Origin of the sequence: Dyadobacter sp. BHUBP1, assembly GCF_050587785.1 — a bacterium.
GTDB lineage: Bacteria > Bacteroidota > Bacteroidia > Cytophagales > Spirosomataceae > Dyadobacter.
In genome coordinates, this window is sequence record NZ_JBOBIH010000009.1 from 115,344 (window position 1) to 173,014 (window position 57,671).

Genomic DNA, 57,671 nt, shown 5'->3' on the forward strand with positions numbered 1-57,671 from the left:
TAAATCCACATTATGGCGGCGCCAATCGGCCTTGTTGGTGTAACCGTCGGAATATTTGCGGAAGGTCGCGTCGTCCTGGATCACCTGTCCGGGAGCGGCATACGGATAAAAATAATCGTCGAAATGAATGCCGTCGACATCATAATTTCTGGCGACGTTGACGGTCATGTCGGTAATGAACTTCCGCACTTCCGGGATACCGAAATCAAATAATTTATAACCGTCGTACGTCAGAATCCACTCCGGATGGAGCCGGCTGATATTCTCCGCTGAAACGCTTTTGGAAGATTTATGCACCAGGCGGTTGAGGTTCAGCCAGGCGTGAAATTCGAGGCCCCGCTTATGCGCCTCGGTAATCATGAAGTCGAGCGGGTCCCACATGGGTTCGGGTTTGCGTCCCTGCACACCCGTAAGCCATTCCGACCACGGTTCGGGACTTTTGGCGTAGAATGCATCCCCCGCGGCGCGCACCTGCACGAACACCGCATTCATCCCAACCCGCTTGTGAAAATCAAGCAGCTCAGAGAACTCCTCCTGCTGCTCCTCGGGGAGAAGGGTCTTGCTGCTTGGCCAATCAATATTGTCGACAGTGGCAATCCAGACCGCTCTAAACTCTCTCTTCGGGGGCAGGTTACTCTCCGTTTCCGCGCTCTGAGCCATGCAACTTTCCAGCAAAAACGTGATAATAACGAAGGAAAGCGCAACAATTTTAATTTTTTTCACTATCTGACCAATGCAAAATGTTAATCCAACCAAAGTAACGTATTTTGGAACAAAGTTAGCCGACAACCGTCTTAATTTCGAGCAATAACGGTTTGATTTGGATCGGCATATGAAAATTGGTGCTGGTTGCCTTTTCTTGACTTAGTTATATTTTGACACTGGAATGATGTTTTAAACCGGCTTTGCCGTTGTGTGCGCAAACATTCAGGTGTTGTAATTCTGAATTATTTTTCTGCATATTTATTGTGTAATAACAAGGATTTTTGTGACATAACCGGACGCAGGATCCCTTTAAATACCCTAGTAACGCTTAAACTGTACCCTAATTGGAACCATTTGTCAAAACCACTAAGAAAAACGTCCTGTTCGAAGTTGCATGGGAGGTTTGTAATCAAGTTGGAGGGATATATACCGTAATAAGGACCAAGGTGCCCGCCATGGTTGAGAAATGGGAAGAGAACTATTTTCTCCTTGGGCCTTATTTCGAAAAGAAAGCGTCTTCCGAATTTGAAATGATTCACGATCTTGACGATTCCCCGGCAGGGCGTGTCGTCAAGCGGATGCGTGACATGGGTTTCGCGGTGCATTATGGCTACTGGCTCGTAACCGGAAAGCCACGGGTGGTGCTGTTCGATGTCGACAGCATTATGAACCAGCTCGATGCGATCAAATTTAATCTCTGGGAAAAGAACCGGATCCCGACAATCAACGTAGAACACCTTGTCAATCAGACGCTTTGCTTTGGAGAACTGGTACGTATATTCCTGAAAGAATACGCGGAAGAAAATGCCAAACGCGAAGAAATCTCGGTGCAATTCCACGAATGGATGGCAAGTACCGGGCTCCCGGAGCTGAAACGCGAGAATGTCAAGATCGCCATGACGTTCACAACGCACGCGACCATGCTCGGCCGTTACCTGGCACAGAATGTATCGGGTTTTTACAACAAACTCCCTTTCTTCGACTGGGAGCAGGAGGCAAAAAACTACGGTATCCTCGCCCAATGCTCGATCGAACGCCAGGCCGCGTTGAATGCACACGTGCTTACCACGGTGAGCGACGTTACCGCCCGCGAGTGCGAAGTGTTCCTCGGCCGCATGCCCGACCTTGTCACACCAAACGGCCTCAACGTAGTGCGCTTCCAGGCCGTGCATGAGTTCCAGAACCTGCACTTGAAGCATAAGGAACGCATCCACGAATTTGTGATGGGGCATTTCTTTCCCAGCTACTCTTTCGACCTGGACAAGACGCTCTATTTCTTCACATCGGGCCGTTATGAGTATTCCAACAAGGGTTACGACCTCACGCTGGAAGCCCTCGCGCGCCTGAACTGGAAAATGGTACAGGCGAATATGGACATGACGGTGGTGATGTTTATCGTTACCAAGCAGCCCTATACGTCGGTCAATCCTGACGTTTTGCAATCGCGCGCTGTGTTGAATGAGTTGCAGGAAACCTGTACGGCCATTGAGAAGGAAGTCGGGGAAAAGCTGTTCCTCGCCACCGCTTCGGGTGCCGATCACAAAATGCCTGATTTGAACGAGTTTGTGGACGAATACTGGCGGCTGCGCTTAAGAAGGACCATCCAGAGCTGGAAAACTGACAGGCTCCCCGCGTTTGTCACGCACGACCTTAAACAGGAAGACGGCATTACCGATTTCTGTAAGCGCGCCAACCTGGTCAACAACGAGCGCGACCGCGTCAAAATCGTTTACCACCCGGATTTCATCGCTTCGACCAACCCGTTGTTCGGTCTCGATTACGGGCAATTTGTTCGTGGCTGCCATTTGGGCGTGTTCCCGAGTTACTATGAGCCCTGGGGCTACACCCCGCTGGAATGCGTCGTCCGCGGCGTTCCGACGGTCACCAGCGACCTGTCAGGTTTCGGCGACTACATCATGCAAATCATGCGTGACTACGAAAACCGGGGCATTTACGTCATTAACCGCAAATCGCAGACCTTCTCGCAAGCCGCAGACCAACTTGCCGATATCCTCTTCAAGTTCGTGAGAATGCAACGCCGCGACCGCATTATGCAGCGCAACAGGGTTGAAAATATTTCGGATGTTTTTGACTGGATGAATCTGCGGTCGTATTATGACACGGCGCATGATTTGGCCGCGAAGCGGCGGAAGCCCTAATAGCATGTAAAAAGCCTGATAGTGTGATGCTATCGGGCTTTTTACATTTCATGCCTCTATGAGTGAAATGATTTCGCTGTAAATCTTGAAATTTCCATCTGCGGAAATAATAGGCATTTTCTCTGAATATGCGGTTGCCAGGATAAGCCGGTCGAACGGATCGCGGTGTTCTTCGTGCAGCGGAATGACATTGTAATTATCGATGTGCGCGGCAGATATTGGTATTAACCCAAAACCATCTGCGAGAATCACCTTCTCTAACTCGTTAATCGAAATCGGCAGGTCGGGGAGTTTGCCGATCTTTTGTTTGATGGCGATTTCCAGAAGGCTCACATGCGAAACAAATATGGCATGGATCGATAGCACATTAATAGTATTGGGAGATAATTTCAGCGGAGAAGTGAGCGCCCATATATAAGCACCTGGGTATCGAGCAAGTACCGCTGCATTATTTATAATCTTTTAAGTCATCCAATGGCGCATTGAAATCCTCTGGAATTTGATAGCCCTTATGAGCCAAACTCCCAAGTCTGACGCGCTTTGCTCTCACTTCTGGTGCCTTTGACTTATCCTCATTCATAAACAACACGACCACCTCCGATTTCTCGACGGTTGGCGGCGTTTCTTCCAAGGTCAGAACGCCGTTTTCGTAAGTTCCCTTCACTGCGGTGTACATATTTCGTTCCTTAGGTTTACTCAAATTTACGAATTTTAAAGATAGGTAACCCAGCTTTGACCTCACGTAAATACGATTAATCCCGGTAATTTTAAATTGGATTTAAAATTACCGGGATTAATCGTCCTGATTCCTGAAATTTTTCAACACCTTCACCCCACAATTTTTACCAATAATCAATTACAATGAATTATATCGAACTGGATTTGAAAGTAGATCCCGAGTTTTCGGAGATATTAATGGCAGAACTGGGTGAGGCAGGATTTGAATCGTTTGTCGAAACCGACGAAGGATTGCTCGCTTACATTCAGGAGGCCGATTTTAACGAGCAGGCAATCCACGATTTGACAGCCAAATACCTGGATTTAACGACAATAGCCGCAACCTGGAAATCGTTAGAAAGGAGGAACTGGAACGAGGAATGGGAGAAAAGCTACGAGCCGATCGAGGTGGGTAACCAGGTACGCGTGCGGGCGACGTTTCATGAGCCCGATCCCTCTTTTAAATACGATTTGCTGATCCAACCTAAAATGTCGTTCGGCACAGGACACCACGAAACGACGTGGCTCGTGATGAATGAGCAACTTAGCCTGCCTCATGAGCGTCTTTCGATCATGGATGTAGGCTGCGGGACAGGGATACTGGCGATTTTGGCGTACAAACTCGGCGCTTCGCACTTGCTGGGCTTCGATATTGACGAATGGGCTGTGGAGAACACCCGCGAGAATTTCGCTATGAATGGGCTCGCTGCCGAATCGGAAGTGTTTCAGGGGACGATCCAGGATGTGCCGGAAGAGAAAATTTTCGGAGGTGTCCTGGCCAATATCAACCGGAATATCCTGCTGGCGGAAATTCCGACCTATGTAAAGCACCTGGAGCCCGGCGGCTGGCTTGTCACCAGCGGATTTTATGAAACCGATCAGGCCGATATTGAAAAATGTGCAGCGGAAAACGGCTTGAAAAAGCTGAGATCCAATACGCGCAACCAATGGGCAACCGTTGTTTTTGAAAAAATCAAATAGTCCATTAGCTAATTGCTGAAAGCTAACAGCTACAAACCATGAAGATATTTCGTTTCGCTATACTGCTTTACCTGCTGACTTTTATCGGAAAAAACGCGACTGCACAAGGGATTAAACTATCGGATGATCCCGCGCAGTTTATGCCGCAGCTCCGTAAGATTATGGACGGCAGCCGGAACCCGCAATTCATCCGCTCGACGGCCCAGCTCGATAGCGTCTGGATGTCGGGGATCAATGCGCAGCAGCAGGCGAAATTCATCGGGATTGTCAAAACACAGGTAGCAAAAGGACAAAAAGGAGGACCTTTGCTGGCATTGCTCATTCGAAATACCCAGGCGCTGGCCAAAAAATCGCCGGATAAGCTCGATGGCTTCCTGGATGTAGCGGCCAACGCCGGCGAAAAATACGACGCAAAGACTTTCCAAAAAGTACTCCAAACCAGCCTTCCGATTACCGAAAGCAACAAATTATACACCAGCAACTATAATACGCTCTATCTGCTGGGCGGGAATTTCAAATACAGGTTCGACACCAAAGCCGACACGACCGTAGCCAAAGAAACCCAGGCCGCCAACGACGGCTGGGATACGCCCGTTGATTCCAACTTCGTGATCACGCCTACGAAACCTGTCCCTTTGCCGGTTATAGCAGGGCCGCTGATGGATCTTGAAAACGCCACTTTTGCGATGGTCGCCGGCGGCGATTCGGTTGTTTTCGGACCTGCAAATGGAAGCGTTTCGCTGCGCGATGGGGTATTTGTCGGTAAAAACGGCAAGTTTACCTGGCAAACGGCGGGGGATTCGAGCATTTACGCAGACCTCGATGCCTTTTCTTTTAATATAAATCATCCTAAACTGATTGCCGAGAACAGTACCCTGCATTCGGACAATTACCTGGCGGCTCCGGTAAAGGGAACGGTGGAATATCGCGGCGTCAAGCGCATTAAAGGCCAGCCTGCACAGTATCCGCGCTTCGTTTCGAATGATATCGATGCCAAACTGAAAGAAGTCCGCAAGAATATCGATTACGAGGGCGGCTATTCGCTCATTGGCCTGGACCGGTACAGCTCCGCCTTGAACGACAAGTACTCGACCATTAAAGTCAAATACCAGGATAAACATGCATTCACGGCGCGCAGTAAGCGTTTTGCGCTCAGAGACTCCGTTTTCACGGCCAATTTTGCATTGTTTTCGATGCCGCTGGGTGCGGATTCGCTGACGCACCAGGGTGTCACATTTAAATACAATGACGATGAAGGACTCGTAAGCCTTGGCAGGATGGACAAAACCGACTATGGCCCACTTCCCTACCGCGATTCTTACCACAAAATGAACATCTGGTCGCAGGCCATGCGCTGGCGTTTCCCAACCGATAAGGTGGAATTTTTGCGTATTAATGGTAAAACAGAGGTACCGGTCCGTCTCGAATCCTTCGATTATTTCAAAAAGGAGCGTTTCAGAGAGATCAATAAGGAGTTTGGCTTCCAGCCGCTGATTATGGCTGCGAACTACGCGCAGACGACTAAAAAGACGTCTTTCCTTCCGGAGGAACTGGCCGCCAAATTCAAGCAGAACCCGACGATCATCCGCAATGCATTGCAGAGGCTCGCGCTCGACGACTATTTCATCTACAATAAAGCAACCGATGAATACGCCTTGAGCAAAAAGGGCGTGATGTATGTCCTGGCGAACCTGGACAAAGCCGATTATGACAATTTCCAGGTAAGCGGCCAGTTTGCAGCCAACGACGAGGTTGCCAACGCGACCATTTACCTGCCCGATACCATGCTCACAGTCCTGGGTGTTTCGAGGTTCATCGTCAGCGATTCGCTGAAAATATATGCCGTCCCTTCCGACAAAAAGGTGATCATCGGTAAAAACCGCAATTTCACGCTCAATGGGCAAATGGTTGCATCCAACTACCAGTTCCGCGGCCAGAATATCAAGTTCGATTACAACCAGTTTTTTGTGAATGTAGCGCCATCGGATTCGATCACCTTTACGCCGCGCGACAAGTTTGCCAAAGGGCAGAAAGGCGAAGTCGGTGGGCATGTGAAGTATGAAAAAGGTGGTACGTTCTACCTCAGCGACCCGAAAAACAAGTCGGGGATCCAGAAAGGCATTAAAAAATCACCCAGGCTCGTCGTCCCCGACGGTATGATCGTGTACTTCGACCAGCCGGAACGAGGGACCGTGCTTTATCCGCGGGAAGTCTTTTTCAAGATTCCCAAGATCGATATGGACGGCCTCGACCAGCGTGACGTCATTTTCGAAGGTACATTTAATTCCAACGGCATTATCCCGCCTATTCAGACCATTTTGAAAAGCATGCCCGATAACTCGCTCGGTTTTGACTACAAACCGCCGGTTACTGACATGAAACTGTACGATGGCAAGGCACTGGCGAAGTTTACGGATACATTGACAATGGACAATACCGGCTTGCATTCGAAAGCGATATTGAAATACTTGTCGGCCTCGATGAATGCCAAAAATGTATTGCTTACCTCCGATTCACTCATGGCGACCGGCGATGTTGCGAGCATTAAGGAGGCCACCATCGGTAAAGGCTACTTCCCCGCTGTGGCTTTGAAAGATTATGCCTTGAAATGGTACCCCAATGCGGATAGTATGTTTATCAGTACCACGGGCAAATCTTTCGCATTCCACCAGGGGACTACCAACCTGGAAGGTAGTTTGCTGCTCCGCTCGACGGGTTTATATGGAAATGGTAAGCTGAAACGAGCCGATTCCGAGCTCACTTCGCCGGATATCAAATTCAATAAAGATGGATTTCTGGCTAATAAATCCGCATTTGCGATCAATAGCGCGGATATGAAGTCCACCAAAAAGCTGCTGACCGGTAACAATGTCAATATCGATTTCAACTTCAAAACCGGTATTGCCAACTTCGTGACCGACGAGTCGGGTTTCGGCAATGATTCTTCCGGTATGCAAATCCCGACCGCTTCCTATCAGACACTCATCGGAAGCGCCAAGTGGGACATGACCAAGAAGACGATCCTCATGAAAGGTTTGGGCGAAACCTCCTCTTACACCTCCACCGATCCCGATCAGGAGGGCCTGACTTTTAATGGCTCGGAGGCAATTTATGACATTGAAAAAGTGACTCTGAACATCAGAGGCGTACCTTTCATTCAAACTGCCGACGTGAAAATCATTCCGGACCGCGGCATGGTGGCCGTGGACAGCAAAGGCAAAATCGTACCGTTGAAAAAGGCCCGCATTGAGATTGATACGCTGAATGTCTCGCACCACCTGCGCGACGCCGACATCCGTATCGACTCTCGCAACCACTTCGAAGGCTCGGCCACTTATCAGTACATTACGGCAAGAAAGGACACATTTAATATCAAAATGCAGAATTTCGAGCTCGTGGAAGTAGGTGCCGGCGAGGAAGGCAAGCGTAAGCCAAAAGATAAGGCAGCTACCCCAGGTGTTAAATACTACACCACGGCACGGGCTGATATTAAAGAAGCCGAAAACTTATTCCTTTCGCCCCGTATTCAGTATAAGGGCGCAATTAACCTCGTCGCTTACGAACCGTCGCTGAAACTGGATGGCTTTGTGAAGCCCGTGATCAAGTATCGGAAAGATTTCCAGAGTTCATGGATCGTGTACCAGGATTCTCCGGGCGAATCAGTTTCTATTAAAATCAATAAAGACCTCAAAAATGAGCACGAGATCCCGCTTTCGGTCGGGCTGCATTATAATGAAGCGAAGGGTATGTACATGAGCTTCCTGTCGCCCAAGGATTCGGACGGGGACGAGGATATCTACCAGGCGCAAGGTAACCTGAGCTATGATGAGGATAAAAAAGCATTCCGTGTAAACCCGCCGCCGGGTGCCGATGGACTCATCGACGAGGGTAATGCGCTGAGCTTCGACGATAAAACCGGCCTCGCTACATTCGCAGGGCCATTCAAGCTCATGCAAGCCAACTGGCTGCAAACCGTAGGTAGTGCCGAAGTGCAGGTGGATAGCTCGAAATTCCGTTTCAACACGATGTTGCTTTTCAATGTCCCTGCATTGACACCGATTGCCCCAACGCTTGCTGCCAAAATCGTGGAAACGAATCTGGCAGAGTCCAATAGCACGGCCGCAGACGACGATCCCGACCAGCTGAACCGCAAACTGTCCGCACTGATCGGCCCGAAAGGCGTCGACGCTTATATGAAACTCACAGCCGGTGGCTACAAACCGATTTTCGAAGCTTCGCCGTTGCTCGATATGCCTATGGTGCTTTCGAATGTGAACTTGCACTGGTCGCCTGTGCATAATGCGTACTACTCGCAGGGGCCTATCGGCGTATCGCATTTCGGCCGCAACAATATCAATGCGCAAATGACCGGCGTGCTGGAACTCCGCCGCGGCGTGGAAGGTGACGAGTTTAGTCTTTATCTCGAAGCTTCTCCGGACGTATGGTATTATTTTGACCTGAAAGCAGGCGAGCTAGGTGTCGTTTCATCGATGCTCGATTTCAATGACGAGATCGTCGCAAAATCTAAGGCAGTGAAATCCAAGGACATGACCCTCGTAAGCATTGGAACTGAAGAGAAGGATATGTTTGTTAACCGATTCGACGATTTCTACCAGCCGGCGATGAAGAAAGCGAAGCTCGTGAAAACTGCGAAGAAGAAACCGGCAGCCTCCCAAACCGAAGAAAAGAAGAAAAAAGCCGAACCGACAGAAGGATTCTGATGTAATTAGCGGCATTTACAATAGTTTCTGCTAATTTTTGAAAAATTGTGCCCTGAAAGGTAGTTTTACGCGTCATTCGCTTGTAAAATCCTCCAACTATCGTATTTTTGAGAAAAACTTTTTGTAATTTAAATTTATCTTTGAATAGTACAAAATGAGTGTTGCCTTATTAATAGTTGCGATTGTTGCTGCTTATTTGCTGGGTTCCATCCCAAGTTCAGTCTGGTATGGCATTGGGTATTTTGGAATAGATGTCAGGAAACACGGCAGCGGTAACGCGGGTGCCACCAACACGTTCCGGGTATTAGGCAAACGTGCGGGGACAGTTGTAATGCTCATCGACGTACTGAAAGGCTGGACGGCCACTTGTCTCGCTTCCATGCTTTTCTATATGAACGAAATCGGCGAAACCGAGCTCCTGATGTACAAGATCATCTTCGGGATCATCGCGATTATCGGCCATATCTTCCCAATTTTCGTGAATTTCAAAGGCGGTAAGGGCATTGCCACGCTCCTCGGAATGGTACTGGCCATTCACCCCGAGCTGGCCTCCGTTTGTATTACCATATTTATTCTGACACTAATAGCATCTCAGTACGTATCGCTGAGCTCGATCCTCGCGACACTGGCGTTTCCGGTACTTTCCTGGACCGGCGTTTTCGGACATCCTGAGCCTTTGCTGGTCGTTTTTGGATTTACCATGTTCGTTCTGGTTGTCTTTACGCACCAGAAAAACATCGGCCGGCTGCTGAAAGGCAACGAGAATCGCGTGAACATTTTCGCGAAATCGAAGGCGCGTAGCTGACATTCTTAATCTAACCCTTGTTAATCCCAACCCCTGAGGCACACCTTAGGGGTTATTTTTTTAACTTGACCGCCGATTCAGTAAAGACTAAAAACAACCATTCAATGCAAGAATATATTGAAAAGAACCGCGACCGGTTTCTCAACGAACTACTCGATTTGCTCCGCATTCCATCCGTAAGCGCCGATTCGAAGTTCAAGCCCGACATGCTCAAAGCCGCGGAATACGTGCGCGACCGCATTGCCGAAGCTGGCGCCGACCGCGCTGAAATTTACGAAACCGAAGGACATCCAGTGGTTTACGGCGAAAAAATCATCGATCCTGCATTGCCAACTGTACTCGTTTACGGCCATTACGACGTACAGCCGGCCGACCCCTACGAACTCTGGAACTCGCCTCCGTTCGAGCCGGTGATTAAGAACGACCGCATTTACGCGCGCGGTGCCTGCGACGACAAGGGCCAGTTTTATATGCATATCAAGGCGATGGAAATCATGCTCGCTACGGGTACGCTTGCGTGTAATGTGAAGGTGATGATTGAAGGGGAAGAGGAAATTGGATCGTCGAATCTTGGAACATTTGTCCGAAAACATAAGGAAATGCTGCAATGCGATACGATCCTTATTTCCGACACCAGTATCATCGCCAACGACGTTCCATCGATCGAAACCGGTCTACGGGGACTGACATACGTCGAGGTAGAAGTAACAGGTGCTAATCGTGATCTGCATTCAGGTGTGTACGGCGGTGGCGTAGCAAATCCGATCAACGTCCTTTGCGAAATGATCGCCTCGCTGAAAGACGAGCATGGGCACATTACCATTCCGGGCTTTTATGACAAAGTTCAGGAACTGAGCGCGTCAGAGCGCGCGGCGCTGAACGCGGCGCCATTTGATTTGGAAGAATACAAAAAAGACCTCGGGATCGACGACGTTGCCGGCGAAAGAGGTTATACAACCATCGAAAGAACCTCGGTACGCCCTACTTTGGACGTAAACGGCATCTGGGGTGGCTATATCGGTGAGGGCGCGAAAACCGTGCTGCCATCAAAAGCGCACGCCAAGATCTCCATGCGCCTCGTGCCTCACCAGAACGATGACGAGATCTGCGAAATCTTTACAAAGCATTTTGAATCCATCGCACCTGCTTCTGTAAAAGTGAAAGTGGTACCGCACCACGGCGGCCTGCCCTACGTAACACCGACCGACTCGGTTGAATACCGCGCGGCCGAACTGGCCATGGAAGAGTCATTTGGCAAGAAGCCCATCCCTACCCGCGGCGGCGGCAGCATTCCTATTGTCGCGCTCTTTGAGCGGGAATTGGGATGTAAGAGCATTCTGATGGGCTTCGGGCTGGATATCGACGCATTGCATTCGCCGAATGAGAGCTATGGATTGTTCAATTATTACAAGGGCATTGAAACGATACCCCTGTTTTTCAAACACTATGCAAAATTGAAACGGTCGGAATAATTTTCGCAAATATGCCGCATTTTCATTTTCTACAATTCTTACGGTGCTCTGCACCTTAACGTCAAGGTGCAGAGCACCGTAAGAATTGTAGAAATGCCGAATCAAAGCCTACGCAAGGTGCAGCGCACCGTAATATTTGTCGTTAATATTACCGCCGTCTCCGCTGTTCGCGCTTCATCTTCTTCAAATTCGCAATTGCCGCCTTTGCTTCCTTGTCCTGGCTGGACTTTTTATCGGCGCGATCATCGGCCAGCTTATAGTAGCGCAGGGCTTCGTCGTAATCCTTTTTATACTCGGCGATTTTACCTAAACCTAACAGCGAGGAAACATAGTATCCTGCGTTCAGGGAGTTGGTTTGGGTAGAATAATCAATCGCCTTTTTGTAATACTCGCTGGCCGCGTCATAATTACGGTGGTAATTCATATTGTAATAGGCCAGTACATAAGCAGCGTTCCGGCCGCTTACACCCTCATAACCTGGCATTCCCTGGTTGATTTTTGCAATAATATTCTGCGCAGCCTGCTCCGCCTCCGCCATTTTGCCCGTAACAAATGCCGTCCGGCAGAAATACCGCTCGAAATAGGGATTGTTTGGGAACGTCTGCCACATGTATTTGGCCATCTCGTATGCCTTACTGTACTCGTTTTCCATGCTGTAAATCTGCAAAAGGAAATAGCGGGCCTCGACGCGGGTGTAAAATGCATTGTTCCCCACTTTCTCCAACTGCTGCTCACCCAGCTTCTTGTTGCCTTTCGGGAAGAGTGCCAGGATTGGTTTCAGGATCGGGTATTCCTTAGGCACCCATTCGGCATAGTAGTTATAAAGGCCGTCGCCGAACAGCAATTCCGGCGAGAGGTCACCATTACCCTTGCATTGTTCGAAATATTTCAATGATTTTTTCCCCGCAAACGCTGCTTTAGCCCAACTTTCGCGCTCTGCATAGAGCCTACCTTTGAATGCGTAGGCCGCTGCGAGGAAGAATGCAGGTTCAATTTTATTTTCCTGATCGTCGTACAACTCTTCTGCGAGCGTAATGGTTGAATCCATCTGCGCGAGAAAGGTCTTGTCGTACGCTTCGTTTTCTGTGTTTGGTACAATTTTCCACCACTCGGCCAGACCCATCAAAAAATGGGGCATAGGGTGTTTGGGATACCGGTATTTGAGCCACCGGAACTCCGCATCCGCTTCGTAGAACTGGTAATTGTACAATTTATTGATCGCCTCGGTCGACTCGATCTGTACCCCGGGATTCTGGAGAACCATCGCATACTTCTTGTCCAGCTCGGCCGAAGAATATAGTTGCGCGGTCGCAATGTGGCTTGTAATGACAGTTAAGCAGCAGAATATGATTATGTTAACAACTGATCTTCTCATAGCAGGGGTAAATCTGTCCTATTAACGCCGGATTTATATTTTGCGTTTGTCAGCAGCCCGGTTTTTAAAAAAAGAGTTAATATTGATCCTCAGAGTATTTAACACACTCCGGCGCCCGGATTCCAACGGAGTTTTGTCGTCCGTTGGAACTTGATTCGCACTTCAAAATTATGATTAACATTCTGGATAAAACATTTGTCCCCTTTATTTCGCGCGAAACGCTCGAAAAACGCATTGCCGAGTTAGCCGCCGGTATTAATTCCGATTATGCGGATTCCTGCCCCGTATTCATCATCGTCCTGAATGGCGCATTTCTGTTCGCGAGCGAGCTGGTCAAGAATATTTCACTGGCTTGCGAGATCAACTTCATACGACTTTCTTCCTATTCCCAAACATCTTCAACGGGGTCAGTACGGGAGATCATCGGGATGGACGCCAGCATTGCGGGTCGGGACGTGATTATCATTGAAGACATTGTCGACACAGGCCTTACCATGTCGCAACTGATCACAAAAGTGAAGGCAATGTCGCCCAAATCCGTTGAAATTGCTACTTTGCTGCACAAGCCGGAAGCATTGAAAACGCCCGTGGATATGCGCTATGTCGGCTTTGAAATCGAAAATAAATTTGTGGTTGGCTACGGCCTCGACTACGACGGCATCGGGCGTAATCTCGACGCGATCTACGTTCTTGCCTGATCCCTCTTTTTTCAACAACGTTCTAAATTCCCAACCTTTATGCTTATCCAATTCTTTGGCGCCGCACGCACCGTAACCGGAAGCAAGCACCTCATTACCACCGAAAAAGGAACAAAAATATTGCTCGACTGCGGCCTTTTCCAGGGCATCCAGACCGACGAGTTCAACCAGGAGTTCGGTTTCAAACCCGCCGACGTCGATTACGTGATCCTTTCACACGCGCATATCGACCACTCGGGCCTGCTCCCGCGCCTCGTGCGCAAGGGCTACAAGGGGCCTATTTACTGTACTGCCGCTACCGCCGACCTTTGCCGCATTATGCTGCTCGACAGTGCCCATATCCAGGAAAAAGACCTTGAACGCATCAATAAGCGCCGTAAAAAGCAGGGCCGCCCCCTACTCGAAGAACTATACAACGCCGAAGATGCCGCACACGCATTATCGCTTTTCAAAACTGTACGGTACGGACAGACTTTCTTTTTAGGAGAAAACAACGAAGTATCGGTAATCCTGACCGACGCCGCGCATTTGCTGGGCAGCGCCGCAGTACATTTGAGCATTCCTGATGGAGGGACATTCAAACAAGTAACGTTTACCGGCGACATTGGCCGCCCCGAGGACCGCATTCTTCGGAAGCCCGAAGAGTTTCCGCAGGCTGACTATATCATCTGCGAATCGACTTACGGCGACCGGCTGCACGAAAAGGAGATCGATATGCACGCCCATTTGCTTCGTATCGTACAGGAGACCTGCATTCGCCGCCGCGGCAAGCTCATTATCCCGGCATTTGCCGTCGACCGCACGCAGGAACTTATTTATGCCCTCGATCAGCTTTCGAGCGCCGGACAACTTCCACAAATCCCGGTGTATATCGACAGCCCGCTAGCGATCCGCGCCACGGCCATTATGAAGGAACACGACGAGTGCTTCAACCCCGAAATTCTCGATTATATTGAAAAAGATGGCGACGCATTTGCATTTCCATATCTCAACTACATATCCGACGTAGAGGATTCCATCGCGTTGAACGATCGGCACGAGCCTTGCATCATCATTTCCGCCTCGGGAATGGCCGAAGCCGGGCGCATTAAGCATCACATCAAAAACAACATTGGCGATCCAAACTCGACTATTTTACTCGTGGGCTACGCATCTGCCAACACGCTCGCGGGCGCGTTGAAGCGTGGCGACAAGCAGGTGAACATTTTCGGCGAGCGCTTCGACGTTAAATGCCGCGTCGAAACGATGGATTCTTTCTCCGGACACGGGGATTACAACGAAATGATCGAATTTCTCTCATGCCAAAAGCCCGAACGTGTAAAGGAAGTGTTCCTCGTCCACGGCGAGTACGAGACGCAAATTGCATTCAAATTGAGGCTGGAAAAGGCCGGATACCGTAAAATCCACATTCCGGCATTGTACGAAGGCGTAAAAATTTAAATTTTTCAGATTTTTTCACATTCTGAAACCCGAAACGCTTGTAAAGTCCAAAACAAGATTGCTATCTTTGCCCACCGATTTCAAGCCGAAGTGGTGAAACTGGTAGACACGCACGTTTCAGGGGCGTGTGGGGGTTGCCCCATGCGGGTTCGAGTCCCGCCTTCGGCACAAAACGCTGTTTCTGTTATCAGGAACGGCGTTTTTGCTTTTCGGGACAAATAGCGGGACAAAAAAGTCACACACATATGGCATGGAAAAGGACAGCAAAGCCGAAGGCTATAAGCTAGCCTTACTTCGCGATCGAGGCGGAGACCTCACCAAAGAATGGTACATTGAATTCTACGTGTACAGTGAGGAAGAGAACGACCTGGTAAGAAAAAGGGTCAAGATTCCTCTGAAATACAGCTCCGATGAGAGTAGGCGGAAGTTTGCCGCCAAGAAGATCGATCAGATCAACGACTTTAACAAGTATTTCAAATAATGCACATCAACCCAAACTACCTTACAAAACTCAAACGCATTCTTATTCCATTTATCATTGTCGCCTGGGCTACTTTACTGCTTCTTGTGTTTCTGAGGTGGTGGCTGTTCCTGGGCAAATTCCCGATTATGGAGCTGGATGAGGACATCTGGCAATTTTGGATACCGGTTATTGCCCCGTGGATTCCCATTTTGATCTGGCTGAAACCACGATTCGACAGACTCGAATATAAAGCGGGAAAAGATAAAGGGAGCTGGCAAATGCAATGCGTTGCCTGGGTTTCGATGGCGGCCATGCTCATTCCTTCACAGTTTCTGCTCACAACTGCTACCGGTGAGTTGTTGGAGGTCAAAAATGTGAAAGAAATCCATAAACATGACCGGGTTAGATATTACCGGGTGAAGGAGTTCGCAGTGCATAAATTTATTGGGGGCGTACATTATTCATTTAGAGCACTTGGGCGGTTCAAGCAGGATCTGCATATGGATATTTATTTTGTAAATCCGATCCTGACGCATAAAAAACAGGCCCTAACCATGACGCCGCGCTGTTGGTATGGTGTTGCTTTTCATAAGCAAATCAGCAATTTGCTTAGTCAGAGAGAGAAAGAACAGCGTTTCAGGACGTTTTTCAATGAATGCACAACCAAAATGCATCAATATGACTTTTACACAGTCGACCATTTCGAAAATAAGCCGGCATCGTATGATCGGTCGAACTTTCGTATAGCTGTTCAAAATGCATTACGGAAGCCCGTCAATAACGATTTCATCATTCTTGAACCGAAAAAAGAGCCGGCTGAAATGCGAAACGGCCACAAACTGGCCTGGACGCTTGGCGGGTTTGTATTTGGAATAACGCTTTTCATGCTGGTGTTGATCAGGCCTCGTCTACCAAGTGATCCGCAGGAAACGTTGTCCTGATTGCACATCAAATCCGTCGCTAATAACCCTTTCGGCGCTGTTGTCGCTTAACTATTTTTACATTGGCAACCGTGCCTTCCCCCGGTGCAGACTTAGTGATCCGCTTTCATCTTAAAAAGAAATACCCCATGGAAACCATCAAACAAATCACGCTTGATAGTGAATGCGCGGTCATCACTGCAAACCGCGTAATGCTGTCCGGTTCGGCGCTCAATGACGTGAATATGAGTAATATATCGATCACAGATGCTAATCTGAGCGATCTCAAAATTGAGGGCGCGCAGTTGGGCGGGGCGGTGTTTCGGAACATTGGCATGTGCCCATCGGACCATCCGATGTACGACCCGAATGCGGAACAACGGCCGTTACTTTTTGAGGATTGTGACCTGCATAAAAGCAAATTTGTGCATTGCGACCTGCGTGGGGTCGAGCTTTCCGGGTGTAATATCGAAGGTCTGCGGATCGATGGAGTGCTGGTTTCGCAGTTTTTGGCCCGCCGGAGTTGATTAGAATGTGGCTCCGGCAGGGTTTCAGCGCTTAGCGGGCGCGAACTAATTTGAATTGCCGCTTTTCTCCGCCCATTTGCAATTGAATGGTGTAAATGCCTTCTGCCAGCCTCGATTGCTTTAAATCAAATTCCACCTCACCCTTTTTGACAGTGAATGCAGTCCTAAGCACCACTTTGCCCGAGGCATCGACAAGCGCCAATGTACCGGTTTTGCCGTCATAGCCGGGCAGCGAGATTTTGAAACGATCTGCAACCGGGTTGGGATATACGTAAGCGACGTTGCTGCCGTCCAGCTCAACGCTCACAATCTTGCTGTACGCGTAGCTATCGTCCCGGTCGAGCATTTTTAAGCGGTAATAAAGTTCCCCGCCGGCATTGGTGCGCGGTTGGGCGTCTGTCATGGCGTAATTTTCAGTGCCTTCTTCAAAATTGATTTTTCCAATGTGTTCAAACTGCTTCGCGTCGGAGGCACGCTCGACTTCGAAATGGCTGAAATTGACGGCATCAGCGATTTCCCAATCGAGTTTGACGGTTTTTCCTTCCGGTTTTGCATTGAATGAAACCAGGCGGACTGGCAAAGGAACCAGGCTCGTCTGAATAACAAAGCCGCTGAAACCCTCGGTATCAAAAGTCACTTCCCAGCGTTTGAACGTATCGTTCCAGACAATGTCATTGTCATCTGGGTCGATGATCGCAGACGCAATGGATGGATAGCTGCCCGGCAGGCCGCTGCCATCGTTGCTCGTACCGGAATATTTGCCGATGCGGAGGTTAGCTTTTCCCATGGCATCTCCTGCATCCGCGGGCAGATCGAGCGTGCTGCCGGGTGCGGCATTGAAGGCAATAAATTCGCCTTGGGAGAAGTATAATGTGACACGCCCGGTTGCATTAGCGGCATTCAGTGCAGGGGTAATCTCATAATGCCTGGCCACAAATGGGTCGTAGTGGAAAGAGGGAACACCGTTTTCGAGCCAGGCTTTGACATTTACGTTTCCGGTAACAGGGTTGGCTCCCTGCGAACTCACAGTGGCGATAATCCGGCAGCCTGCTCCTCCCATGAAGGATGTTGTTTGTGCCACGTTGATGTCGGCAGAGGCTGCGTCCTGCGACCTTGCCAAAAGTGGGCCGCCCGTGCGATAAACGAGCCTCACGACGTTTTCTGCCGAATTTACTGTAACAAGGTACCCATGTGTGGGATTGTATACGCCATTACCTGCCCCGATATAGCTGTTGCAGTCATTTACCTCCCCGGTTGTACCTGTCGCGCCGTTCCCCCAGGTAATGGCCCCCACATTGTTCCAGGTAGTTTTCACGAAATAGTCACCCCCAGGCAACGTCTCGACCATTCCATATTGTCCCAGCTTACCACCATCCTTTGTTCCAACCAGAGAATTAGCGCTATTGACTTCTCCCGTGATCACGCTTGTTCCGCTGGCCCAGGTCACGGCGCCTGCGTCCATTGTATTTCCATTGTCCCAAATATCACTCAAAATCAAATAATTCCCATTGGCGAGCGGTCTGACTGTCCGTCCGATCAGATCTACCGCATGGCTGCCAAACAACGAGTTGGTTGCGCTCAATGTATCTACAAACTCCTTCGACCCGTCGGCCCAAGTGACGGCCCCGGCACGATCTATTCCGTTAATTTCCGTAAATGAACTTTGGATGACGTAGTTGCCGTTGGCAAGGGGCGTTACCTTGACATTTCCAACCTGCTCTGATTCCTTTGTTCCGACAAATGAATTCATGTCCGTCACATCTCCGATCCGGCCAGTGAAACCGTCGCACCAAGTCACCGCACCCACATATCGCTTACCGTTGTTGCTCCAAAACGGACTCGCCACCACATAATGGCCATTGCTAAGCGGAAAAACGCCCCGCAAACCGATATTGTCGAGCGAGTCTCTTCCTATCAGCGAATTAGACGCCGAAATCCGGCCTGTAATACCAGTGGTTCCATCAGCCCAGGTAATCGCTCCCGCACCGTATATGATGCTGTCGCGCGTCCATATGGGGCTGTTAACCACATAATTGCCGTTAGACAATGCAATAGCGCCCCCAGTGTCGCCGCGCCGGGATCCGTAAAGTGAATTCGTTTCTGTGATTACTCCTGTGATGCCGGTTACACCATTTCCCCAAGTAACAGCCCCAAAAGCACCGGTCGCGGCATTCGACCACGAAGGGCTGCTGACGACGTAATTACCATTCAAAAGTGCGGTAGCGCCGCTGCCGACGCGATGCTCTGCCTCGGTACCTACCAATGAATTGGCCGCACTGACAACACCCGTGAGGCCGGTTGAACCATTACAAAAAGTGGCAGCACCCGCGTTTTGAATATTTCCGTTATCCCATTCAGGACTTCTCACTATATAATTTCCATTGGTAAGTCCTGTCAACCCATAACCGTCGCCAATACGGTCCCCGCTATGGGAGCCAGTCAATGCATTGGCTGCGCTTACCACGCCGGAGACGCCCGTTGATCCGTTACCCCAGATCACCGCGCCAACGTCCTGATGGGTAGGACTGTCCCAGCCTGGACACGGAACGACGTAGTTACTGTTCGATAAAACCAATATGTCCAGATATCCCAGCGCATCCCCTTGGTTCGCACCAACCAGCGAATTGGCTGTGCTCACGTTTCCGGTCAGTCCTGTATTACCATTACACCAGGTAACGGCACCAACCGCCAGCTTTCCCGGCGCCTTCAATGAATAGCTCTTTACGAGGTAGTTGCCATTCGGCAAAACGGTAATCCCATTGGTGCCTACCACATCCGAGGCTACATTACCGATCAGTGAATTGGCCGGATTCACCACACCATTTAGCCCTGTAACACCATTGACCCACGTCACGGCACCTACATCAGTAATGGCCCCATTGTCCCAATAACTACTCACAACCACGAAGTTCCCATTGGGCAATGCGAACAGCCGATCACCGACCTGATCATTGGCGTTAGACCCTTTCAAAGCGCTGATCAGTTTCTTTGTTTGACCGTTGAAAAGATAAACAATCCCGATGTTCGCTTTTCCTCCCTCATCATATTCCCTATTTGAAATGACAAAATTCCCATTACTAAGTACGATGATGGACGCCGAAGTCATCGTACCGGGGCCGGACGGCCATGGAATGTCCATCGTTTGAGAAAATGAAACTTGGCCGGTCAGGATGAGTAGCGCGAAGAATGGTAGAATAATTTTCATAGCGTCACATATCAATCGTAAAACACAAATGTAAGTATTTGTAACTGACAAATACATTTACGAAGATAGAGTAAATCCCAATCTAATGTACCCCCTGGAAAACGATCGGCATAATTGATAATTTACCGGTAACGCTCAGCTTCATTTTTATAGACCACTCTCAGAACCGCACGCTCAACCCGCCATTAAAAACTCCTTTATATCCATAACCCAATTCCATAAACATGCCCACCTTATTGCCAATTCGCAATCCAACGGGAGTAGCCTGAAATGTGTAGCCAAAATCAGTCTCAGTCTGTACTTCGTAAAAGGTTTTGCGTTTGACAAAAAAACCGACACCCGCCGTACCGTAAAATTGAAATGCGCGCTGTTTAGCCCAATATATAGTTGCCTCGCCGGCAGTGGTTAGCGAACGTCGTTTCCAGCGGTCGTTGATAGCAAAATCGGGTATCCACCGGTCCGGCGAAGGATTGTATATCGAAGCTCCGCCTACTGCCAGCCTTTCTGAAAGATTGTACTTATAGGTCAGCGACCACGCGGCGCCCGGTATCGTTACGTCTTCGGGATCGTTGATCAACGCACTGAGTAAAAGTATAATAGCATCCGCAAAAGCGTTTTCGGAAGCCATCATCCCACCTCCGATATTTAGTTCGCTTTTACCCTTATCCTGCGCCTCCGCACGCATGATTGTGCACCCGATGAGGCTGGATAAAACGAAGATTTTAAGTAATGTGAAGCTCATTGTGAGTCGTTTTTTGTCCTCATCAAATTAACTTCCCTGCTATTATTTTATATCTTGTCAAAAGACATCATTTTCAATTGTCGCACGACAAGATTTTACATTGTCGTTCGACAAGTTTCCCACCCCTTATCAATTCAATTATACAAATGCAACTCTCCGAAGAATTAAAGCCATTGCACCATTTGCTGGAAGCTTCCAAATTCATGGTTTCGGAGGAAATCAGGGAGAAATTTCAGCAGAACCTGAAAAGATTCATGATCCCGAAAGGGCGCGTGTTGGTCGATTTGGGACAGGTGAGTCCGTCGTTGTATTTTATTGAAAAAGGGGTTATGCGTACGTATTACCTGCGCGGGTCCGAGGATATTACTTCGCTGCTGGTTTCGGAAGGCGATATTGTTTGCATTGCGGAAAGTTTCCTGTTGCAAAAGCTTTCGAATGAGGTGCTGGAAACGCTGGAAGACACGACGGTTTATGCGATCTCCTACGATTCGTACCGGAAACTGGTCGAAGAAGATTCGCATATGGGAAAGCTGGCTGTCCGGCTTTTGGAACAACATCTTATCAATTTTACAGATAAGGTAAAGGTCTTTAAATACTTGTCCGTAGAAGAGCGCATTGCACATTACATTGCCCAACCGTCGTCGCTGTTCCGCCGCATTCCCGATCACTATATCGCCACTTACCTCGGCACTACGCCGGCCACATTCAGCCGCTGCCTGAAAACCGTGCAATTCGACAAAACCCGCCCTTGACAGCGCCGCTGCGAGTGTGTATTTTGCATAAAGTTTGCATTCACAACGTCCCCCAAACCTACCGCCATGGCCGATTATTCCGTCAAACTACTCGCCAAAAAGCCTGTTACCCATAATGTAAATGCCTATACGGTCGAGAAACCGGCGGGTTTCACCTACATACCGGGCCAGGCAACGGATCTCTCGATTCAGAAAGAGCCATGGACGGCGGAAAAGCGGCCGTTCACTTTTACATCGCTGCCCACTGCGGATACGCTCGAATTCACGATCAAATCCTACACCGACCATGATGGCGTAACCAATGCATTGACAAAGGTCCAGCCCGGTGACCATTTCGAAATCAGCGACGCCTGGGGCGCCATCGAATACAAAGGCGAAGGCGTATTTCTCGCAGGCGGAGCCGGTATCACGCCATTTTTAGCCATTTTCAGGGATTTGTATTCCAAAGGACAGATCGGGGCAAACCGGCTTTTCTTCTCCAACCGCACCACGGCCGACATTATCCTCAAAGAGGAACTCGAACAGATTCTGGGTAACCATTTTTTTAACCTTATCTCGGATGAAAATGCGCAAGGCTACTACCACGGCCGCATCGACAAGGCTTTCCTGCAAAAACACATCACCCATTTCGATCAGCCTTTTTACGTCTGCGGGCCCGATGCATTCACGGAATCCATCCTGAAAGCATTGGAAGAGCTGGGTGCGAAAGCTGAGACATTGGTATTTGAGAAGTAGAATGCTATTTCAGAAATGCATGGAGCATGATTCATATATAACCAAACTCTTCAAGCTCCGAATACACGTTTTTTAGCCGAATACTCCGTCCTACCGGCACGATCAGGTAAGTTTCGTCCGCGAGCCCCGGCACTTCCTCATAGAAATAGCATGAAATCAGGCCAGCAGCAGCTCCTCTTAATTTTTAACGAAATATAAGTTTGATAACTAAATTTTAGTTATACCTTTGGACCATGGAACCGATCTCTCATTCAGAAGAAAACATCATGCGCATTCTCTGGGACCTTGGCGAAGGCGTTGTGCATGACATTATTGAAAAATTACCCGAGCCCAAGCCACCTTATACTACCGTTTCGTCGATTGTACGGTTGCTGGAAAAAAAGGGGTTTATCGATCATAAAGCTTATGGGAAAACTTATGTGTACTTCCCCGCCATTACCCGCAAGCAGTATGCCCGGCGGTCGTTTTCCGATTTGATGAAGCATTATTTCCAGGGTTCCCCAAAGAATATCGTATCGTTTATGATGGAGGAAAATAACCTGAAACCGGACGAAATCGATGATTTGAAGCAATTGATAGACTCCTATTATCCCAAATCCTGATCATTATGGCCGGTACTTATCTGTTGGAAGTAAACCTCTGCCTCGCAGTTGCGATCCTGCTTTACAGGATCGCATTCCAGAAGCTTACCTTCTTTACAGCCAACCGGTTTTATCTTCTTTTCGCGATGCTATTCAGCATCGTTACGCCCACGTTGAAACTACCGCTTTTGCCTGAACAGTGGCAAGCATCTCCGGGCGTAGCCTCGCGTTTCATGCCCGAATATGCATTGCCCGAAGTCATTGCGGAACATGCTTCGCAATGGCACCTGCCAGACTTTTCATACCTCCTTTGGATAATTTATGGCAGCATTGCCACCTGGCATTTGTACAAATTATTGGCCGACATTCTTTCAGTCGCCTGGCTAATCAGGAAATATCCTTCCCGAAAACTGGGTAGGGTACGTTTGATGTTTGTCGGGAATGAAATGCCCGTCTCTTCTTTTTTTAATTACATTTTTATCAACCAAAACCTGCGCAATAGCGAGTCACTACGCACATGTATTGCGCACGAACTCGTGCATTGCAGGCACTTACACACGGGCGACTGGCTACTCATTCGCTTCCTCAGCGCTTGCTGCTGGTTCAATCCGCTGATGCGTTTCTGGCGCCAGGCGATCACCGCCAATCATGAGTTTACAGCCGATGCGCAGGCCGCAAGCCAGGCCGGGAGATTTCGCTACACGCATTTACTCGTACGGTTAGCCTCTTCTACGCAAATCTCAACCCTGCATTACTTTTCATATTATGGTCAAATCAAATCACGGATCATCATGTTACATCAAACTCCATCCAGGACCATCAGCCGGCTGCGCTTCCTGGCGACATTACCAGCGGCAGCATTAATGCTCTTCCTTTTCTCTTGCGAAAGGCCGGCAAGCGAAGCAAACAGCATTTCAGAATATCTTCACAAGGACCTGATCGGCTTGTGGGAAAATATGAACCGCATTACGATCAACGACAACGACGGCAAAACGCCCCGCGATTTCCCGGAACGCTCCGGCGATGTGAAAGTGTGCTTGTCCAAACTAGAACTTCGGGCCGACGGCTGTTTCGAAATGCAGGACGCTAGGAATAGCCACAAACTTACCGGCAGGTGGCAAAGCAACAGCGCAGGTAACGAAGTGCAGCTTTTCTGCAACAATGAGCAATCAGGAACGTCGGTCATTTCCTTGCAGCTCGAAGGCGACGGCAATGGTGCAATGGAAGCGTGGCAGCACTACCCCGCCGACGAAAAGCTTTCGGCCGGTCGCGTATTTTATGAGTACAGGAAATTGTAAAATTTTTTACTCCTTATAACTAAATTTTAGTTATAAAACGAAACATCAGTAATTCCGGTTGAGGTTCATGAAGTAAAAAGCCCTTCGGATGTGTTGTCCGAAGGGCCTTCTCCACTCACATTAACTGCTAAGCTCCCGCCCTTTTCTCTCTCATTCGCTTCACAATCCGTACCGCGGTCATGATCACGATCGCAAAGGCAATCAAGCCAAGCACGCCCCACAGCCAGTCGACCGTATTTTTTAACACCACCAAAAACACGATGGAGAACAGGAATATCGTCGCTATCTCATTGAAAAGCCGCAATTGGAACGAACTGTACCGAAACTTGCCGGCACGGAGTTCCAGTAATATTTTACGGGTAATGGAATGGTAGGCCAACAGACCGAGTACAAACAGCAATTTCAGCTTCATCCAGCCCTGATCGAGCCACGCGGGCGTGATATAGAGCATCGCCGTGCCGCATAGCAATGCCAGCCAGCAGGCGGGCGTCATGATTGCATTGAACAGCAATTTCTCCATTTTGGTAAATTGCGCAAGGAGGATTTCCCGCTCGGGACTGGGCTTGTCGTTGGCTTCGGTGTGGTACACAAACAGCCTTGGCATATAGAAAAGCCCTGCAAACCAGCTCACTACGAATATGATGTGGAGCGCTTTGAAATGAAGATAGGTCATAAACTACCGTAGATTTGGTGCCAACGGGATCTGACTGTTCCCTGATCTTTTGGCCTTCAAATTTCGTAAATATTATAGGATTACGGTTATAAAACTTTATTGACCCCGCAATCGTTACCGAAACAGTGATAACCCGTATTTGAAGATGAGAACCACCATCCCGATTTTCACGTTTATATTTTTGTGCTGCGCGGCCCTCGTGTCGTGCGCGCAATCGGACAAAAAACACAAGAGCAAAATGGACAAAGAAACAGCCTCAACCGCACTCGACGAAAGCAACGTTGATACCGCCAACACACAAGTCGCAACATTTGGTACGGGATGTTTCTGGTGCACCGAGGCCGTGATGGAATCACTCGAAGGTGTCAAAAAAGTGGTTTCGGGCTACTCGGGCGGGCATGATCCCAATCCCAACTACAAAGCCGTATGCACGGGTACAACCGGTCACGCGGAATGCGTGGAAGTGACCTACGATCCCAAGGTGATCAGCTACGCCGACCTGTTGGAAGCGTTCTTCCGGAGCCACGACCCTACCACGCTGAACCGCCAGGGAAATGATGTCGGTACGCAATACCGTTCAGTCATTTTTTACCATACCGACGAGCAGAAGCAGCTTGCGGAAACGGCTAAGGCTGAACTGGACAAATCAGGCGCTTATGCAAACCCGATTGTAACCGAAATCACCAAATTTCAGAAGTTTTACCCGGCGGAAGATTACCATCAGAATTATTTCGCCAACAATCCCGAGCAGGGCTACTGCGCCTTCGTGATTGCACCAAAACTGGACAAATTCAAAAAGGTCTTTAAGGATAAGCTCAGGAAGCACATCTGATTTTGGATTAAATAAAGAAGCCGGAACCACTCATCAAGTAACCATCTCCGGTTAATAACTATAAATGGCACAAGTTTTGAAGCATTGAAATAAAGGCTTTAATTTGTGCCATTATTCTTTAACAATAACTAATCTATTACGATGAAAAAGACTCTATTCATGCTGGTAGTTGCCGCTCTTTTCAGCGCAGCTTCCGAGAAGGCGTTCGCCCAATTTGAGAAAGGAGATAAATTATTGAATGCCGGTATCAACCTCGGTGGTACGTACGGCGGCGGTGGCGTCGGTGTAGGTGCTTCGTTCGAAGGTGGTATCCACGACTTCATCAGCGTTGGTGGCCAGGCTGACTTTACAACCTGGAACTATGGCTGGGTTGGGTACAAGTGGAGATATAACTTCTTCACAATTGCAGCCCGTGGTTCATATCACTATGGCAAGCACTTCCTGAAACTGGACAACCTTGATTTGTACGCAGGCCCTTCTTTGGGATATCGCGTTTCATCTTACAGCGATCCTGATGGTTACTCCGGCTTTTATGACAACGACTACGGCAGTGGCGTTTTCTTCGGTGTTTTCGCAGGAGCCCGTTACTACTTCAAGCCTAACATGGGTGTTTTTGCAGAAGTTGGTTACAATGCATCTCCTTTGAAAGCAGGTATCGCCTTCAAATTCTAAGAAATTCAAATCATAAAAAAGCGGGCTCCGAGGTATTCGAAGCCCGCTTTTTTTGTTTTCAGTATTTCAGAAATTCAATGCTAATGTCAGGCTTCCCGCTCGTTGCCTTGGGCTGAACGACGGCCTGATGCTGATCGTCAAAGGCTCTCCCCGACGGATCAGCTCCCGGCGAATCCGGCTGGCCTTGGCGCCATTCTTGCCGCCCTTCACAAATCCGACAGTACCGAATGTGATCGCGCCCGCAAAGCCTCCGAGCATCATATACGCGCCCTTACGCGCACGCAACTCATCCTGGTAGCTCTTATAATTGCCGTTGTCGTCCATCGCGCTGACCACAATGCCTGTACCAATCGCCGCCACAATCACGCCCGCCGAAGTGCCTGCAATACCCATGATCATCCCCGCTTTCGAGCGCGTCTTATAATAGGTATACATGCTTCGCAAATGCTCGGGCGAGGAATTTCTGACATCCTCTGCGAACTGAACCGACGGCTTTACCGGCCCATTAACAGGCTTGCGCGCCGCCGGACGTGTTTCCTGCGGCTTTGCGACCGTGGCTGGTTTTCCGGGAGAATAGTAATTCTGCACTTCCAGCGTGGCTTCAAACGTTTCTTCTTCACCGTTCCCATAGAGGATCGAAGCGATTTCGGACTTTTTAACGGAAAAAAGCGGCCCTTCCGGGTCGCTTATCTTCTTGTATTTTACAACCTGATCATCCACTTCCTGGATGTACACTTCCAGTTTGGACTCGTCGCGCAGCCTGATCACATCCGCCTTGCGGGGCGTTTGTGCGTTTGCCTGAACGACAAATAGCAGCATTAACATGGATAGGAGCTGATTTTTCAGCTTGGGTAAAATTACTTTCATGTGGGAAGGACTTTTTGTAACTGATTTCACCCTATGAAAGTAATCAATTTACCGCAATCAGAACGTCAGCCTGAGCCCGAGTTGTGCCGATTTATTGAACGGATCGACGCGCGGCGTAATACTGAAAGTGGTCAATGGCTGGTTTCTCCGTTGCAGTTCGTTCTTGATCTTCTCAGCCTTCTTGCTATGAATTTTGTAATTCTTAAAGCCAATCAACCCGAAAACAACACCTACCGCAGGGCCCGCGATCGCAAGCGAGGTCCCAATCGTCTTATTATCCGGGCTATCACCGGTGCTGGCGACGATAATGCCGGATACCAGCGTTGCCACGGCCACCGAGGTAAATACAATGGCGCCTTGCTTGCCATCCATGGCACGGTTGTGGTGGTACTCATATTTATCCCGCAGCTGATCTGAATTAGCCATCACCACGCTTTTCTCAAACGGATCGGTGGGCAGATTGTTCATATCCGCATACTGACCGACGCTATCGGGCGGGATACGGCCTGGGGGAATGGAGTCTTTGACATTGATCGTCTTGCCGTTTTTCAGCAGCACCCGGGCCACCTGATCCAGGTAAATGTAAGTGGCCGCGCTGTCGGCCTTGCCTAAGTCGCGGTAGTTGATCTTTTCATAACTCATCTGCGTGATGAGCGCCTGAATGCGCGAACTGTCGCGCTTGATGATCACATCGTTTTTCCGGCCGGTTTGTGCCAAAGCGGCTAAACTCACCCATGTAAACAGCAGGGTAAGTGGCAGGAAGGAGGTAAATCGTAACGTGTGTGCCCGCATAGTTTTAGGTTTTTTGAATGTAAAAAGATGGATTAAACGTACACAACTTTTAACATTCAACAAAAACCGTGCTATTACACCCCGAATTTATTGAGCTGTTTCACCAGCACTTCAAAGTCCTTGGGATAGGGCGCCTCTACACGTATATCCTCGCCGTTCATAACCGCAAAGGAAAGCGACCGTGCATGCAATGCAACACGCTGAATAAGAGGCTGTTCCTCAGTATCTTTTTTCAGATTGAACTTCCTTTTCAGGCTTGAAAGAAAAATAGGTTCGCCGCCATATTGCGGATCGTTCACGATCGGCGCTTTGAGACACGACAAATGCACGCGGATCTGATGCATACGTCCTGTAATGGGGATACATTCCACTAAAGTATAGCCGCGATATACCTGCAAAGTATTGAATATAGTCTCCGCTTCCTTCCCCTCCGCCCGGTCGATCTTCACCGCCGTTCCATTTTTCAAAGGCAGGATCGGCAGGTAAACCGACACGCCTTCCAGGTCGTGGATGCCGTTCACAACCGCATGGTAACGCTTGGTAACTTCACGGTGCTCGAACTGCATCGCCAAATGCCGGTAAGCAGCAGGATTCTTGGCAAATGCCAATGCACCGGATGTTTCCTTATCGAGGCGATGGGCGGCTTGTAATTCGGGATTATATTCTTTGGCGAGTCTCAGCACGCTTCCGCCGCGGTCGGCCGTACGCTCATCCAGCGTTGCCAGATGCGGCGGCTTATTCACCACCAGAAAATCCTCGTCCTCGAATATGATAATGTCTTTGAAATTGATCTTCATGATATTGCTATAAAAATAATCCGGATGATGCGCCTCGCAGGGCCATTCATCCGGATTCTCTCGGCCACTGGCCTTTATCCGTTACAAAGATAATTATACTATTTGTTTCTGCGAAGCTTCCCAATCCACCGATTCTTCATCTTTTCTGGTCTCGATAGCGACGGCGTCTTCAATATCTTCAAGAATGTCTGCGAGGTTTTCACGATGTTTCAGTAAATCCAAATCGATAACAACCGCCTTTTTGTGACCTACCTCATCTGTCAGATAGCTAACTCCTTTCATAGCACATTCCCTTTTTGAATTTTATTCAGGTTAGCCAAAATCAGCATCTAAACCAATGCACTCACCTTCGTAGGGCTCGGATTGATGGTGTCCGACTCTACGAGACCGTCGCGGAGGCGGACGATGCGGTGCGCGTAATGCGCGATGTCTTCCTCGTGGGTCACCATCACGATCGTGTTGCCTTTGCTGTAAAGCTGGTCGAACAGATCCATGATTTCGTAGGAAGTTTTGGAGTCGAGATTACCGGTGGGTTCGTCAGCGAGCAGGATACTCGGTTCATTCACGAGCGCGCGGGCGATCGCGACGCGCTGGCGCTGGCCGCCGGACAGTTCGTTCGGCTTGTGCCCCGCACGGTTTTCCAAACCTACGTTTTTGAGGGATTGCATGGCCCTTTCTGTCCTTTCGGCCTTGCTTAATCCTGCATAAATAAGCGGCAGAGCCACATTATCCAGCGAAGACATCCGGGGAAGCAAGTTAAATGTCTGGAATACGAAACCGATCTCCTTGTTCCGGATTTCGGCCAATTCGTTCTCTGTCATGTCGCTTACATCCTTGTTGTTCAGGACGTATCGTCCGGTCGTAGGTGTATCCAGGCATCCGATAATGTTCATCAACGTCGATTTCCCAGAGCCCGACGGCCCCATAAACGCCACATATTCCCCTTTATTGACCGAAATAGTAACGGATTTGAGCGCCTGGATGATCTCGCTACCCATTACATAACGTTTGGCAATCTCGCTGGTTTCTATGATTTTCATGAATGCAATATTTCAGTAGGAATGTAGCTTTTAAGAGTCAGGATGCGGATGAAATTTTATGAAAAAACCCATGCACAAAAAATGAAGCCAGGATCACCGGCGGCGGAATATCCTCATTAATCACTTGTCCTTCCCGCTTCCAGAACCCGTCGGACTCAAACCGCGCTTCGGATTCGCCATCGCTCACTGCCCATTTGCCCCGCAGCCACGAATCGAGCCGCCAGTAGTAATGCACGCCGTTGTAGGTGATCTGCGCTTTGCTTCGAAAAACGTTGTAATCGATGCTGCCCAGCACATTTTTCCCTTCGATGTCGCATATTTCGGTGCGCGATTGGAAAAACCCTTTGCTTTTGAATGTGAGCATGTAGCCGTCAAGCTCGCCCCGGCCGTCGTATTTCCAGAGGGATGTTTTCAGAATCCCGGCAATGACCTTACCCCGGAAAATCCGGCATTCCGTTTCAGTGAAATTGGATTTCCAGGACAAAGCCGTCATTGGTGAAGTGTAATTTTGAGATGGCTAAAATATCAAATCATCAAAATTCTGCTCTTTGTTTTTCGATAAGTGCCCGCATCGGCTGATAGCGCGCCAAAAAACGCTGATAACCGGCAGGCAATGCATACTGTTTCACCTTCTCCGCCCCTTCTGCCGCCTGTCCGAGCAAGCCTTGTTCGAGGCTCAGAAATGCATATTGTTCCCAAAGTTCGGGGGCGTATTCATTGTATCGCAATGCATCCAGCACCAGTTGATAAGCCTGTTTTGCCTGCTTTTTACCTCGATAATATTCCGCCGCCGCAGAGACAATGCGCACATCGAACGGGTTGGCGCGCACGGCACTTTGAATATTTTGCGCAGAAGGCGATTTCGAAACCACCGCAAACAGGGAGTCCGTCACCGATTTGGGTCTGACGCCCGAGAATAATGACTGTTTCAGCTGCTCTATCGCCGCATTTTGTTGCTTATCCTGGATTTTATCAAGCAATACCACGGCCACCTCCTTTTTATCGGACAACGCATTCGCTACCGCCATCCCGATCGTCCCTTCGATCCCTTCCACAGGTGACAATGCTTCGATCGCTTTATCGTACAGCCCGAGTTGCAGGAGCCAGTGCCCTAATATCTTATGGTACAAATCACTCTTTTCTCCTTCTTCCGCCGCCCAGCCGGTGAGCGTTTCCAATGCTTTTAATTTATTCCCGCTATAAAATTCCGGATACAGTGCCGCGAGGGACAAATCCTGCGATAGTACCGGATTTTTTGCCGCCAGTTTCGGCAGCAATGCAGCCGGTAGCGAATCAAATGCAGCCTGATTTGTGGCATAATTGAGTAAATAAGCCAGAGAAGAGACGCTCAAAAGCGAATCTTTCGGGACCGCATTCTTGTTAAAATCCTCTTTTTGAAACTGCTGTCTCATATTCTGAACCGCCAGCCAGTTAGCCTGCCAGGAAAGATAGTCGCGCTTATCGGAGTTCGCCGCCAGGGAATCCAGCAGGCCTGAATCGGTACTTTTGGCGAGGATTGCGAGGAGGTTCGTGGCCGGAATTTCCGGGCGCGTCGCATTCGTCCTGGCCAGATCCAGGTAATAATAAGCGGAATCGGCGACATTGGTTTTGGAGTAGAGCATTCCGAGGTTATTCAGCAACTCGCCATTAGCCGGAAAACGGCGAAGGCCTTCCTGTAAGCTGTATACGGCGTCAAAAAACAGGCTTTCCTGAATCAGAATGCCGCTCAGGCCCGCGTAGGCCTGCGGGGAAGGATTTTTCAATAACGACTGCCTGAAATAATACGCGGCTGCATTGCGGTCGCCCTGTTTCAATGCAATGGATGCCAGCGCGTAGTTCGATTTATGGTTTTGAAATTCCTGCTGCAATGCAAGTTTATAATATTGCTCGGCAAGGGTAAACTCCTCCGTAGTGGAATGCAAGTCGCCCAATCCATTGAAATAACCGGCAATCGCCTGATTAAGCGGAAGGAGCTTTTGCATCGAGAATAATACCACCACTCCTGCAAAACCAAAGAGCCGTGTTTGCGTCAGCCCGAAACGGAGCGGTTTATACAAAACCTTGTAAACAGCCAGTTTTTGCTGAAATACCTCGTAGAAGTTGATCAACACATAAAATAGAAAAAGCAGACCCATCGCCAGCTGTCCCTGCACAATCGTATCTTCCAGCGTTTCGAGCACGGGGTCGTTCGCGGTACCGGCCATTAAGCCGCCAAAGGATGCCGCAACAATAAACAACCCGATATAAAGCCAGAAACCCGTAGTCCTGAACGGAAGCACCCCCTGCGTAGAGTCCGCCCGGCGCCTGAATCCCCAGATACCCAGCACGCCCGCTACCAATGCGAGGTAGAGAGGGTTGATCAAAGTCACATTCCAGTCTATCTGGCGGGTATTTTGGAGGTATATCAATAATAGAAGCAGTAAATACAGCACGCTGATGACTACAAATTGCACAAGCCCCGAACGGCCTTTTCCTGACTGCCCGCTTGTGCTGAGCCAAACGAGGCCTGCCATAATTTCGGTAGCGGAAACAAGTAGAAAAAGCATTGTAGCAACCAGCCACATCGGAAAAGAATAGACTGCGGCCGTCAATGCCGGAACCGGCGATGCAGCGCCAAATGCAACCAATGCCGCCAGCACAACCGATACGCCCACGATACCCGCAATGCGCATAGTAATGCCCAAATCAGGCCGGAATGCATGGAAATAATAGGAAACGCCTCCATATAAAACAGTCGCTGTCAGAAACAACAGGCGGTTTTCCGCTCCGAAAACACGTAATGTCTCCAATCTCGCGAATGCGAGGAATAAAATAAAAAGGATCGTTCCGGCCAGATACCAGAACCGCGACATGGTCGTCAGCGCCGCCAGTATGAGCGAAAGGCCGATCAGCGCCCCGCCCCAGAACAAATAGATCGTCACCGCATTAACCTCCATCACCGACGACATAAAACTCTCTGTCACTAGGTGCGTGGGCGTCGAAATGCCGTATTGCCATTGGCCGAGTTGCAGCACATCCACTACCGCCGTCGTTTCCGACAACTCGCTTATCACATTCCACCGCACTACATTTCCCAACGGATCAATGCATTGCCAAACGAGGAATGCCAGTCCCAAAATCAAAACCAGGAGGGCGCCCACAGCCATCCGCCGCTCGGACGGCGACCACACCTTCCAGAAAAGTAAATCGTTCATATTATGTATTTTAATCGGAAACCGGTCAGAGGCCGGTTATCTCACCAAGTCGTTCGTTTCTAGCAAAGCTAATGCAGATGCCAAATTTGCCTCGAAAATTTCTTTCAATCTATTTTTGGATGTATTTCCGCAAGTAAGCCAGATGACTTTCGGCGGACTGCCGAAACGGTTCAGTAGCGAAACGAAATCGTCGTCCTTCGTTATGACAATCGCATTTGTTGTTTTGGAAAAAGCAAATATCTCTTCGTCTTCCGCATGACGGAGGCTTAGAAATTGTGCCGAAAAGCAGGGGATTTCGAAAGTCTCTGTGATCCAGACAGCAAGCGCCGGAGGCAGTTGGGCGTCGAGTATGATCATCAGGCCGCTTGCAAAACGGGGTGGTTCAGTTTTGCAGCCGCGTAAAGCAGACACGCGGTGATGTCTTCCCGTTCCAGGTCCGGCAGCTCGTCGGTAACAATCTGTTCCGGCGTGATTCCCGCCGCCAACAACTCGATTACATCCGTCACGCGGATACGCATGTTCCGGATGCAAGGCTTACCGCCGCATTGTTTCGGATTGAATGTAATACGTTCCAGAAGTTGCGTGTTCATCTGCATTTTGTCGGTGTTCAATTCAAATTTAGGCGATTTTAACAACTATCTCAAACTCCGGAGTGGTCGGGCAGGCGCTTAAAAAGTTCCCGCTCCACCCCTCTCAAACCTACTTTCCGGAAATATTAAACACAGTTTTCGGGAAAACGGGTGATTTTCTAAAAAATATCCAAATTTTCGGCCCGTCTGCTATTGGTACTGACCAAATTATCTCCTACTTTTGCGGTCTGAAAAAAACCTCATCCGAGATAATCAAAATTATATAATGGCAAACGCAGCAAACGTAGGAAAAATTACGCAGGTAATTGGCCCGGTTGTAGACGTATCATTTGAGGACAGCGGACGTATCCCTGCGATCCTTGATGCGTTGGAAGTCATCAAACCAAACGGTCAGAAAGTAGTTCTTGAGTGCCAGCAGCACCTGGGCGAAGACCGTATCCGTACTATCGCGATGGACAGTACTGAAGGTATGCAACGCGGCATGGAGGTTACTCCGCTCGGGGCACCTATCAAGATGCCTATCGGCGAAGGTATCAAAGGACGTCTGTTCAACGTAATCGGTGAAGCGATCGACGGTCTTACTCCGTTGGATTCTTCAAATGGTATCTCCATTCACCGCGCGGCTCCGAAATTCGAAGAGCTGGCAACCGCTACCGAGGTACTTTTCACAGGTATCAAGGTAATCGACCTTCTTGCTCCTTACGTAAAAGGTGGTAAGATCGGTTTGTTCGGTGGTGCGGGTGTAGGTAAAACCGTATTGATCCAGGAGTTGATCAACAACATCGCGAAAGCATATTCCGGTCTTTCGGTATTCGCCGGTGTGGGTGAGCGTACACGTGAAGGTAATGACCTGATGCGTGAGATGATCGAAGCGGGTATCATCAAATACGGCGAGGATTTCAAGCACAGCATGGAAGAAGGCGGCTGGGATATCTCCAAAGTTGATTACAATACACTGAAAGATTCGCAGGCAACATTCGTGTTCGGCCAGATGAACGAACCTCCTGGCGCACGTGCCCGTGTGGCTTTGTCAGGTCTGACCATGGCTGAGTATTTCCGTGACGGAGATGGCGAAGGTCAAGGCCGCGATATCCTTTTCTTTATCGATAACATTTTCCGTTTTACACAAGCTGGTTCAGAGGTATCCGCTCTTTTGGGACGTATGCCATCTGCGGTAGGTTACCAGCCTACGCTTGCTACTGAAATGGGCCAGATGCAGGAGCGTATCACCTCTACCAAACGTGGTTCAATCACTTCCGTACAGGCGGTTTACGTACCTGCGGATGACTTGACTGACCCGGCTCCGGCAACCACATTTGCACACTTGGATGCTACGACCGTATTGAGCCGTAAAGTATCTGAGAAAGGTATCTACCCTGCTGTGGATCCGCTTGACTCCGCTTCACGTATTTTGAATGCTGAAACACTCGGTGCAGCGCACTACGACTGCGCACAACGTGTGAAAAACATTCTTCAGCGTTACAAAGAATTGCAGGATATCATCGCGATCCTCGGTATGGAAGAACTTTCCGAAGAGGATAAACTGGTTGTATCACGTGCACGTCGCGTAGAGCGCTTCCTTTCGCAGCCATTCTTCGTTGCTGAGCAGTTCACAGGTTTGAAAGGTGTATTGGTAGATATTAATGATACTATCAAAGGCTTCAACCTGATCATGGACGGTGCTTATGACCACCTTCCTGAGATGGCTTTCAACCTCGTTGGAACCATCGAAGACGCTCAGGCGAAAGGAGAAAAAATGCTGGCGGAAGCAGGCAGATAAGTTATAAAGTTCATGAGTTTAAAGTTCATGAGTATAAAACTCATAGACTTTAAACTCATAAACTCATGAACTTTAAACTCATAGACTATTATGCATTTAGAAATCATTACCCCAGATAAAAAGGTATTTGCCGGCGAGGCGAATGCCGTAACATTACCGGGTACCGAAGGACAGTTTCAGGTTCTGAACCGTCACGCGCCGCTGGTCAGCACGCTGGGCAAAGGTGATGTGGTAGTCGATACCGGCGCTGCAAAGCAAAACTTCGTCATCGACGGTGGTGTTGTGGAAGTGCTGAATAACAAAGTATTGGTTCTCGCCGAGGCAGTTCTTTAAGAATACATATTTAATGCAAAACCGCGGATGCTGTGAAAACGGCATCCGCGGTTTTTGTGTTTTATGGTAAGGTCAAAATGTCTAAAAAGGCTTGCAGACGAACGATTGGAATTTCTTCGAAAGATCCTAGTTCCAACAAGCCCCGCTTATCACCGGTTACAATATATTCTGCCATGCCGTCTCTGGCTAATGCGAGAATGAAATTGTCGTCAGGATCCGGGCTGGCATCGATAACGGATGTTACGACAACAGGTTTTAGGCGCCGTTTTAACGAACTGATAAACTCATCGGCATCCTCAATTGTAATGTATTTCCGGAACTTCTCACGATAAGCGACTTCGGAGATCTCTTCTAAAAGGGTGATATCAGCCAAAATCTGAATATTCTCATTCAAGAAAATGCGCTCCAACTTAGCCCGGTGCGTTTTTCCGATGAGAGCACTGATATAGTCTGTGGTGTCAATGACTATATGCACTACTTCGCATTTCTAGCCGCCCGAACTGCTTTTATCTCGGCAAGAATTTCATCTTCCGTGATATCTGGATCAGTTTGTGGTAAACGGCTAGAAAGCTTCGCCCATTCACTACGAAAGTCTGCAAATGAATTTTGCGGCTCAGCCTTTCTGATTGTCAAAAATTTCAAGTTTTTCAATAGCTCCAACACGAATGGAGCTTCATTCTCAGGGATATCGATCGTTATTTCCATAGTTATGTGTATTTACCTTACACGAATATAACATGGAAACCTCAATTTTGATTGCGTTGAAAGACGAGTCCAAGTCTAACAATAGCAAAATTTGCTGTTGCTTAGGACCTACATAGGACCTATCCACCTCCTGATCATCGAGCACGGCTGTTCACACATTTATCGATTTCCTTATGTCTTTTTCAGCCTATTTTTAATTTATCAACCCAATCACTGCTAACCATGAAACTGATTTTGAAAAAAGGTCAAATGCTAAGTGAGGTGTTTTCCCCTACTGCACGTTCGAAGTTTTTTCCGCCTGCCGCATTCAGCGCAAACGGGAAAAAACTTAATGCTCAAAAATTTGTAGGCGCAATCAAATTTAATGACGACATCCAGAAAACCGATCGAGAAAATGAGTGGAACCAAGATCCTGATTGACACAGATATTGCGATCAACCTCTTTAGAGGCGACCGATATCTGGCTGTACTTTTGCAAGACACAGAAGCTTACATTTCCATTGTTGGCGAATTGGAATTATTGGGTTATCAAGCAATACCCGTCGAGGAAGGGCCTTGGGTTGAAAAGTTTTTGAATGAATGCATAGTCATCGGCCTGATTGATGGAATCAAGGAAATTGCCATTTACATCCAGCGTCAATACAATCTCAAACTCCTCGACGCCATAATTGCTGCTACATCCATTTTCCTGGGTATTCCACTTTTGTCGACAGACGATCACTTTGAAAGAGTTAAAGAGCTGATTTTCATACTTTATCAGCCCTAATCTCCAATATCAATCACCAACAAAATCGCTCCATTCGACAACGCCTCGAACTCTACCGCTTCCGCATTCCACAAGCCCAATCCATCCCGCCTTTCAAGCAGCCGGTTCTGCACTTCAAACGCCCCTTCAATCACGAAAATGAATGTGTTATGATCGACGTTCGAACTGGTAAAAATGCCTTCTGCCCGGCCGTCGTATTGGCCGATAAACAGATGGGCGGAGCTTCCGTTGTAGCCCCGGACCGGGAGAAGGACATTCTTTTCACTTAGATCAAACTGACTGGTGATGCCTGATAACGACATCGGGGTGCTTAAAAACTCGTCATCCGCGACCCGGATCTGCAAATAATTGATGGGCTCTTCGGGATACGGATTGGTAATGGTATAATGGTTGTCCGGCGACGCGAGCAGGAACAACGCCTCGCCGGAATTGACAAATCTGGGCTCCCTACCCTTTTCCCCGACCTCAATGGCCCCCGCCACCGGCAACAAAATGACCTGACAAAACCGCTCCACACGCAACGTATGGCCGCATTCAGGCATCAACATCTCGTCATTCAGGACTTCCAGCGTTCCGAACGGCCCTCGATCGGGAGCGTAGTACTCTTCAAAACGGAAGGTCCTGAAACTCCGGTAACCTCCCGCCTGAAACCGCCCGCGAAGGCTTTCCAGGTATATTTGAGCTGGGGTTGTTGGGAACATAGTTGTATTACTTCGGCTATCGGCTATCGGCTTGATTACTATTCTAATGATCGACCGTCTAAAATCCTGCATTAAAGGAAAAAGTCCGACTGCCGAAAACCGACAGCCGAAGTCAAACTAAGCACTTACCACAATCGCGTGCGTCAGTTCATAACCTGCCGAAACGCTGCCGGTAACGGTCGACATCTCGGTGCTTACACCGTCGCCGAAGACGTTATCTTTCGCATTTGTCGTATCCGCCTGGCCGTGGCTCGCATACACGCCCTGCGCAAATACGACCTTGGTGATATCTTCCGGAAATGCGATTTGCGTAACCAGCAACGATTTCCCGCTCGCATTATATACGTGTACGTGAATATGCACCGCACGGCCGGAGTACCAGCCCGGATAAATGCTGGTGAATGTCACGAGTCCATTCACATCGGTCGTCTGGCGACCGCGGAGGAAATGCACACTCGTGTAGTTCGTCGACTGCATACCTGTGCCGCCGTACTCGGAATAATTCCCTGCGGCATCACAATGCCAGATATCCACTAATGCCCCTTCCAGCCCTTCGCAACTGTTATTCTTATTCTGAATCGTGATTTTGACCGTCAGTTTCGTGCCCGGGCGGTCGGAAGTAATGTCGTTTGATACCAGGCTGGCCGGTGATTTCGTCGGGAATGGCCCTTCCGTTTCGGAGGCGGTCGCGGTGCAGGTTCCGGACGTTGAGCCTGATGTGGAGCCAGACGTAGTTCCGGTTGTATCCGTTGAGGTTTCGACGGGATCTACCGAATCATTGGAGCAGCTGATCACCGGTATGATCGCCGCCAGTCCCAATGCCGAAAACCCTCTTTTCAAAAATTCTTTGCGTTCCATAATTGCAGCAGTTCTGTGAGTTTAAATACATTATCGTATTCGTTTTCTCCTTTGTTGCGGAACGGGTGGAATGTGTCGGTCAATGACCCTATTTTACCGGTGAGTCGGCAGGTTCTCTGAAATCAGGCCTGCTGGTTCTTCCACTTTCCGATAAAATCGGTATAGCTGTCGCTTACCGGCAGCTCAGCCCCGGACAAAAGCTTAACTTTCTTGTTCTGAATAGATTTCACTTGCAAATTAGGCACAATGTAGCTGCGGTGGATCCTGCTGAACCCACTTTCGGGCAAATTTTCCAGAATCCCTTTCAAAGACATGAGCGTCATGACCGGATGCCGAGAGCTCAGCAAATGGATTTTAATATAATCCTCCATTCCCTCGATATACGCAATATCATTCAATGCTATCTTGATCGCCTTATATTCAGAACGGACCACGATAGACTCCTCCATTTCCCGCGGCCTTTTCAGCTCAAAACGCTCGGTAGCCTTCTGCACAGCCTTTTCGAAACGTTCGATTGTAATCGGTTTCAATAGGTAGTCCACCGCTTCGAGCTCAAATCCCTCGTAAGCGAATTTTTTATGAGCAGTCGTAAAGATGATCATGGGTCTGCTTTCCAGCCCGGCAACCAGCTCCAATCCGGACAAATCGGGCATATTAATATCAATAAAAAGCAAATCCACAATAGTCGCTTTCAGAAACCGCCCTCCCTCGATCGCATCGTCGAACTTGCCAATTAATTCCAGCACCGGAAATGCGGTTATGTATTTTTCCAAAATGCTTAGTGCCAGCGGCTCGTCGTCAATGATCACGCATTTCATCGTCCTGTGAGTTTTAGATTCACTGTAAAAACCTCCCCCTCGTTACGTATATCGAGATCATAGGATCCGCTATAAAGCAAATCCAGCCGCTTTCGCGTATTCAAAATCCCCACGCCAGTGCGCTGTTCATCTTTGCTCCGATCGACAATCCGGTTTTGGCAAAAGAACAAGATATTTCTCCCTGCTATCTCCACCGCAATACGAATAAGCGAGTCGCGGCGGTTGCTTACGCCGTATTTAAATGCATTTTCCACAAACGTCATCAGGATCAGCGGCGCGATTTTGATACCCTCCTCCTGGCCTTTTACCTCAAAATCCAGCCGGGTTTTCGCATTAAGCCGGAGTTTTTGCAGTTCTACATAATTTTGGAGGCAGGCAAGCTCATCTTCCAGCGGAACGTAATTTTCAGTCGCCTCCTCGGTAATGTACCGCATCATTTGCGATAATTTGAGAATGCTCGGTGCCGTATGCACGCTGCTGCTGACCGCCAGGGCATAAATGTTGTTGAGGGTATTGAAAAGAAAATGCGGGTTGATCTGCGCTTTAAAAAACGACAGCTCGGCATGTGCCTTCTCGGCTTCGGAAAGTATCACCCGCCGCTCCGATTGCCTCCATTCCCGGGAAATGCGGATCGCCATTCCAACCGCCCAGACAACGATGAAGAGCGTGAGGCTCACAAAATCCACCGCCCGCTCACGCACCGGACGCGGGCGAGACCCTAAATGCGGTGGCGGGCCGGGCATCCGACCTTCCCGGAAAGCTTCGCGAGGTGGTTCCGTCCACGCCTCCCTGCCCTGCTGCTCCTGCTGAAACTTCCTGAATATCAGCTTCTCGAATGGTTGAGAAAAATAAATAAGCGCCAACAACAATACAAAAATACCCGTATAGGCTACGTAATGCTGTTTCAGGTACAGTTTCGGGATGAGCAACAGCAAATTGCCATAAAACAACGCCGCGTAAATGTGGAAAAACAGCCAGAACCACCATGAGCGCAAAACCAGGGAGGCCCAATCGGTGCCCGGCTGGCGCAAGACGATCGTCAGCGGCAGGCTCATGAACAGTACCCAGCCCAGCAAATGAATGATCCAAAGGTTTTTAGCCTTAAACATGGTGGCGTGACGGAGATTAGCGGCTACGCTTGTATTTGGTGCCTAAGATAGGAGTTACATTCAGAAAAAGTTTCCTATTTTCGAAAAGCACATTTTCACTCCCAATGCAGCAACCTTCTACCCGAAACGAACTTTTCAAGATCCTGGGCGTCGGATTCGGCGTCGCTGTGACCGTCGGCGGCACCATCGGCACCGGCATTCTCCGGAAGCCCGGTCCGATCGCCGCACAGTTGGGCGATCCGGTGCTGATCATGGCACTATGGGTTGGAGTAAGCCTGTACGCATTTCTCGGAACGTTGTGTACCATCGAGCTCGGCACGTCGGTCCCGCGGGCGGGCGCCTGGTACGTGTATGCACAGCGTGCGTTCGGAAACTATGCGGGTTTCGTGGTCGGGATCAACAGCTGGCTCGGCACTTGTTCCGCGCTGGGTTTTGGAGTGTACACCATGAGTGAATACCTGGCGCTGCTGATCCCGTCGTTCGCAGGCTATGAATCCTACGTGGCAGCAGCTATCCTGCTCGCACTCACGCTTATACACTGGATCGGGCTGGCATTGGCGAGCAGTTTTCAGAACATTATGAGTTTGCTGAAAGGTATCGGGCTTTTCGCATTCGTTGCGGTTTGCTATTTGTATGGCAGCGAGGTTACGGTAATAGAAGCACAAGTAACAACAAGCAAAATCATCGAAACAGGCTCCTGGATAGCGCCCGTGGTTTTCTCTTTGCAAGCCATATTTTATACTTACGACGGCTGGCATACTGCGGCCTATTTTTCCGAAGAAGACCGTGACCCTTCCAAAAACCTGCCCAAATCGATGATCGGGGGGGTTTTGGTGATCATTGCCATTTACCTGCTTTGTAACCTGGCGATCCTCCATGTGCTGCCGATGGACCGGCTCGCACAATCGAAACTGGCTGCAGCAGATGCTATTACGTTGATTTTCGGCGAAGGTTCCGGCAAAATTGTGACCTTGTTCCTGATGATTTCTATTCTCGGCATCGTCAATGCACAGCTATTGTTCAATCCCCGCGTGCTCTACTCCATGAGCCGTGACGGGCTGTTTCTCCGATCGGGTGTTACCGTCAACCAGGGCGGTACGCCGGCAGTCGCGATGCTTATTACTTCCGCAGTAGCTATCACATTGATTCTCATCGGGAAAGATGCAACAGAGAAGCTGTCCGACATCGCGACATTCTTTTTTGTACTGGGTTATACTTCTGGATTTGCGTCGCTTCTCGCATTACGAAAAAAGGAACCCGATTTGCCCAGGCCATGGAAGGTCCCCGCCTACCCTTTTCTGCCCATATTAATGCTTGTTCTGTCCATAGCCTTCCTGGTCGGCGCCATTGTTCAGGACCTTCCGAGCAGCCAGTATGCACTGCTGTTCCTTGTGATAAGCTATCCCGTTTATTTGCTGGTTAGTAAGCTGAATCAGTAGAATTATTTTGCAAGTTTATTTTAGGTAAATTGCATATATAACAAATCTTGATCAACGACATGCCGTGGAAAAAAACCTTCATCAACAGTGCACTACTTGCCGCCATTACATTACTTATTACCGCATTCCAATGGTCGGAAGAAGACTTCACTCAATTCATTTCCAACAAATTAAATAAATACCGCGGCGCACGGCCCGTGGAGAAAGCCTACCTCCACCTCGACAAGCCCTATTACGTAACCGGCGATACGATCTGGTTCAAAGCTTATCTTGCCGAAGGGTCGCTGCACCTCGCAGACAGCGCCAGTAACCTCCTCTACGTAGACTTGATCGAGCAGCGCTCGGGCAGGAATGCAGCTTTGAAACGTGTACAAATGACCGGAGGCGTTGGCCACGGCGAGTTCGTTCTCTCCGATTCGCTGGCGCCCGGCGCTTACACGATCCGCGCATACACCAACTGGATGCGCAACTCCTCCGCAGACTTTTTCTTCCAAAAAAATGTGTATGTATTTGATTACAAGGAAAATACTACACCAAACACCGCTGGCAGTAAAATAGACCTGCAATTTTTTCCGGAGGGCGGGCAGCTGGTCGCGGATATCAACACGCGGGTAGCATTCAAGGCGGTAAATGAAGCGGGGCTGGCCCAGGATGTCGCGGGCTTCGTGCTAAGCCAAAGCGGCGATACCGTTGCTTCATTCAAAAGCGAGCATTTGGGAATGGGCCGGTTTCAGTTTGCGCCTAAAACAGGGGAGTCTTACCGTGCATTTGTAAAGGAAAGCGACGGCAGATCGACACCAGTTGCATTTCCGAAAGTGCATGAGTCAGGTTTCACAATGCTGATCGACAACCTTTCTAATCCATTCAAAATGAGGGCAATAGCCTACGCTAAAATTCCCGGAAAAACGGAAGTACCGGTTCATGTCGTGGGGCACGCGCGGGGCATTGTAGCATTTGTGGCAAAAGGAAAAATCGGTAACCGCGGCTTAATGATGCAGCTGCCAACCACCGAATTGCCCGACGGCATTACACACGTTACGCTTTTCGACGACACGGGTAAGCCAGTTTGCGAACGGCTGGTGTTCGTGGACCATTCGAGGAGCTTGCGTGTCCACATCAAGCCATCCAAGGCCGAGTACAAGCCGCGAGAAAAAGTCGATGTAGAGGTAACCGTTACCGACTCCGCAGGCAAACCTGTGGAAGCAAATCTTTCGCTGGCCGTAACGGATGCCGGCCAAATATTACAGCAGCCCCTCGATCAAAACATCGCTTCCTATTTGTTATTATCTTCTGATTTAAAAGGCTTTATACAACAGCCTGCCTATTATCTGGACCCCGCAAAACCGCAACGCAAAATCCATCTCGACTACCTGATGATGACGCAAGGCTGGACGCGTTTCAAATGGGAAGACGTACTGAGCGACTCCATTCCGCCAACAAAAAGATATGTCGAACAGGGCATCACGCTCGAAGGCGATACCAAACGGAATAATAAAAAACTGACTGAAAAGACCGTTTTGTCGCTCTTTCTCAGCAACGACAGCCTCAGCAATTTCATGACGGCGGAAACCGACCAAAATGGCCATTTCATCGTCTACAACCTGGCTTTCAGCGATTCCCTCCAACTTCGTCTGCAGGGAATGAATAAAAAGGGAAACCAGAACCTGTCTTTTACCCTGAATCCATTCGATCCGCCGCGCGCTTCGGTGGTGAAAATTCCTTTCAAACCCGTAACCGTCGATGCACAACGGCTAGCCGATTTTCTCAGAAATGCGGCCAGAGACCAGGAGATTTCCACCAAAATCCGGGAAAACCGCGAGCGGCTTCTGCGGGAGGTCACCATTAAAGCAAAAAAAGAAGTGCCCCGCGACTCGCGAAAGCTTTACAGTTCTGCTGATGCTACCTTGAAAGTGACCCCTCAGATGTCTGCGGGCTATACCAGCATACTCGATATGCTTCAGGGCCGGGTTGCAGGCGTGTCGGTAATGGGGTCGGGGATGAATGCCGTGGTATCCATACGAGGCAACAGAGGAGAGCCGCTTTTCGTACTGGACGGTATGCCGGTGGACAAGCAGCTGATCACATCGCTGAGCGTGTACGACGTGGAGTCGATCGACGTGCTGAAAGGAGCGTCCGCTGCAATTTACGGCAGCAGGGGAGGCAACGGGGTTATTTCGGTGCTTACCAAGCGTGGAAATGAGAATTACGACTATTCACAAGACATTGTACCGGGTGTGCTGGTAACCAAAATAGCCGGTTTCCACACCCCGCGCGAGTTCTATTCGCCACAATACAGCCCAATCAGCACTCCGGCTCCAAATCCCGATTTCCGGTCGACCGTTTTCTGGGCACCTATGCTCAAAACCGGTAGCGATGGCAAGGCCCGGGTAAGCTACTACCATTCCGATGCCGTCGGTGCTGCGGACATCCATGTAGAAGTGCTAACGCCGACGGGGCTGCCCGGTTTTGGAAAATCGGCCTATCCGGTGCGATAATGCCATGCAATGAGGCTATCCGCGGATAAGATTATATGCTTTTCGACGTTAGTATACTTATTTGCAAAGACATTTGGGCAGAGCATACTGACAAAATTTGGTAACTTTGTTATTTACACTGAAATAGCCGGTCATGACCACGATCTGATGGCGCACGATTCATATATGAGGACCGAATATTTGAAAATAACCCTTCTTATTTGCCTCGTATCAGCCTCCTGGCTGATGACGCCGGCCCACGCCCAGCGTCGTAAGGATCGTGACAAACAGGAAGTTAAAGAGGATGGCGTCCTCACAAAGCTGGAAGGGGAATCCATGGCCGCCGAGGGGATGAAATTCATGATGAAGGACGAGCCCGACCGTGCATTACCCGTGTTTGAAAAACTTGCGCTCCTGAGCCCGCAGGATCCTGCGGCCCATTATATGGTGGCTACGGCGCTGATCAAACTCGAAAAATACGACGAAGCAATCAATGCCTCTAAAAAGGCTCATGATCTCGATAAAGAAAACATTTTCTATTCCCAACAGCTTGCAGAGCTTTACGCGAAACGCCGCAAATACTCCGAAGCCGCCCAGATTTACGAAACGCTGGTAGCCAAAAACCCCGAAAATATCGAGTATGGAATAGAATTGGCAGCCGTATATGTTTTTGCCGACCAGTTCGATAAAGCAATCGATACTTATAACAAGCTGGAAAAATCGATGGGTGTGACCGAAGAGATCACACACCAGAAGCAACAGCTTTATCTCCGCCAGAATAATCTTGACAAAGCACTGGCCGAAGGTCGTAAACTGATTGCTGCGGAGCCTGGCGAGGTAAGCTACCGTGTGGAACTGGCCGAAATGCTAATCGCCAACGACCGCATTGTAGAAGCGGTGGCTCCACTGGAAGAAGCGTTGAAAATTAACCCGGACGAGGCGCAGGCGCACGTCTTGCTGGCGGATATCTACCGCAGGAACGGCGATGTGCAGAAATGCAACCAGGAGCTGAAACAGGTTTTTGCCAACCCGAACCTCGATGCCGACCCTAAAATCCGCGTGCTTTCGGGTTACCTGACGATGCTGAAAACAGAAAATGAAGTGAATGAGGCCGTTTCACTGGCGCGCCAGCTCTCAGAAACTCACCCGAACGAATCCAAGGCAACCGTAATCTACGCGGATTTGCTGACACGCCAGGGCAAATATCCAGAAGCCCGGCAGCTATACCTGAGAGCCGCGACGGCCGATCCCAATGTATTCCAGGTATGGATCGCCATTATGCAGCTCGACGGCCAGCTCAATCAGCCCGACAGCATGCTGGTACATTCGGAAAAGGCATTGGAGTTATTCCCCAATCAGGGCATGTTCTGGTATTTCAATGGCACGGCGAATTTAATGAAGAAAAACTATAAGGAAGCCACTTCATCACTCGAAGAAAGCCTGAAAATGATCGGCGAGAATACCCAACTGCTGCCTTTGATCCACGCTCAACTTGGTGATGCATTCAATGGAATAGGCGACCACGACAAATCCGATGCCGCCTACGAGCTCGCATTGAAGGCCGACCCGGACAACGATCATGTCCTGAACAATTACAGCTATTTTCTTTCCCTGAGAAAGGAAAAGCTTGATCTGGCACTCAAAATGTCGGAAAAACTGGTGCAGCAGCATCAGAACAACCCAACCTACCTGGACACCTACGCCTGGGTATTATATATTCGTAAAGACTACAAAAAAGCCAAGGAGTACCTCGAAAAGGCAATGCTCGACAGCAATGGTGTGAGTGGCACAATTGTTGAGCATTATGGGGACGTCCTGTTCAAACTAGGAGAGCGGGACAATGCGGTGGCTCAATGGAAAAAAGCCAAAAGAATGGGGGAGACCACCGAACTTCTTGACAAAAAAATAGCGACAGGTGCATTACATGAGCAGTAAAATTATGGTCGGGCTGGTAGCCATATCTCTGATGTGGTTCACGGCTTGTCACAAACCACGTTCTTCCAAAAGTGTTTCCCAAAGGTCGGATAGCGATACAACTCTGATTACCAGGGGGCCGGAGCCCAAAGATACCATAACGGCAGATACCGCAGCAACGGATACAGTAGCGGTAGTGCCCGACGCAGGGGAACCGATGCCCGTTGTGAAAGTCGCCGAAGTTGATTTCGATTACCTGACGGCCAAATCCAAATTTTCTTTCAAGAGTGCAAAGCAGGATTTCGATAATACCAATGTCAATATCCGCATGAAAAAGGACAGCATCATCTGGCTGTCGGTGACGGGTGTAGGCCTGGAAGTCGCGCGGGGCATTATTACCCGGGATTCCATCGTGTTTATGGACAAAATTCACCGCGACTACTTCGTTTTCAATTACGACCAGCTTAGCAAACAATATAATTTCGACCTGAATTTTGATCTTCTGCAGTCGGTCATCATCGGCAATATGCCCTTTGAAATGCAGGAAGACGGCCGTTTTGTGAAGGAAAATGACTTTTATGTCCTTAAACAGGCCGTCGACAGGCTGGAAGTGGACAACTACATTGCCGAAAAAAATCAGAAGCTTTCGCGCCTGAAAGCAACGGAAGTACCTACGCAAAACACTTTTACTCTGGATTACGAGGATTTCAGAGCGGTGGGCGGCTTTCTCTTTCCGTTCGTAAGTCATATCAACCTGAACGTGCTTTCCAAAGAGCAGCAGAAACTCGAAACAACCATGCGCCTCAAACACAGCAAGGTGGAATTGGTAAACCAAAGTCCCGGTTTTCCGTTTAATGTTCCTTCGAGCTACAAGCGTAAAAGGTAAAATACAGAAAGTCTGCTTAACTTTGCCCGCCGTGAGATGTATTTTTGGCCGCAAGAATCAATATTATGCCCTTTCGTACCCCTGGTAGCCGTCGTTTTTGGTTAGTGCTTACATTCATGCTTTGTGCATGCGCAGGTGCATTTGCGCAGAAGACCCGTGAGCAATTGGAGCGGGAAAAGGCTGAAAACCAGGGCAAAATCAGGGAAATTCAAAGCATTTTGAAGCAGACTTCTTCCCAAAAGAAAGTGAACCTGGGCCAGTTGAAAGCCCTGAACCAGCAAATTAATACCTACAAAAAGCAGATAGACCTCCTTACCGATGACCTCGAAATCCTCGACAGGGAACTAAGAGTACTCGAAAAACGGCGCCAGTCGCTGGATAGCAGCCTTGCGGTATTGAAGCAAGAATACGGCCATATGATTTATGAAGCGTCGAAACGGAACGCCTATTTCAATCAGCTTGTTTTTCTGTTCTCGGCAGGCACGTTCAACCAGTTTGTACTCCGGTACAAATACTTGAAACAATATACTGAGGCACGTCAGGGCCGGGCCAAAGAGATTGATGCTTTGCAAAAACAAGTAATGGCTGAACGTCAACGCATTACTTCCAAGAAGAATCAGCAGAAAAACGTGCTGGACACACGTGTTACCGAAAATACCAAGCTGGAAGGCCTGAAAGTGAAACAGAACGAGGTAATCCAGGAACTGTCGCTGAAAGAAGTAGAATTGAGGAAACAAATTGCTGAAAATAAACGCGCTACCGACCTTTTGGAAGCCAGTATCCGCCGTATTGCCGAGCGGGAACGCAAAGAACGACTCGAAAGGGAACGTCGCGAGCGCGAGGAGCGTGAAGCACGCAGGAAGGCAGAGCGTGAGAGGATTGCACGGGAAAATGCCGAACGGGAGAAAAAAGGGGAGGCAGCGGTAGAAGCGCCGAAAGAAGTGGAGGAGGAGCCGGTCGTTTCGAGCGGTATGAGCGAAGAAGAAACCACATTGGCCTCGTCTTTCACGGCTTCGCAGAACCGCCTGCCCTGGCCGGTAAAAGGCTTTGTATCCAGCCATTTCGGCCAGCGTCCGCACGCCGTTTTGAAGGGTGTGATGGTGGATAACCTGGGTATTGACATCCAGACCACCGCCGGGGAGCCGGTGAGGTCGGTTTACGACGGAACGGTGCTCGATGTTACCGAGTTGCCTGGAATGGGAAGCGTGGTAGCGATCCAACACGGCAACTATATGACGATTTACGCCAAAATGAGCGGCGTCGCTGTACGTGCCGGCCAGAAGGTAAAAGCACGTGAAAACATCGGCCGCGTAGCCACGGACAGCGACGGCACCTCGGAATTGCAATTCCAGATCTGGAAAAATACCTCGCGACTAAACCCCGAAAACTGGCTGATACACCGGTGAGGCGTTCTGCACGGAAGTAACACTTTGGAGGCAAGTCAGGAATTGTCAGAGGTAGTCAGGAATTGTCAAGGGGTCAGGAATTGTCATTTATCGTCGGACGGTTTGATATATCGGACACACAAGTTCTCCTCCCTATAACAAGGCTAGACTCTTCTTGACCAAACATGACAACAAATGACTACGCCTGACCACACATGACAACAAATGACCACACACACCACTTAACGATTTTCGATTACCATTACCGCTAACCACCATGTCTGTACATACTGCTGATATCAAGCGCATTACCACCCACGTGATTCAGGAAATGAAGAACCGTGGCGAAAAAATAACCTGTCTTACTGCCTATGACTACTCCATGGCGGGAATCGTGGATGCTGCCGGCGTCGAGCTGATCCTGGTGGGCGATTCTGCTTCCAATGTCATGGCCGGTCACGAAACGACCCTGCCGATCACGATCGATCAGATGATTTACCATGCATCTTCCGTAGTGCGGGCCGTAAAACGTGCATTGGTGGTCGTGGATCTGCCGTTTGGTTCCTATCAGGGCAATTCCCGTGAGGCATTGAACTCGGCAATCCGCATTATGAAAGAATCCGGCGCGCACGCGGTGAAACTCGAAGGCGGCCTGGAAATCAAGGATTCGGTTACACGCATATTGAGCGCAGGTGTACCTGTGATGGGGCATTTGGGGCTTACACCGCAGTCTATTTACAAATTCGGGACCTACACCGTCCGCGCGAAACAGGAAGCCGAGGCGCAAAAACTGATCGAGGATGCCAAAATGCTCGAAGAGGTGGGGTGTTTCTCGGTAGTACTTGAAAAAATTCCCGCCAAACTGACCAAACAGGTTTCGGAAAGCATTCAAATTCCTACGATCGGGATCGGAGCTGGGCCACATGCCGATGGCCAGGTGCTCGTTATCCACGATTTGCTGGGTATTAACAAGGAGTTTAAGCCGCGTTTTTTACGGCATTATGCCGATTTGAATGGCGTTATGACCAACGCCATCACCAATTATATTTCGGATGTAAAAGGAAAGTCGTTCCCGAACGAATCGGAATCATACTGACCTTTTAAAAAGTATTAAACTAATAATATGGCTAAAAAACCTTTTCGGGTTGTTTACGAGGATAATCACCTGATCATCGTCAATAAAGAGCCGGGCATCCTGGTTCAGGCCGATGTTACCGGCGATACGTGCCTGCTCGATATGGTCAAAGACTATATTAAGGAGGAGTATAACAAACCGGGTGCCGTGTTTCTCGGCACCGTACACCGCCTTGACCGCCCCGTGAGCGGGCTCGTGGTGTTCGCACGCACGTCTAAGGCGCTCGAACGCATGAACGAGATTTTCCGCAAACGCGACGTTCAGAAGACCTACTGGGCAGTTGTTAAAAACAAACCTGCCGAGAAAAAAGGCAAGCTCGTGCATTGGCTTACGAAAAACGAGGCCCGCAATGTAACGACCGCCCACGACCATGAAGTACCCGGCTCCCAGCGCGCGGAGCTTTCGTACCGATGGATCGGCGAGATCAATAAATTCCATTTACTGGAAGTAATGCCGGTCACCGGCAGGCCGCACCAGATCCGCGTGCAGCTGGCATCGATGAATTGTCCTATCCGCGGGGACGTCAAATATGGTTATCCCAAAGGTAATCCGGACGGCAGCATCAATTTGCATGCACGGAGGCTCTATTTCGAGCATCCTGTTAAAAAAGAGCCGGTTATCTGCCGGGCAGGCGTTCCGAACGACGCCTTTTGGGAAGAGTTCTTAACTTTGGACAAAGAGGTGATCAAGCCCGAACACCTGGATTTCTTTCATGAATAATAGCCGATGATCGAAAAACTGAAACAGCGCTGGAATGTCCGGAATGGGTGGGATGTACTCATTATTCTGGTCGTTTTTGCCTGTACCGGTTTTTCGGTCCTCTACGTCAAACGCTGGCTTTTCGAGCTGATCGGACTTACCGAAAGCTCCCCAACCTGGCTTCGCTGGTCGGTGAATATCCTTATCATTCTACCGCTGTACCAGGTCATATTACTGGCCTGGGGCTGGATATGGGGCAAATTCACGTTTTTCTGGGAGTTTGAAAAACGGATGTTCAGCCGCATAGGTGGGCTGTTCCGCTCCAAAAAGGCCGAAACAACGCCTGAATAACGCCCTTATTTGCTTCCACTGGCGATGAGTCCGCGATATACTTTCCTCGCTTTCTCGTACGCTTCTGCGGCTGCATTCCGCTCCTCAGTGCGGATATTCAGCTCCTTCATTTTCCAGCATTGCTCCAAGGCCGCAAGGCACCATTCGGCACTCTGTTTTTCGACAATAGGCTGGTTGTTAATTTTCAGAAAAACCGGATTCGAATGCGAGCTGGGGTAAATGCGCACTGCCAGCCATCCCGACCTGGCGATTTTAGGTGAAAAACTAATATCGGTCAATTTTCCATTTGCCTGTACCTCAACAGTATCGACAGGCACTCCATTGAAAATCAGTTCCGCTCTGACGGTCCGGGACTGCCCAACCCTCGACCGTTCAATATCCCAGTAAGGCTTTTCCGTGATGGGCGACTTTGCTATTTTCTCCCCCACACTATCCTGTTTTTCCGGCAAATAGGCGGCAATTTTGGCCGACACTTTTACATTACCCGGCGATTTCAACGCCACTTCGCTTTCGCCGGTACCTGCCTCTACGCCTTCCACCTTGAAATCCATAATATGTGATTTTCCATCGGAAACGTAACTTCGGCCCAGTCGCAGGGCCTCCACGTATCCGTCGTAATCCATGGCATTCTTCGGTTTGAAATAGCTTCGCGCCTGGCCCACGCGCGCGTCCGTGATGCACGGGAAGTCGGTTTCCCCACTTAACCTCGTTTTAAAGCCGCAATTGAGCGTGTGGTAATACATGTTGAGTTCCCAGGGCGCCGGAGTATCGCCCGCGCTGAAAAAGTCGATCAGGCCATCGGTAACCGTCACCACGTATTCATTCGCGCCGATTCCGTCCATTTTCGGGGTGACGTAGTTCGGAAGCTTGTTCGTGGCTTCCATCGGCTCCAATCCCCAGCCCGAATGCGCATAACCCACCACACCGCCCTGCGATTTGGCCCATGAAAGCACAGGTGCCGTCCAGCTAGGCCACTGCTCAATCGTGGTAGTGCCCGGGTAATCGTCTTCTTTGATCCTCAGCAAAACAATATGCCCTGCGTGCGAGGACGGAAAACCCGATACCTCGACGTCGTTCCGCATGACCGTTTTCTTACCCGACAGCGGGTGATCTTTTGCGGTAAAAAACGTTTTTTGATGATACCAGCTAGGCCCCCAGGCCAGATTGGCCGCCATATTCAAATCCTCACCCAGCACCTGCCTGAACATGTCTTTCGGATCGACACCTTCCGTTGGACTATCATAATGGCTGCAACCGGCCGCATGAATGTGGTGATCGGCGCTAAACCAGCCGAGTCTTGCAAGCTCGATCCATCTTTTCAGTTGAAATGCGGCCGTAATCGAGTCCTTGCCCTCGGAGACTATGATTTCCTTCGTTTGCGGGATGTACTCGGGCCCGCGTGTGTACGTGATCTTGTATTTGCCCGGCGACAATGTCACATGCTCGCCGCTTTTGCGGTATATCTGGGGCTGGAAAAAGAAATCCGGATATTCGTCGAATGCAGCCACGCGACGGGATGGTAGCGGGTAAATTCCTTTGAATTTGCCGGATGCATGCTCTTGCCCGTCGGTAATGAGGAAGGATGCCATAGTAGGCGTCCCGTCGTCGTCCTTTACATCAAAACGAACTTTTACGGCAGGTTTTGCATCAAACAGAATATGAGTGGAATTCCGGAAGCCGATATCCTGCGAGCCGTGACCAGCATTGTAAGCGATTTCCGCCTCCCGCTTGCCCGCATCTTTGGAATAGATCTGAACCACGGCATATTCGAGCTTCAAACCCGACAAATTCGCCTGTAAAGGCCTTCCTGCGTAGATCTGGATATCCAAAAAACGATTGGCAACCTGGCCCTCGGTCAATTCGTGCTCTTTTTTGACCCTGTGCTCAAAGGAAGGAGAATGATAAGGCTTCTGTGCATTCGGGCTGGTGGCTTCCAATTTCGCCGTGATACCCGCCTCATTATGGATTTTAACCAGAAAAGCCGTCCAGCCGCCTTGTACCAACACTGCTTTCGCAGCGCCGCGATCTACCTTCACACGCCCTTCCGGGTTAATATGCACCACATTCAGACAGTAGGGGTCCAGAATGGACTGGATTTGAGCAACCGTTTCCTTTGATAATGGCCCGCGTTCCAATGCTTTCAGCTTCGCGGCGTCAGCCGCCTGCAACGCATTACCCGAAAACGAAAGCGCTTCCTGCAAACGCATTGCCTGCGCCAGCAAAGGCTGCGGCTCCGCGTCAACAGCGGTATGGTTGGCATGTTGATCGTGCTGCCCGAGCAGCATCAATGGGAAGAAAACTGCTAAAAGGAATAGGGCAGACGATGTTTTCATATCAATCTTTGTCTTTTTTACGAGATGCCTTCCATGCGGTGAAGCCAACGTACATCATGCTCCCACGCGCCCCGCCGCCTTTCATCAGCCCATTTACATTACTGAAACCGAGGAAAACCGGCCCGAAATGCCCTGCGAGGCCGATCGAAGGCCGGTTATTTCCCTGAATGAAGGAGATCGGGAAAGAAAGGCCCGAGTCTTCATCCTCAAAGCGTGGCGTAATGATAAAAGTATTGGGCACATACATATCTAATGATTGCTTACTACCACCACTCAAGCGGCTTGTGCGCGAAAGATTCAAGAAGAAACCGTGGAAAACCTGCAAATCAGCTTCGAGATTAAGGGCCTGGGGCAGTTTTGCCTTCTGGGCCAGCACGGAGCTGGTATCGCTTGGAAAAAGGCTCATAAAACCTTCCGGACCACGGTCACTGATCGTTTCCAGCTGTGTTTGACCAATTACCACGTCGCTATGAGACCCTCTCACGACCTTCGAGTCGGCCGTTTTGTATTTGACCGAGCCAATGTCCGTCAGTGAGCCCGCGAGGCGGATCAGGTAATCGGGGCTGTCGTTGTAAACTTCCTTGCGATCCTTCCAAACCGACCCTATTTCATACGAAAAACCAAGGTCGTAGCCCCATCCGGAGCCATATTTACCCGAATCAAACAAGTTTCCAACACTCATTTTGCGGTTGGGCGTGCTGTATCCGCTTTCATAGGTCAAATTGTCTATTTCCAGTTGGCTCACATCCGGGTTGCTGCTACTGACCGGATTAATGCTATACCGATCTGCATTCCCCTTCAGATAGGCTACACGTGCACCAAAGACGCGTTTAACAGTCACGCCGACGCGGAATTTATGGCCTTCGATGTCGAGCAACTGCGCTCCGTACGAAAAGCTCAGATCGGAGAAGCTCTGCTGAACAAGGCTGAAATCGCCCCATGCCTCATCGGAAACCGGCGGGGTACTGCCCGTGTCGAGCCTCTTGATGTACAAGTTGTCGATTGCGGAAGGGATATTCCGCCCCAGCACAAATCCGCGCGTACGCAGCTGTACCGCCACGCCGTGGTATTTGCCCAATGCAAAAGACACCGAAGGCCAGCGGATCTCGCCGGCCAGGAAAATGGGGTCCTTGTAGGTAAGCGAGCCCATCGTACGCGAACGCCCGTAAAGCTCTTTCGTCGAATGCGGCGCGAGCACGGGATACAGGAATGAGTTTTCTCCTATAAAACGGAAATAGCGGTACTTGATACTGCCGCCGAGCGTGAGGACATTGATCTGAAACTTATGCCTCGGCCCGCCGAGCACCGATGGATTATAAGTCGACCGGTACAAGCCACCGTAATTGCTGAATTGCAGGCCAGGAATCTGCTGAGCGACAGCGCATTGCACAGCTGTCAGAATGAATAGTGCTGTGGTTAGTAATGAGGTTTTCAAGGTTGAGTTTTGTTAGTTGGGGTCAGCATTCCCTGTTCGTTGTAACGGATTGCTTCCTCCTGAATTAATTCTTGTAATGCTTTCAGGAACGCATCACCGGGCAGATTTTCAAATGCCTGGCTGAGTTCCGCGGGCAGCATTGGGCCCTCACGGTACAATAAATCGGTGATCTGTTCCGCCAGATCGGCATCGCCCACAGCGTCGCGGATCGTCTCATTCTTTCGGTTTTGAATGCATATATCGCACACACCGCATTCCTCCGCATCATATTCATGAAAATATTCCAGCAAAAGCAAAGTGCGGCACCGTTTGGTATGCGACGCGTACCGGATCACGGCTTGCGCCTTTTGCAGATCGCGGTCCTTTTTCTTTTGTATTTCAAAAACATTCAGCGGCAGTAAAGAAGAATCATAGCGCGGTGTCAGAAATGTGAGCTGGGGCTTGTCTTTCCTCGGCTCATAATCGATGATTTCTCGCTCTGCCAGGAATTTCAACTTCCTCAGGATCTCGGGTACATTGGCAAAATGGATTTGCGCCAGTTCCGTTTCGGAAATGCGCACATACTCGGTAAAAAGCTCGCCGCCATACATCCGCAAGATCAGTTTGATAAACGAATCCATCTCCTGATAGCGTATCTGAAAGTCGTACAATTGCCGGTTGTCAACGAGGAAATGGATTTTGGAAGAATCGCCAAAACTTTCACTCAGCTGCACAAATCCCTCTTCTTCAAGCAGTTTGAGTGCATAATGGGTGTCATTCACAGGCAACCCGAATGTTCCCGCGAATTCCTGAATATCAAAATCAAAGCCCGACAACTCGCCTGCACCTATCGCAATCTTGTAGTAATTCGCCAGAGCCTGGTATACCCGCCGGAGCATTTCAACCGGTGGATATTTCCGTTCGATGCTGTCGACGAGTTCTTCCAGGTCGATTTTATTGAAAAGCGCCACCGCATAGGCCTTTTTCTCGTCCCTTCCGGCACGGCCGGCTTCCTGGTAATAGGCTTCCAGGTTATCCGGCAAATCGAAATGGATTACGGCACGGACATCCGGCTTATCGATGCCCATCCCGAACGCATTCGTCGCTACCACAATTCGGATGCGGTTCTGGATCCAGGCCGTCTGCCGCTCGGAGCGATCCTTGAAAGGCAGGCCTGCATGATAGCTTGTAGCCGAAATTCCCTGCCTGATTAGCCAGTCGGCGAGCTCTTTTGTGCGCTTACGCGTACGAACGTATACGATCCCCGTTCCCTGCACATTCCGTAAAATTTGCAATAATTTGCGTTCTTTACTTTCCTCCGCGAATGCCGAATAGGAAAGGTTGGCGCGCGCGAACGACTGTTTGAACACCCTCGCATTACGCATTTCGAGCTTGTCGAGAATGTCCGTCCGCACTTCCTCGGTGGCGGTGGCGGTCAGCGCCATCACCGGCACCCCGGGTAAAAGCTTGCGGAAATCGGCAATGAGCAGGTAGGAGGGGCGGAAGTCGTAGCCCCATGCAGAAATACAATGGGCCTCGTCGATCGCGAGCAGGCACACCTTCATACGCTTCGTGCGTGCGATCATAATGTCCGTACGCAAGCGCTCGGGCGACACGTACAGGAACTTTGTATTGCCGTGAACGCAATTATCGAGCGTAATATCGATTTCCGTCTTACTCATCCCCGAGTGGATTGCTGCGGCCGGTATTTGCCTGCGTTTGAGTTGTTCCACCTGGTCTTTCATCAAGGCAATGAGCGGTGTAACCACAATGCAAACCCCTTCCGAAGCCATGACCGGCACCTGGAAACAAATGGACTTCCCGCCGCCGGTAGGAAGCAATACCAGCGCATCCATGCCATCCAGGACCGCCTGGATGGCGTCCTCCTGAAACGGCCTGAAAGCGTCGTAACCCCAATATTGTTTCAGGACAGACCGAATATCAGTCATCAGAATGCATTTTGCGGTGTGGTGATCAGATTCTGCAAAGTAATTGCATTAGGTGCGTTATCGAAAGCGGAAAACCGCGCATTTGGTAAAAAGAAACGCCAAAACAGGTATTCCACCGGGCACAAAACCCGTTATTTAGCGACAGAATTTCACTCCGCATCATGATTTTATCTTCCGGCAAAAAAGAAAGCTATGCCTCCTGGCTCCCCTGGCTTTTTACACTGAGCTTCATTTCGATCACATTTGTGCCGCGTTCGGTGGACGACACGATGTTTATGGACGGCGTCACTTACGCGGCCATTGCCCGCAACATGTCTGAAGGGATCGGTTCGTTCTGGCAGCCGTTTTTCGCGCATTCATTTTGGTTACCCTATGACAACGGCCCTTATTTTTCAGGCCATCCGCCGCTGCAATTCGGGCTGCAGTCCATTCTTTTCAGGATTTTCGGCGACACGCCCGCTGTCGAAAACGGCTATAATGTGCTGATTCTAAGCGGCCACATCTTCCTCATCGTCAAAATTTGGCAAAAATTGCTTGGTCCGGCCAGCCCATTCCGCGCGTTTAGCTGGTTACCCGTCTTGTGCTGGTATGCCATCGTGATTGTCTATTATAGTATTCCAAACAACTTTCTGGACAGTACTATGGGACTGTTCTGCCTTGCCTCCTGCTATTTTCAGCTGGTTTATTTGAAAGAAGAATCTACCCGAAAGCAACATCCGTTGTGGCCATTCTTAGCCGGGACTTGCATTGTACTGGCATTCTTAACCAAAGGTCCGGCAGGACTTTATCCACTCGCATTTTCGGCGATTTATGCCATTTCAATACCTTCTTACGGGTTTTCAAAGGCATTCCGGCCGACTGTCATCATG

The 57,671-nt window shown here is 49.4% G+C and carries 54 protein-coding genes and 1 tRNA gene (2 of these 55 cut by a window edge); 30 read left to right on the top strand and 25 right to left on the bottom strand.

The features are described from left to right. Positions 1-723, bottom strand: the start of a protein-coding gene (locus ACQ4MZ_RS26980; protein ID WP_430850449.1) for a glycoside hydrolase family 10 protein. Its footprint begins 846 nt before the window's first position; only the first 723 of its 1,569 coding nucleotides appear in the window; its start codon is at positions 721-723; its stop codon lies off the left edge, out of view. Between the two features lie 326 nt (positions 724-1,049). Here ACQ4MZ_RS26980 and ACQ4MZ_RS26985 point away from each other — a divergent pair, with 326 nt between their 5' ends. Then, positions 1,050-2,864 carry a glycosyltransferase gene (locus ACQ4MZ_RS26985; RefSeq protein ID WP_430850451.1) on the top strand — a complete coding sequence of 605 codons (1,815 nt, stop codon included), beginning with the start codon at positions 1,050-1,052 and terminating at the stop codon, positions 2,862-2,864. 48 nt (positions 2,865-2,912) lie between these two features. On the opposite strand, the gene ACQ4MZ_RS26990 is transcribed toward ACQ4MZ_RS26985, so the two are convergent. Then, positions 2,913-3,230 (bottom strand): type II toxin-antitoxin system VapC family toxin, encoded by a 318-nt coding sequence (locus tag ACQ4MZ_RS26990; RefSeq protein WP_430850453.1) that lies wholly within the window; start codon positions 3,228-3,230, stop codon positions 2,913-2,915. Between the two features lie 82 nt (positions 3,231-3,312). Next, positions 3,313-3,564 (bottom strand): hypothetical protein, encoded by a 252-nt coding sequence (locus tag ACQ4MZ_RS26995; protein WP_430850455.1) that lies wholly within the window; start codon positions 3,562-3,564, stop codon positions 3,313-3,315. A gap of 161 nt (positions 3,565-3,725) precedes the next feature. Here ACQ4MZ_RS26995 and prmA point away from each other — a divergent pair, with 161 nt between their 5' ends. The 4 genes from prmA (at position 3,726) to ACQ4MZ_RS27015 (ending at position 11,560) form a co-directional block, all read left to right on the top strand. Next, complete coding sequence (gene prmA / locus ACQ4MZ_RS27000) at positions 3,726-4,562, top strand: 50S ribosomal protein L11 methyltransferase (RefSeq protein WP_430850457.1); 837 nt, start codon at positions 3,726-3,728, stop codon at positions 4,560-4,562. A 38-nt stretch (positions 4,563-4,600) separates the two neighbouring features. Beyond that, positions 4,601-9,283: a hypothetical protein gene (locus ACQ4MZ_RS27005; RefSeq protein ID WP_430850459.1), complete on the top strand. Its 4,683-nt coding sequence runs from the start codon at positions 4,601-4,603 to the stop codon at positions 9,281-9,283. Positions 9,284-9,437: 154 nt separating this feature from the next. Beyond that, positions 9,438-10,088 carry a glycerol-3-phosphate 1-O-acyltransferase PlsY gene (gene plsY / locus ACQ4MZ_RS27010; protein ID WP_430850461.1) on the top strand — a complete coding sequence of 217 codons (651 nt, stop codon included), beginning with the start codon at positions 9,438-9,440 and terminating at the stop codon, positions 10,086-10,088. A gap of 65 nt (positions 10,089-10,153) precedes the next feature. Beyond that, a complete protein-coding gene (locus ACQ4MZ_RS27015; protein WP_430850463.1) occupies positions 10,154-11,560 on the top strand; it encodes a dipeptidase in 1,407 nt (468 codons plus the stop codon). Between the two features lie 148 nt (positions 11,561-11,708). On the opposite strand, the gene ACQ4MZ_RS27020 is transcribed toward ACQ4MZ_RS27015, so the two are convergent. After that, positions 11,709-12,935, bottom strand: a complete 1,227-nt coding sequence (locus tag ACQ4MZ_RS27020; protein ID WP_430850465.1) for a tetratricopeptide repeat protein — start codon at positions 12,933-12,935, stop codon at positions 11,709-11,711. A gap of 170 nt (positions 12,936-13,105) precedes the next feature. On the opposite strand from ACQ4MZ_RS27020, the gene hpt reads away from it, so the two are divergent. The 6 genes from hpt (at position 13,106) to ACQ4MZ_RS27050 (ending at position 16,983) form a co-directional block, all read left to right on the top strand. Beyond that, positions 13,106-13,633 carry a hypoxanthine phosphoribosyltransferase gene (hpt, locus tag ACQ4MZ_RS27025; protein WP_430850467.1) on the top strand — a complete coding sequence of 176 codons (528 nt, stop codon included), beginning with the start codon at positions 13,106-13,108 and terminating at the stop codon, positions 13,631-13,633. A gap of 39 nt (positions 13,634-13,672) precedes the next feature. Next, positions 13,673-15,073, top strand: a complete 1,401-nt coding sequence (locus ACQ4MZ_RS27030) for an MBL fold metallo-hydrolase RNA specificity domain-containing protein (protein WP_430850469.1) — start codon at positions 13,673-13,675, stop codon at positions 15,071-15,073. 84 nt (positions 15,074-15,157) lie between these two features. Continuing rightward, positions 15,158-15,241, top strand: a tRNA-Leu gene (locus ACQ4MZ_RS27035). An 82-nt stretch (positions 15,242-15,323) separates the two neighbouring features. Then, on the top strand, positions 15,324-15,554 hold the full coding sequence (locus tag ACQ4MZ_RS27040; protein WP_430850471.1) for a hypothetical protein: 231 nt from the start codon (positions 15,324-15,326) through the stop codon (positions 15,552-15,554). Next, the gene (locus ACQ4MZ_RS27045) at positions 15,554-16,477 is read left to right on the top strand and encodes a hypothetical protein (RefSeq protein ID WP_430850473.1); all 924 of its coding nucleotides are present in this window, start codon (positions 15,554-15,556) and stop codon (positions 16,475-16,477) included. The genes ACQ4MZ_RS27040 and ACQ4MZ_RS27045 overlap by 1 nt, the downstream gene beginning before the upstream one ends. Positions 16,478-16,605: 128 nt before the next feature. Continuing rightward, positions 16,606-16,983: a pentapeptide repeat-containing protein gene (locus ACQ4MZ_RS27050; RefSeq protein ID WP_430850475.1), complete on the top strand. Its 378-nt coding sequence runs from the start codon at positions 16,606-16,608 to the stop codon at positions 16,981-16,983. A gap of 31 nt (positions 16,984-17,014) precedes the next feature. Here ACQ4MZ_RS27050 and ACQ4MZ_RS27055 read toward each other — a convergent pair whose 3' ends face one another. Together ACQ4MZ_RS27055 and ACQ4MZ_RS27060 are read right to left on the bottom strand one after the other, a co-directional pair. Beyond that, positions 17,015-20,188, bottom strand: coding sequence for a T9SS type A sorting domain-containing protein (locus ACQ4MZ_RS27055; protein ID WP_430850476.1), 3,174 nt, complete (start codon positions 20,186-20,188; stop codon positions 17,015-17,017). A 160-nt stretch (positions 20,189-20,348) separates the two neighbouring features. Further along, on the bottom strand, positions 20,349-20,930 hold the full coding sequence (locus tag ACQ4MZ_RS27060; RefSeq protein ID WP_430850478.1) for a hypothetical protein: 582 nt from the start codon (positions 20,928-20,930) through the stop codon (positions 20,349-20,351). Positions 20,931-21,076: 146 nt separating this feature from the next. Between ACQ4MZ_RS27060 and ACQ4MZ_RS27065 the strand changes: the two genes are divergently transcribed. From ACQ4MZ_RS27065 to ACQ4MZ_RS27080, 4 genes are all read left to right on the top strand, one after another. Continuing rightward, positions 21,077-21,682, top strand: coding sequence for a Crp/Fnr family transcriptional regulator (locus tag ACQ4MZ_RS27065; protein ID WP_430850480.1), 606 nt, complete (start codon positions 21,077-21,079; stop codon positions 21,680-21,682). A gap of 66 nt (positions 21,683-21,748) precedes the next feature. Further along, positions 21,749-22,417, top strand: coding sequence for an FAD-binding oxidoreductase (locus tag ACQ4MZ_RS27070; RefSeq protein WP_430850482.1), 669 nt, complete (start codon positions 21,749-21,751; stop codon positions 22,415-22,417). 233 nt (positions 22,418-22,650) lie between these two features. Beyond that, entirely contained in the window at positions 22,651-23,019 is a 369-nt protein-coding gene (locus ACQ4MZ_RS27075) for a BlaI/MecI/CopY family transcriptional regulator (RefSeq protein ID WP_430850484.1), read from the top strand. Between the two features lie 5 nt (positions 23,020-23,024). Further along, complete coding sequence (locus tag ACQ4MZ_RS27080; protein ID WP_430850486.1) at positions 23,025-24,296, top strand: M56 family metallopeptidase; 1,272 nt, start codon at positions 23,025-23,027, stop codon at positions 24,294-24,296. A 127-nt stretch (positions 24,297-24,423) separates the two neighbouring features. On the opposite strand, the gene ACQ4MZ_RS27085 is transcribed toward ACQ4MZ_RS27080, so the two are convergent. Then, a complete protein-coding gene (locus ACQ4MZ_RS27085; protein WP_430850488.1) occupies positions 24,424-24,969 on the bottom strand; it encodes a CopD family protein in 546 nt (181 codons plus the stop codon). 145 nt (positions 24,970-25,114) lie between these two features. Here ACQ4MZ_RS27085 and msrA point away from each other — a divergent pair, with 145 nt between their 5' ends. Both msrA and ACQ4MZ_RS27095 read left to right on the top strand, forming a co-directional pair. Continuing rightward, complete coding sequence (msrA, locus tag ACQ4MZ_RS27090; RefSeq protein WP_430850490.1) at positions 25,115-25,801, top strand: peptide-methionine (S)-S-oxide reductase MsrA; 687 nt, start codon at positions 25,115-25,117, stop codon at positions 25,799-25,801. Positions 25,802-25,942: 141 nt separating this feature from the next. Further along, positions 25,943-26,473 (top strand): hypothetical protein, encoded by a 531-nt coding sequence (locus tag ACQ4MZ_RS27095; protein ID WP_430850492.1) that lies wholly within the window; start codon positions 25,943-25,945, stop codon positions 26,471-26,473. 66 nt (positions 26,474-26,539) lie between these two features. Here the strand turns inward: ACQ4MZ_RS27095 and ACQ4MZ_RS27100 are convergent, their stop codons facing one another. The 9 genes from ACQ4MZ_RS27100 to ACQ4MZ_RS27140 all read right to left on the bottom strand — a co-directional run bounded on the left by ACQ4MZ_RS27100 (position 26,540) and on the right by ACQ4MZ_RS27140 (position 33,753). Continuing rightward, entirely contained in the window at positions 26,540-27,340 is an 801-nt protein-coding gene (locus ACQ4MZ_RS27100; protein ID WP_430850494.1) for a hypothetical protein, read from the bottom strand. A 57-nt stretch (positions 27,341-27,397) separates the two neighbouring features. After that, the gene (locus tag ACQ4MZ_RS27105) at positions 27,398-28,132 is read right to left on the bottom strand and encodes a hypothetical protein (protein WP_430850496.1); all 735 of its coding nucleotides are present in this window, start codon (positions 28,130-28,132) and stop codon (positions 27,398-27,400) included. A 74-nt stretch (positions 28,133-28,206) separates the two neighbouring features. After that, positions 28,207-28,929: an RluA family pseudouridine synthase gene (locus ACQ4MZ_RS27110; protein WP_223406091.1), complete on the bottom strand. Its 723-nt coding sequence runs from the start codon at positions 28,927-28,929 to the stop codon at positions 28,207-28,209. Between the two features lie 93 nt (positions 28,930-29,022). After that, on the bottom strand, positions 29,023-29,211 hold the full coding sequence (locus ACQ4MZ_RS27115) for a hypothetical protein (RefSeq protein ID WP_430850499.1): 189 nt from the start codon (positions 29,209-29,211) through the stop codon (positions 29,023-29,025). A gap of 47 nt (positions 29,212-29,258) precedes the next feature. Then, complete coding sequence (locus tag ACQ4MZ_RS27120; RefSeq protein WP_430850501.1) at positions 29,259-29,969, bottom strand: ABC transporter ATP-binding protein; 711 nt, start codon at positions 29,967-29,969, stop codon at positions 29,259-29,261. Positions 29,970-30,006: 37 nt separating this feature from the next. Further along, positions 30,007-30,462, bottom strand: coding sequence for a hypothetical protein (locus ACQ4MZ_RS27125; RefSeq protein WP_430850503.1), 456 nt, complete (start codon positions 30,460-30,462; stop codon positions 30,007-30,009). 40 nt (positions 30,463-30,502) lie between these two features. Continuing rightward, positions 30,503-33,163, bottom strand: coding sequence for a hypothetical protein (locus tag ACQ4MZ_RS27130; RefSeq protein ID WP_430850505.1), 2,661 nt, complete (start codon positions 33,161-33,163; stop codon positions 30,503-30,505). A gap of 36 nt (positions 33,164-33,199) precedes the next feature. Beyond that, a complete protein-coding gene (locus tag ACQ4MZ_RS27135) occupies positions 33,200-33,520 on the bottom strand; it encodes a DUF5615 family PIN-like protein (protein ID WP_430850507.1) in 321 nt (106 codons plus the stop codon). Further along, complete coding sequence (locus tag ACQ4MZ_RS27140; RefSeq protein ID WP_430850509.1) at positions 33,520-33,753, bottom strand: DUF433 domain-containing protein; 234 nt, start codon at positions 33,751-33,753, stop codon at positions 33,520-33,522. Before ACQ4MZ_RS27140 ends, ACQ4MZ_RS27135 begins: the two co-directional genes overlap by 1 nt. Before the next feature lie 265 nt (positions 33,754-34,018). On the opposite strand from ACQ4MZ_RS27140, the gene atpD reads away from it, so the two are divergent. After that, a complete protein-coding gene (gene atpD / locus ACQ4MZ_RS27145; protein ID WP_430850511.1) occupies positions 34,019-35,533 on the top strand; it encodes a F0F1 ATP synthase subunit beta in 1,515 nt (504 codons plus the stop codon). Between the two features lie 90 nt (positions 35,534-35,623). Further along, positions 35,624-35,866 (top strand): ATP synthase F1 subunit epsilon, encoded by a 243-nt coding sequence (atpC, locus tag ACQ4MZ_RS27150; RefSeq protein WP_223406105.1) that lies wholly within the window; start codon positions 35,624-35,626, stop codon positions 35,864-35,866. 61 nt (positions 35,867-35,927) lie between these two features. Here atpC and ACQ4MZ_RS27155 read toward each other — a convergent pair whose 3' ends face one another. Further along, positions 35,928-36,341: a putative toxin-antitoxin system toxin component, PIN family gene (locus ACQ4MZ_RS27155; RefSeq protein WP_430850514.1), complete on the bottom strand. Its 414-nt coding sequence runs from the start codon at positions 36,339-36,341 to the stop codon at positions 35,928-35,930. Further along, entirely contained in the window at positions 36,341-36,571 is a 231-nt protein-coding gene (locus tag ACQ4MZ_RS27160) for a hypothetical protein (RefSeq protein ID WP_309988874.1), read from the bottom strand. Before ACQ4MZ_RS27160 ends, ACQ4MZ_RS27155 begins: the two co-directional genes overlap by 1 nt. Positions 36,572-36,793: 222 nt before the next feature. On the opposite strand from ACQ4MZ_RS27160, the gene ACQ4MZ_RS27165 reads away from it, so the two are divergent. Continuing rightward, positions 36,794-36,991: a hypothetical protein gene (locus ACQ4MZ_RS27165; protein WP_430850516.1), complete on the top strand. Its 198-nt coding sequence runs from the start codon at positions 36,794-36,796 to the stop codon at positions 36,989-36,991. Then, positions 36,966-37,337: a PIN domain-containing protein gene (locus ACQ4MZ_RS27170; protein WP_430850518.1), complete on the top strand. Its 372-nt coding sequence runs from the start codon at positions 36,966-36,968 to the stop codon at positions 37,335-37,337. The genes ACQ4MZ_RS27165 and ACQ4MZ_RS27170 overlap by 26 nt, the downstream gene beginning before the upstream one ends. Here ACQ4MZ_RS27170 and ACQ4MZ_RS27175 read toward each other — a convergent pair. The 4 genes from ACQ4MZ_RS27175 to ACQ4MZ_RS27190 form a co-directional block, all read right to left on the bottom strand. Further along, positions 37,334-38,038: a hypothetical protein gene (locus ACQ4MZ_RS27175; RefSeq protein ID WP_430850520.1), complete on the bottom strand. Its 705-nt coding sequence runs from the start codon at positions 38,036-38,038 to the stop codon at positions 37,334-37,336. The genes ACQ4MZ_RS27170 and ACQ4MZ_RS27175 overlap by 4 nt on opposite strands. Before the next feature lie 117 nt (positions 38,039-38,155). After that, a complete protein-coding gene (locus tag ACQ4MZ_RS27180) occupies positions 38,156-38,896 on the bottom strand; it encodes an intradiol ring-cleavage dioxygenase (protein ID WP_430850522.1) in 741 nt (246 codons plus the stop codon). A gap of 122 nt (positions 38,897-39,018) precedes the next feature. Then, on the bottom strand, positions 39,019-39,714 hold the full coding sequence (locus tag ACQ4MZ_RS27185) for a LytR/AlgR family response regulator transcription factor (RefSeq protein WP_430850524.1): 696 nt from the start codon (positions 39,712-39,714) through the stop codon (positions 39,019-39,021). Next, entirely contained in the window at positions 39,711-40,823 is a 1,113-nt protein-coding gene (locus ACQ4MZ_RS27190; protein ID WP_430850526.1) for a sensor histidine kinase, read from the bottom strand. The genes ACQ4MZ_RS27185 and ACQ4MZ_RS27190 overlap by 4 nt, the downstream gene beginning before the upstream one ends. A gap of 104 nt (positions 40,824-40,927) precedes the next feature. On the opposite strand from ACQ4MZ_RS27190, the gene ACQ4MZ_RS27195 reads away from it, so the two are divergent. The 8 genes from ACQ4MZ_RS27195 (at position 40,928) to ACQ4MZ_RS27230 (ending at position 51,106) form a co-directional block, all read left to right on the top strand. Further along, positions 40,928-42,262 (top strand): APC family permease, encoded by a 1,335-nt coding sequence (locus ACQ4MZ_RS27195; protein WP_430850528.1) that lies wholly within the window; start codon positions 40,928-40,930, stop codon positions 42,260-42,262. Positions 42,263-42,321: 59 nt separating this feature from the next. Further along, the gene (locus tag ACQ4MZ_RS27200; RefSeq protein ID WP_430850530.1) at positions 42,322-44,757 is read left to right on the top strand and encodes a TonB-dependent receptor plug domain-containing protein; all 2,436 of its coding nucleotides are present in this window, start codon (positions 42,322-42,324) and stop codon (positions 44,755-44,757) included. Between the two features lie 165 nt (positions 44,758-44,922). After that, positions 44,923-46,671: a tetratricopeptide repeat protein gene (locus ACQ4MZ_RS27205; RefSeq protein ID WP_430850532.1), complete on the top strand. Its 1,749-nt coding sequence runs from the start codon at positions 44,923-44,925 to the stop codon at positions 46,669-46,671. Then, positions 46,661-47,536: a DUF4292 domain-containing protein gene (locus ACQ4MZ_RS27210; RefSeq protein ID WP_430850534.1), complete on the top strand. Its 876-nt coding sequence runs from the start codon at positions 46,661-46,663 to the stop codon at positions 47,534-47,536. The genes ACQ4MZ_RS27205 and ACQ4MZ_RS27210 overlap by 11 nt, the downstream gene beginning before the upstream one ends. Before the next feature lie 65 nt (positions 47,537-47,601). Beyond that, complete coding sequence (locus tag ACQ4MZ_RS27215; RefSeq protein ID WP_430850536.1) at positions 47,602-48,942, top strand: murein hydrolase activator EnvC family protein; 1,341 nt, start codon at positions 47,602-47,604, stop codon at positions 48,940-48,942. Between the two features lie 256 nt (positions 48,943-49,198). Continuing rightward, positions 49,199-50,017, top strand: a complete 819-nt coding sequence (gene panB, locus ACQ4MZ_RS27220; RefSeq protein ID WP_430850538.1) for a 3-methyl-2-oxobutanoate hydroxymethyltransferase — start codon at positions 49,199-49,201, stop codon at positions 50,015-50,017. A gap of 27 nt (positions 50,018-50,044) precedes the next feature. Next, on the top strand, positions 50,045-50,776 hold the full coding sequence (locus ACQ4MZ_RS27225; RefSeq protein WP_430850540.1) for an RluA family pseudouridine synthase: 732 nt from the start codon (positions 50,045-50,047) through the stop codon (positions 50,774-50,776). Between the two features lie 6 nt (positions 50,777-50,782). Continuing rightward, positions 50,783-51,106 carry a DUF6787 family protein gene (locus ACQ4MZ_RS27230; protein ID WP_430850542.1) on the top strand — a complete coding sequence of 108 codons (324 nt, stop codon included), beginning with the start codon at positions 50,783-50,785 and terminating at the stop codon, positions 51,104-51,106. Between the two features lie 5 nt (positions 51,107-51,111). Here the strand turns inward: ACQ4MZ_RS27230 and ACQ4MZ_RS27235 are convergent, their stop codons facing one another. Genes ACQ4MZ_RS27235 through ACQ4MZ_RS27245 form a run of 3 tightly spaced genes read right to left on the bottom strand, consistent with a single transcriptional unit; the run spans position 51,112 to position 56,802 of the window. Further along, complete coding sequence (locus ACQ4MZ_RS27235; RefSeq protein ID WP_430850544.1) at positions 51,112-53,439, bottom strand: CehA/McbA family metallohydrolase; 2,328 nt, start codon at positions 53,437-53,439, stop codon at positions 51,112-51,114. 1 nt (position 53,440) lies between these two features. Next, positions 53,441-54,874: a DUF5723 family protein gene (locus ACQ4MZ_RS27240; protein WP_430850546.1), complete on the bottom strand. Its 1,434-nt coding sequence runs from the start codon at positions 54,872-54,874 to the stop codon at positions 53,441-53,443. After that, positions 54,871-56,802 (bottom strand): RecQ family ATP-dependent DNA helicase, encoded by a 1,932-nt coding sequence (locus ACQ4MZ_RS27245; protein ID WP_430850548.1) that lies wholly within the window; start codon positions 56,800-56,802, stop codon positions 54,871-54,873. Before ACQ4MZ_RS27245 ends, ACQ4MZ_RS27240 begins: the two co-directional genes overlap by 4 nt. 161 nt (positions 56,803-56,963) lie before the next feature. Between ACQ4MZ_RS27245 and ACQ4MZ_RS27250 the strand changes: the two genes are divergently transcribed. Then, positions 56,964-57,671 carry the 5' portion of an ArnT family glycosyltransferase gene (locus tag ACQ4MZ_RS27250; RefSeq protein WP_430850550.1) on the top strand. 762 nt of this gene lie beyond the right edge of the window, so only the first 708 of its 1,470 coding nucleotides appear in the window; it begins with the start codon at positions 56,964-56,966; its stop codon lies off the right edge, out of view.

What these genes read in the sequence shown, in the direction of transcription:
- ACQ4MZ_RS27235 (WP_430850544.1), bottom strand. Translation starts at nt 53,439, where the DNA reads ATGAAAACATCGTCTGCCCTATTCCTTTTAGCAGTTTTCTTCCCATTG.
- ACQ4MZ_RS27190 (WP_430850526.1), bottom strand. Translation starts at nt 40,823, where the DNA reads ATGTTTAAGGCTAAAAACCTTTGGATCATTCATTTGCTGGGCTGGGTA.
- panB (WP_430850538.1), top strand. Translation starts at nt 49,199, where the DNA reads ATGTCTGTACATACTGCTGATATCAAGCGCATTACCACCCACGTGATT.
- ACQ4MZ_RS27120 (WP_430850501.1), bottom strand. Translation starts at nt 29,969, where the DNA reads ATGAAAATCATAGAAACCAGCGAGATTGCCAAACGTTATGTAATGGGT.
- ACQ4MZ_RS27020 (WP_430850465.1), bottom strand. Translation starts at nt 12,935, where the DNA reads ATGAGAAGATCAGTTGTTAACATAATCATATTCTGCTGCTTAACTGTC.
- atpC (WP_223406105.1), top strand. Translation starts at nt 35,624, where the DNA reads ATGCATTTAGAAATCATTACCCCAGATAAAAAGGTATTTGCCGGCGAG.
- ACQ4MZ_RS27140 (WP_430850509.1), bottom strand. Translation starts at nt 33,753, where the DNA reads ATGAACACGCAACTTCTGGAACGTATTACATTCAATCCGAAACAATGC.
- ACQ4MZ_RS27170 (WP_430850518.1), top strand. Translation starts at nt 36,966, where the DNA reads ATGAGTGGAACCAAGATCCTGATTGACACAGATATTGCGATCAACCTC.
- ACQ4MZ_RS27225 (WP_430850540.1), top strand. Translation starts at nt 50,045, where the DNA reads ATGGCTAAAAAACCTTTTCGGGTTGTTTACGAGGATAATCACCTGATC.
- ACQ4MZ_RS27065 (WP_430850480.1), top strand. Translation starts at nt 21,077, where the DNA reads ATGCAACTCTCCGAAGAATTAAAGCCATTGCACCATTTGCTGGAAGCT.
- ACQ4MZ_RS27165 (WP_430850516.1), top strand. Translation starts at nt 36,794, where the DNA reads ATGAAACTGATTTTGAAAAAAGGTCAAATGCTAAGTGAGGTGTTTTCC.
- ACQ4MZ_RS27125 (WP_430850503.1), bottom strand. Translation starts at nt 30,462, where the DNA reads ATGACGGCTTTGTCCTGGAAATCCAATTTCACTGAAACGGAATGCCGG.
- ACQ4MZ_RS27040 (WP_430850471.1), top strand. Translation starts at nt 15,324, where the DNA reads ATGGAAAAGGACAGCAAAGCCGAAGGCTATAAGCTAGCCTTACTTCGC.
- ACQ4MZ_RS27205 (WP_430850532.1), top strand. Translation starts at nt 44,923, where the DNA reads ATGAGGACCGAATATTTGAAAATAACCCTTCTTATTTGCCTCGTATCA.
- ACQ4MZ_RS27175 (WP_430850520.1), bottom strand. Translation starts at nt 38,038, where the DNA reads ATGTTCCCAACAACCCCAGCTCAAATATACCTGGAAAGCCTTCGCGGG.
- plsY (WP_430850461.1), top strand. Translation starts at nt 9,438, where the DNA reads ATGAGTGTTGCCTTATTAATAGTTGCGATTGTTGCTGCTTATTTGCTG.
- ACQ4MZ_RS27200 (WP_430850530.1), top strand. Translation starts at nt 42,322, where the DNA reads ATGCCGTGGAAAAAAACCTTCATCAACAGTGCACTACTTGCCGCCATT.
- ACQ4MZ_RS27045 (WP_430850473.1), top strand. Translation starts at nt 15,554, where the DNA reads ATGCACATCAACCCAAACTACCTTACAAAACTCAAACGCATTCTTATT.
- atpD (WP_430850511.1), top strand. Translation starts at nt 34,019, where the DNA reads ATGGCAAACGCAGCAAACGTAGGAAAAATTACGCAGGTAATTGGCCCG.
- ACQ4MZ_RS27195 (WP_430850528.1), top strand. Translation starts at nt 40,928, where the DNA reads ATGCAGCAACCTTCTACCCGAAACGAACTTTTCAAGATCCTGGGCGTC.
- ACQ4MZ_RS27215 (WP_430850536.1), top strand. Translation starts at nt 47,602, where the DNA reads ATGCCCTTTCGTACCCCTGGTAGCCGTCGTTTTTGGTTAGTGCTTACA.
- prmA (WP_430850457.1), top strand. Translation starts at nt 3,726, where the DNA reads ATGAATTATATCGAACTGGATTTGAAAGTAGATCCCGAGTTTTCGGAG.
- ACQ4MZ_RS27080 (WP_430850486.1), top strand. Translation starts at nt 23,025, where the DNA reads ATGGCCGGTACTTATCTGTTGGAAGTAAACCTCTGCCTCGCAGTTGCG.
- ACQ4MZ_RS27095 (WP_430850492.1), top strand. Translation starts at nt 25,943, where the DNA reads ATGAAAAAGACTCTATTCATGCTGGTAGTTGCCGCTCTTTTCAGCGCA.
- hpt (WP_430850467.1), top strand. Translation starts at nt 13,106, where the DNA reads ATGATTAACATTCTGGATAAAACATTTGTCCCCTTTATTTCGCGCGAA.
- ACQ4MZ_RS27075 (WP_430850484.1), top strand. Translation starts at nt 22,651, where the DNA reads ATGGAACCGATCTCTCATTCAGAAGAAAACATCATGCGCATTCTCTGG.
- ACQ4MZ_RS27070 (WP_430850482.1), top strand. Translation starts at nt 21,749, where the DNA reads ATGGCCGATTATTCCGTCAAACTACTCGCCAAAAAGCCTGTTACCCAT.
- ACQ4MZ_RS27030 (WP_430850469.1), top strand. Translation starts at nt 13,673, where the DNA reads ATGCTTATCCAATTCTTTGGCGCCGCACGCACCGTAACCGGAAGCAAG.
- ACQ4MZ_RS27180 (WP_430850522.1), bottom strand. Translation starts at nt 38,896, where the DNA reads ATGGAACGCAAAGAATTTTTGAAAAGAGGGTTTTCGGCATTGGGACTG.
- ACQ4MZ_RS27050 (WP_430850475.1), top strand. Translation starts at nt 16,606, where the DNA reads ATGGAAACCATCAAACAAATCACGCTTGATAGTGAATGCGCGGTCATC.
- ACQ4MZ_RS27245 (WP_430850548.1), bottom strand. Translation starts at nt 56,802, where the DNA reads ATGACTGATATTCGGTCTGTCCTGAAACAATATTGGGGTTACGACGCT.
- ACQ4MZ_RS27055 (WP_430850476.1), bottom strand. Translation starts at nt 20,188, where the DNA reads ATGAAAATTATTCTACCATTCTTCGCGCTACTCATCCTGACCGGCCAA.
- ACQ4MZ_RS27130 (WP_430850505.1), bottom strand. Translation starts at nt 33,163, where the DNA reads ATGAACGATTTACTTTTCTGGAAGGTGTGGTCGCCGTCCGAGCGGCGG.
- ACQ4MZ_RS27085 (WP_430850488.1), bottom strand. Translation starts at nt 24,969, where the DNA reads ATGACCTATCTTCATTTCAAAGCGCTCCACATCATATTCGTAGTGAGC.
- ACQ4MZ_RS27100 (WP_430850494.1), bottom strand. Translation starts at nt 27,340, where the DNA reads ATGAAAGTAATTTTACCCAAGCTGAAAAATCAGCTCCTATCCATGTTA.
- ACQ4MZ_RS27115 (WP_430850499.1), bottom strand. Translation starts at nt 29,211, where the DNA reads ATGAAAGGAGTTAGCTATCTGACAGATGAGGTAGGTCACAAAAAGGCG.
- ACQ4MZ_RS27135 (WP_430850507.1), bottom strand. Translation starts at nt 33,520, where the DNA reads ATGATCATACTCGACGCCCAACTGCCTCCGGCGCTTGCTGTCTGGATC.
- ACQ4MZ_RS27185 (WP_430850524.1), bottom strand. Translation starts at nt 39,714, where the DNA reads ATGAAATGCGTGATCATTGACGACGAGCCGCTGGCACTAAGCATTTTG.
- ACQ4MZ_RS27230 (WP_430850542.1), top strand. Translation starts at nt 50,783, where the DNA reads ATGATCGAAAAACTGAAACAGCGCTGGAATGTCCGGAATGGGTGGGAT.
- ACQ4MZ_RS27105 (WP_430850496.1), bottom strand. Translation starts at nt 28,132, where the DNA reads ATGCGGGCACACACGTTACGATTTACCTCCTTCCTGCCACTTACCCTG.
- ACQ4MZ_RS27210 (WP_430850534.1), top strand. Translation starts at nt 46,661, where the DNA reads ATGAGCAGTAAAATTATGGTCGGGCTGGTAGCCATATCTCTGATGTGG.
- ACQ4MZ_RS27060 (WP_430850478.1), bottom strand. Translation starts at nt 20,930, where the DNA reads ATGAGCTTCACATTACTTAAAATCTTCGTTTTATCCAGCCTCATCGGG.
- ACQ4MZ_RS27005 (WP_430850459.1), top strand. Translation starts at nt 4,601, where the DNA reads ATGAAGATATTTCGTTTCGCTATACTGCTTTACCTGCTGACTTTTATC.
- ACQ4MZ_RS27160 (WP_309988874.1), bottom strand. Translation starts at nt 36,571, where the DNA reads ATGGAAATAACGATCGATATCCCTGAGAATGAAGCTCCATTCGTGTTG.
- ACQ4MZ_RS27110 (WP_223406091.1), bottom strand. Translation starts at nt 28,929, where the DNA reads ATGAAGATCAATTTCAAAGACATTATCATATTCGAGGACGAGGATTTT.
- msrA (WP_430850490.1), top strand. Translation starts at nt 25,115, where the DNA reads ATGAGAACCACCATCCCGATTTTCACGTTTATATTTTTGTGCTGCGCG.